This is a genomic window from Treponema sp. OMZ 799 (genome assembly GCF_024181365.1).
Taxonomy (GTDB): domain Bacteria; phylum Spirochaetota; class Spirochaetia; order Treponematales; family Treponemataceae; genus Treponema_B.
Genome location: NZ_CP051301.1, coordinates 403701 through 461371 on the forward strand (window position 1 = coordinate 403701; position 57671 = coordinate 461371).

A 57671-nucleotide genomic window follows, 5' to 3' on the forward strand; every position below is an offset into this window, starting at 1 on the left:
ATTGCTGCTGTGCGAAGAGAACGTTTTGACTATACAAAATGGCAAAGAGAGTATTTTGACAAGATTGATTTAGAAACTTTTGTTAATAATGCAAAAATTTATACGCAAAGTATAGGAAAATAAAAGTGTATAACACCCGCTTCAACCTGACATTGAGGATGAGCCGCAAATGCAGGTTAAGCGAATGGTAGACGGATGTTGCGCACAGTAAGGAAAGGAGTACTTTTTAATATGGTTATTGCTAGCTCAGAAAAGTGTAATTTAGTAAGTAGAGAAAAGGACGATTTTGAGTGGTATTGGCTAAACAATGGTGATTGGAGAAATACTGATGCACCATGGGAAATAACACTTCCAAGTGAAAAGGAAGAAATTAGAGAATTATTTTTAAAAAGTATTGATGATGAAAGAAATGGAATAAAAAGTAGAGTTTGGGTTGAATCAAATAATACTAGAATAAGTACAGATTGGCTGCAATCAAATAATAGTAAAGTCGAGGTTATAATGTGAAAGACAAAGAACAAGTGTTTTATGGAATTTTAATTACCATAACAATATTTTTAGTATCTACATTTTTGGGAAGTAAGTTGCAATTAAATAATGATTTTTTTATTCCTTCTTTTGCTACGCACTCCCTTATGCTGTTATTTTCACTAACTGCAATTTTCAGTTTGAAAAATCATGTAGGGTACAAAATTGAAATTCCACAATTCAAAACAATATGGAGACCTATATTGATAGGGCTTTTGGCAACAATATTCATTAATACTATTATGACAATTATTACGGTTGCAAAAACATCTGTAGAAAATATTGAGGTACATCCATTTATGAAACATTCATCAGCATTGCAGCTTTTTGTTTTTGTATTTATCTATGCAAGTATTTCAGAAGAATTGTTGTTTCGTGGCTTTTTATTGAACATGCTAAAACCATTAAAAGCAAAAGGGATAAAAATATTCAAACAGCATATCAGTGTTTCTGTGTTTATTAGTGCTGTTATATTTGGGCTGGGACATTTAGTTCTAATAACAACAGGTGTAAGCGGGAATTTTGTACTTCGAACAGTTATTTTTACAACTATGCTTGGAATTGTTGCCGGCTATTACCAAGAAAAATATGACAATAATGCATATGCAATTATTGTTCACATGGCAGGTAATTCATTAAGTGTTCTTGGTGTATTCTTAACAAGTATTAATTCTTAACTTTTTTGTTTTCTAAAATCCGTCTATCCCGCTTATTATTCCTCCGTCTTCTATTTCTTTTTTGCCGAAATAGTAGGAGCTGATAATCGAGGCACTTAAGCAGAAGCTGTAGAAGATAAAAAAGCCCCAATTAAATGAAAGCAAAAAGTTTAAAACAAAGACCTCATCAAATCTTATAATCAAAATTGCAGCAAAAGCCAAAAAGAAGGGGATTGCCTTTAGGAGCGGCTTGATCAAAAAGCCGCCAGCCTCTTTATAAAAAAGATTTGTGATTATGTTTGAATCGGCGCCGACGGATTTAAAAAGCGCAAACTCATTTTTTCTCGTTCTTAAATTAAGCATAATTGCAGAGTAACTGTTTATGCAGCCTGCAAGAAGAACCAATAATAGGAATGAAAAGAAAACCGCTTTAAAAAAATTGTTGCTGCTTTCGGTTGAAAGTTTTTCGATAAATATGTCTGACTGCCAATACATATTTTCTCCACGGAGAGCCGGCTTCATTATATTCTCGATAGTTTTCCGTAAAGGAACGATGCTTTCTTTTTCCGTTTTTAAAAAGAGAGAATATAAAAGTCCGTCACGGAAGAATTCTGCATTTTCCTTATCAAGGGTAATTTGTGCATTGCGGAGCCTTTCAGTTTTTTCAATCGGCAAGATTAAAAGGACGGAATATAGAGGAACCTTTGTTTCTATTAAATCGGTATCGCTTATAGTTTTGCCGATAAGAATTGGAAAGTGAGTTTTGAAGCTGTTCTTTTTTTCGGCTTCCGTAACCGGTGATTTTTTTTGCAAGGAACAATGTATTTCTTTTATATTTGAATCGAGGAGTGGAATAAATTGAGAATTCCTATATGGAATGCGCCAATCTTTTTGCACACGGTTTACAAGAATTGCCTTATAAGAATCTTCCGCATAATAAGAAGCCTCGACTTCTCCTATAGAGGCTAAAAGTTTTTTAAAGGTTTCATTATCAAGCCCGTAGATCTTTGCATTAAGTTTTCTATTTTTACCTTCTTTCCAAAAATATCTTCCCTGATGTTTTTGTTCAAACCAAGACTCTTCTTTAAACTGAGCGGAAATATCTTCATCGGAACAAATAAACCACGAATCTAAAGATACATAATAGTAAGATGATAAACATTCTTTCAAGTTTTGAATGGGATAAAAAATATTTTTAGCGGAACAGTCGAATTTTTCATCTTCATTTACCAAACAATAGCCTACCTTTATCTCATCCTTTGATTCATAATATTTATGATCTTCCCGAATAAAATTTACGTTAATTAAGGTCAATAGGGTAAAGAGTAAAACGTATGAAATAAAAATTGCATTGCTTGTGCCTCTAAAGGTTCTAAAATTATTTTTACGGTTTTCTTTTTTCCAAGCTCCATCGGCAAAAACTTTTCGTTTATGTTTTTTTGATTTTTCGATGTTACCCTTTAAAGAATCGATGATGTTTATTTTTGAAAGTCTGACAGCCGGTATAAGTGAAGCTATGAGTACCGTTATAAAAGAAAATATTATAACAAGGATAACCGGTAAGATGCCGAATTCGTATTGTGGCATCGAAAAAATATCGGTGTTTTCTGCCATAGCCGAATTTGCAATCCTATTAATTTGTTTAAATAAAAAAACATTAAAACCTATACCTGCAAACACACCTGTCAAGATAGGCGGAATACTTAAAAGAACAGCTTCCAATAAAATGCTATGAAAGATGTGTCCCTTATCGGCTCCTATGCTTTTTAACATGGCTATTTGTTTAATTCTCTTTGCTGCCCATACTTCAAAAATATTGTAGATAAGATAAACGAAGATAAGGGTTAAAATAATGAGTCCTATTAAAAACTTTAAAATTAAACTTTCCATTTCGGATCGTCCCTTGCGTAAAGGATCTTTTATTCCGTACATATCCAAAAGCGGAGTGTTTATAAAAATTTTATAGCTTCCGTCCTTGTTGCGATCAAACCCTAAGCTTTCAGTAATTTCAAATAATTTTTTATAGGCATTTAATTTTGAAGTTAAAAAGATATTCACAGAAACTCTTGCATCTTTTTTTAATGAAGCCGGATTAAAAAGATAAAATCCCATTGATGCTCTTTGGTTTATACCGGGAAAGTTTAAAAAAGAACCGCATATTTTAAAAGAGACTTCCTTTTCTTCGATAAATTCTTCGCCGCTTATGGGAGAGTCAAAGGCTAAAAGTTCATTGTCCTTATACATTCTTTTACCCAAACTCATCCTTATAGTGTCTCCTATTTTGAGATTCGGATTTTGACTTAAAAAGAGATTGTTTACAATTATTTCGTTCGGGATTTGAGGAAGCCTTCCTTCCGTTATAAATTCATCAGGTGAAAACTCATCCCAAAATCTTTTGTCTCCGCTTCTGATAAAAATATAATTATCTGAATTGTTGCCTTTTAATTTACCGCAATAAGCCGGCTCTTCAAGGCTTATGGATTTTACATTTTGGTTTTGCTCTACTATGCCGACTTTCTCCATAGGAATCTCATAGGTTTGAGCATCCCAATGGTTTATCTTTTTTATTGCCTTAAAAGAATCCATTAGAATACTGTAAACAAAAAAGACGTAAGCGTTTATTAAAACTACGGCAGCCGTGATAGAAAGAAATAAGGCGACTCCGCTTTTTCTGTTTGCTTTTACATAATTTGAAGTATATTCTCTGATAATGCTCATAAAATTCCTCCGTCTTCTATTTTGATAATTCTATCGGCTTCTAAGGCAATTCTTTCGTCATGAGTTATCATAATAATTGTCTGCTTATAGTTTTTATTAGATAATTTTAATAAGCCGATAATTTCATCACTGTTTTTTCTGTCCAAGTTCCCCGTCGGTTCGTCTGCTAAAAGAATTGAGGGACGGTAGATGAGACTGCGCGCAATGGCAACCCTCTGGTGTTGTCCGCCTGAAAGCTCACTTGGAAAAGAATTAAGCTTTTCTTTTAAGCCTAATACCGACACAATTTCATCAAAGTAATTTTGATCGGGAGTTTTTTTATCAAGCAGGATGGGCAATAAGATATTCTTTTTTACCGATAAGTTGGGAATTAAATTAAAGAATTGATAAACGAGGCCTATCTTCCTTCTTCTAAAAAGAGCCAAGTCCTTTTCTTTTAAGCCGGAAATATCTTCCCCATCTATGTAGACCGTACCGGATGTCGGCCTATCCACTCCGCCCAAGATATGCAAAAGAGTTGACTTCCCTGAACCGCTTGAGCCCATCACTGCAACAAATTCTCCGCGTTCGATTGAAATATTTACACCGTTTAAGGCCTTTACCTGATTGTTATAAATCTTTGTCAATTTTTCCGTTTTTAATATCTGCATAAGTCCCTCCTGAATCCGTTTTTTCACTGCCTTATGATAATCTATAATTGTGATAAATTTGTGACAAAGAGAAGAAAATTTTAAAAAAACTATCGAAAATTGCTTTTTACAGATGGCTTATTGGTGTGGATGGTTGTTGATTCTTTATAAAATTTCACAATAAAAGCTGTACCCGATTTTGTGTTTTCGGCTCGGATTTCGGCATTGTGTTTTTTTAAGATAGTTTGGCTCATCGCAAGGCCTATGCCGAAGCCCTTGCCCTCATTTGTGTTGCTTTTATAAAAACGGCGGAAGATATTTTTTAAATCGGAAGCCGGTATTTTAGGTCCGTCATTTTCAAAAGAGACCTGAGTGTAAACTGCGTTTTCTTTTGCAGAGATAGAAATATTTTTTACTTTAGGATAAAAGTCGGAAAAGTTTTTTACTATGTTTAAAAAGGCTTCGGAAAGCCAGTAAAAGTCTCCCGATATTTTAATTCCGTTTAAGTTCAGCTTGGGTAAAAGCCCTTTTATTTTTAAATCATCTTCAATACTTTCCATAGAATGGATTAAACATTCTTCAAGTAAAAATACTTCCTTTTTCATCTCAATGCTTCCCGAATCAAGGCGGGCAAGTTTTAAAAGCACCTCCGTTAAATTTTCCAGACGGCTAATTTGTTTTTTTATTTTTTGAAAAGCTTCACTCTCTAAAATATTATTATCGGTCGCATTATCTTCTAAAAGTTCGAGCATTAAATTTATCGAAGTAATAGGTATTTTAAGTTGATGAGCTATGTTTTCAAGATTTTCTTTATATTCTTCTTTGTCGGTTAAGGCAGCTAAACGGGTTTCTCGCAAAATAATAAGGCTCTTATATATTGAATCCTCCAATAAAGAAAACTCATCTTCTTTTTCTTTATAGAATTTATAATCTCCTTCTTGGATTTTTTCTGCCACTGAAAGAATTGAAGCTATTCTTTTATTTAATTGTTTATTCTTATGCCGATTGTAAACTAAAAATAATGCTGCCGTTGTTATTGAAGCCAGACTGCAAAGCAAAACAAGATCATAAACCTTGTTTTTAAAAATAAAAAAATCTTTTATGTATCCGTGCTTTTTTAAAATATCTTTTCCTTTTTCTTCTTGACTTCTATTTTTATTTTTTAAGCTTGAAAGTAACATTTTTTCAATAGACTTATCCGGATTATCAGATTTATCAAAATTATCGGCTGCTCCGATTATCTGTGCTAAACTTAAATAAAAATTGATTTCGTTTATCTTGTAAATAAAGATTATAAAAGAATTTACACAGAGTAGAATTATGAGTAAAAAACAAACTCCGGTCTTGGTATAAAATTTTTTCATAGTTCAAGCCTATAGCCTATTCCGTGAATCGTTTTTAATAAAGGCTCGTCCAGTTTTTGTCTAAGCCTCCTTACGGTTGCAGTCAATGTATTGTCGTTTACAAAATTATCTTTTGAATCCCAAATTAATTCCAGGAGGCGGGGACGGGTCAAGGTCTGGTTTGCATTTTCCATAAATAAAAGCATTAGATTAAATTCCTGTGAGCTTAATTCTATTTCTTTTTCATTTTTAAAAAGCCTCTTTTGCTTTTTATCAAGCTTATATTCATCCAAAACAATAATTTCATTTGTATAATGCCTTGTTCGGCGTAAAACCGCATTTATCCTTGAGTGTAATATTGAGAGTTTAAAAGGCTTTGTAATATAATCCTCAGCACCAAGATCTAATCCTTCTACAATATTTTTTTCATCGTTTTTTACCGTCAAAAAAATTACGGGGGTATCAGTCTCGGTCTTTATATATTTAAGCAAATCTCTTCCGTCTCCATCAGGTAAATTGATATCCAAAATTATCAAGTCGAAATCTTCATTTAGCTTTTTCTTTGCTTGGTCAATAGAACCTGAAAGAGTAAGTTCAAAATTCCTTTTGGATAAATACTCCTTTATACCGAAGGCTATATCTTCGCTGTCCTCAACCGATAATATTTTTACAATTTTTTTTGACATAATAAAACTATAGCAGAATAAAAATCGGCAGTCAAGTATAAAGAATTAAAAGTAACAAAACCTAAGATAAGAATCCAATTTTTATACTAGACAATTTATAAAAAAACTACTAAAATGACTATGTGCACTAAAAAAAGAGTTTTTTAAAGGTACCCTATACAACATAATATGGAGAAACTTATGAGTGTATCATTTTATATTAACAACAAAAAAACTTTTTTAAAAGCTAAAGCTCCTATGAAGTTAAAAGAATGTTTAGGATTTTCTTCACAAGAAATAGAGCAATTTGCTTTTGACGAAGCTCAAGATAATTTTGATGTGAAAAAATTCTATAACTCATCCATTGCAGATTATGAATGTTTACTATGCGGAGTATTAGGAAAAAGCTCCCGCGGCTTTGAACTTTCTTTTGATAAGGAACTCAATCATTATGCTGTGCGGGTTTTCACGCCGAGCACACGGGAAGATTGGCAAATTGCTCTTACCTATATCAAAGATTTAGCTAAAAAAATGGGAAGCGATATTGTCAATGAAAGAGATGAACATTTTACAGCTGAGAATATCGAACAATTTAATTATCCTGAGGATATCTTGTTCGGAATAAAATCTTATTTTGAAAACAAAGATACGGATGAATACATCAGTTTCGGTATTTTCCGGGAAGCGGCTTTTAACCGTAAAATTGTAGAAGGATTTTTAAATTCCGAGAATCCGATAGAGGCATTTAGTAAATTCTTTAAGGACATTCAGTATTTAGACGCTTTTTCGGCAAACCAAATGTTTTTTGAAGATAATAAAACTAAAAACATTATCGGGATTTATGCCCTAACTCAAGATACGGAAACTATTTTGCCTTATAAGCCTAGTGTGGAATACAAAAATAGAAGGATTGTAAAAGATGAAGATATAAGCACTTGGGAATTATCTCTAGTCATTATTAACGGAGCTCCCGATGATAAAGACTCTTACCAAAGAGCGGGGAATGTCGAGTATTCGGATTTTATAGCCCGCCTGCCAAAAGACAAATATAGATTTATAGACGCTAAATACGTTTTAGTTGATGCCTTAACACAAGAAGAAATTTTGAGCATTCTAAAAAAAGAGTAAAGAAAAAAATAGATTAACACAATTTATAAAATTGTTATTAAGGTTAATCTTAAATAAAACTGTTTATTCGAATCTTGTAAACTTATGACGATAGCTTGACAACATATATATATATAATATGAAGATAATAGTGGTATAATAAGCAGGGGAGGATTTATGTCAAATAAACCAAAGTTAAAAGTTTTTTCTTTTTATATGTTTTTTGTTTTTCTTGTTTTACTCGGGGCTCAATATATTCTTTTAGATTTATATTCTTCCCGCTTATTTGCATTTCAAGAAAATTTATTAAACCTTAAAACAATTCAAGCAAGACCTCTTGTAGAAACTCTTGTTTTGATTGCAGGGCTTTTGTTTATCAATATCCTTGCACGCTTTGTAATTATCCGTTTTGGACGTAAAAAATTACAGATAAAAAAGGATATGGTAGAAAAATATTTAAATCTCCCCTTCACTTATTACTATGATGTAAACTATTCTCAAGTTTTAGACTCATTACAAACTTATCCTCAAATTTTTATAAATGATGTTTTAAAAATATATACGCTTTTTTTTAATGCTGTAATTTGCGTTTTGATTTTTATAAAACTTTTTTATGTAAGTGCAATGCTTTCCGCCTTGTCCTTGGCCTTATTGCTTATCTTCTTTTTAATAAACAGACTTTTTTTACGCCTTGTGCAAAAGATAGATAAGCTCCGCATCAAATTGGGTCCCTCTTTATATAGGGAGCTCGGAGATTCCGTTTTAGGACGCTTGGATATCCGCTCCGTAAACTCGCATAAGTATTTTGAAGAACGGATTTTTACAAAAATGGATCAACTATGCAACAGTTGTTTTAAAAAGAAAGAGGGCATAGCTATAAGCCGCAAGAATTTGGAGAGGATTATTCAAAAAGTTTTACCTCTTTTTTCGCTTTTAATTGCCTTATTTATTTTTAAGGACAAGAGTGCAGGAAATGCGGTAATGCCCTTCTACATGCTCTTTATTTTATTGCCGAACCCCTTAAACTCGATTTCTATATTTGAACATATTAAAAATTTAAAGACAATGATTGAACCCATTGAAGAAGTTTTACAAAAAGAAGAAGCTAAAAGAGGAAATGCCTTATTTAATTATGATGATATCAATGTCAATTCATTAACCGTAAACTTACGAAACCAAAAACTGCTTAATAAGATCAATGTAAGTATTAAAAAAAGTGAAAAAGTTTTAATCATAGGAGATTCAGGGTCCGGAAAATCGGTGTTTTTAAACTGCCTTATGGGTGCGGAATATAATCAAAGAGGTGAAGTAAACTACGGAAGTACGGAAGTAAAAGAATTCACCCTTGAAAGTTTTTTAACAAATACTTCATTCCTTGATCTAAAAGGATTGGTCTTGCCCGGTACATTAAGATACAACCTGCTTTTAAATAGTCTTGAAAAAATTAGCGACGATGCCTTAAAGTCTCTTATTCGTTCTGTGGGTATTGCGGAATTTATTCCGTTTTTACATGACCTTGATACGGTTCTTGATCCCGATACTTTATCTGACGGGGAAAGAGTTACGGTTTCGCTTTTAAGAGAGCTTATTAAAAAACCTCAAATATTTTTTCTTGATGAAACTTTCAGCTCTCTGGATGTTGCGGTCGAAGACTGCTTTTTAAAATATCTCATGTCGACTGATAGTACTGTAATTATGATTTCTCATAAAAAAGAACATGTTCAATACTTTGAACGGATTCTTTATTTTCAAGCCGGAAATATCCGCGTCGATATAAAAGCAAAATATGCCTTAACGAATCCGCCGATAAAAGATTTTTATAGTTCGGTATATGAGGATATGCAAAAAGGAGAGACCTTATGAAAACCGTTTATACCTTATACAAAAAATTTTATAAGGATTTGAGTTTACTTATTATTTTTTTACTTGCTCTAAATGCCGCAAATTCTATATTTCTTGTTTTAGGAAAAACAACTCTTACTAAAGTACTAACAGGCTTTCCCTTTGCTTCTCTTTTAGCTATGTCAATATCCGTTATAGTATATGTTATAGTACAAAGTCTTTATGATCTTATTTTAAATAAGTACATTACCTATAGGGCCTTACCGTCCATGATGAAAACCGCCTTTTATCACAGCTTGGTAAACAGCAACCGTAAGGCAGAGGAAGAAGGTTTTTATACAATGTCCTATACTCAGGATATTAATGTTCTTATTCCTTTTTGTTTTGAATTTGCGGCAGCTTGTTTTAATATCATTATTCTTAATATTTTTTTATTTTCTATATCCTTACTTCTTCCCCTTATTCTATTTGCAATAATTATATCGGCTAATATCTTTATTACTTATTTGGATAAACAAATAAACGGAGCTTACGGCTTACTCGATGATGAAAGTATAAGCTACGGAGGTATTATTAAAACGGTCTTTCAATCAATTTTTTTAACCTTAAATAATTCGATTAAATGGAATTGCAAAAAATCCATTTTACAAAAAGAAGAAGAACTTTTAAAAATCGAAAATAAAATTCACAGGCTGGAGGCCGTAAAAAACATTTTTTTTGAAGGACAAAATTATTTTATTCCAATTGTCATAAGCGTTTTTTGTATTTTTGCCCTGCCCGGTATGAATTTGGCAGATCTTTTATACATAATTTTTATTATTTCGTTGGCTAATCAAAACATGTCAACTATTTTTTTAGCAGTAAGACAAATAAAAAGATCGGTTCCTATAGCAAAAAAATATTTTAATTATATTGGAGAGTGTGAAAAAAAAGATAAGAAAAACATACATGAGGAAGGTGCCCTGATTAACGCAAAGAATATTTCGCTTGTTAAAAACGATAAACCGATATTTAATAATATAGATTTTAATCTCAACGAAGGGGACAAAATTGCAGTTGTCGGGCAAAACGGTTCAGGAAAAACAAGTTTATTACGCATCCTCACAATGAACGAAGATGCCTTTTCAGGTTCGCTTACATATAACTTAAAAACTTTAAGAACTAATACAATTCCCTGTCTTTGGAGCCATCCTCATATCTTTAATATTTCGTTACGTGATAATCTTGTCTTCGGCAAAGCCGTTCCCGATTCCGATATAATCAAAATATTGAATGCACTTAAATTAACTAATTTTGTAGACTCCTTACCGGAGGGCTTGGATACTGTTATGGATATGAACAACTTGACCGTATCTGACGGAGAGAGAAGCCGAATCGCTTTAGCCAGAATATTACTTCTAACTGCCGATTGTCCCGTCCTCCTCTTAGATGAGTTTTCCCGCAATGTCAATACGGAAATCGAAGACCTAATGTTTAATTTAATTTTTACTAAAAAGCAAGCAATCGCTGCCGTTACGAATAATATTGCAACTGCAAAGCGCTTTCAAAAAATCTTATTCGTTTCACGGCAGGATGGGACTATAAGAGAAATATCCAAGGAAGACATAGAAGAAAAAATAAAGAATATTTAATGTGTTTCCTCAAATCAAACCCGAAGATATTTTTAGGCCTTAATCTCAAAATGACTAAAGCTCATGGTAAAGGACGCCCTTCCCTGAGTGGCTGAACGGAGGTCGGTGGAAAAGCCGAACATCTTTGCCATAGGGGCTTGGGCGTGTACAATGTCCGTACTTGCCTTTGAGTCCATGCTTGAAATTAGACCTCCCCTCTGGGTAATCTGACTCATGGCGTCTCCTACAAATTCCTTGGGGCTCATAATGTCTACAGCCATCACGGGCTCCAAGAGCACGGGGGCGGCTGCACTGCAAGCGTCGTCAAAGCACTTTGCGGCGGCGGCTTCATAAGCAAAGGGGGTTGCCGTAAGTTCATTGTATTTTACCGAAACGAGTTCTACCTCAATATCCGTACAAGGATAACCTACCTTAATTCCCGAACTAAAGCAGCCTTCGATAGAACGCTTAACGGCTGCTAAAAGCTCTTCGGGAAGAGCATTGGAACCGCCCGAACCGGACTTTTGGAAGGTTTTAATCTTTGAAACAAAGCGGTTTCCAGTTCCCCGCTCAAGGGGGCGGACGGTGAGTGTAAGCTCGGCCTCATTGTCTTTGCCGCCCAACTGCTTGCTGTATTTTTCGGTTTGAGTTTTTTCTGCGGTAATAGACTCCCTGTAAGTAACCTGCGGGTTTCCGACTCTGGCTTCTACCTTAAAGTCGTCCAACATTCGGCGGGTTAGAACATCTATATGGAGTTCTCCCATGCCCGAAATTATAAGCTGTCCGGTTTCACTGTCTTCGCGGCTTGTGAAGGTCGGGTCTTCCTTTGAAAGAATTTCCAAGACTTCTTTTAAGCGGTCGCTTTCCGATAAGCTTTTAGGTTCTACCGAAACGGAAATAACGGGCTCGGGGAATTGCATGGACTCAAGCAAGAGGGGCTGTCCCTCGGAGCCCAGGGTATCTCCTGTCTGCGAAAGTTTGAGCCCGATAAAAACGGCTATATCTCCGGCCTGAACGGAATCCGTTTGTTCCGACTTATTTGAATGCATACGCAAGATTCTGTTTACGCGTTCTCTTTTCTTTTTTCCTGTGTTAAAAACCTGATCGCCCGATTTGATTTTTCCCGAATACATTCTGACATAGCAGAGACTTCCTGCATCCTTGTCGTATTGAATCTTAAATACAAGACCTAAGGGGGCTCCTTCTACCTTGCACGGAACCGAGACCTTTTCTTCCTTTTTGGGATTGAGAGCCTCTGCCGGAAGAACCTCATCGGGGGCAGGTAAAAAGTCTACAACTGCATCGATTAGGGGCTGAACACCTATATTCCTTCTTGCCGATCCGCACAAAAACGGAATATAGTTTTGATTTAAAACGGCCTTTCTGATTTCTTTTTTGATAAGCTCTTCGGGTACTTCTTCCCCTTCAAGGATGAGCTCGGTGATTTCGTCCGAGGCTGAAGAAATGGTATCGAGCATTTTTTCGCGCCATTCTTCCGCCAAGGCAAGGCGGTCTTGGGCTATGCAGGTATACTCGTATTTTTCGCCCTCGGTTGCGGCATCCCAGTGAATCTCCTTCATTGAAATAAGATCGATAACGCCTTCAAAGCTGTCGCTTGCTCCAATGGGAATTTGAACCGGCACAACCTCAACTCCGAATTTTTCGTGCACGTCTTTTAAGACTGCAAAAAAGTCGGCACCGATTCTGTCCATCTTGTTTACAAAACAAATACGCGGAACCTTGTAGCGGTCAGCCTGATGCCAAACGGTTTCGGTTTGGGGCTGAACTCCTCCGACTGCACAGAGAACGGCAACCGCCCCGTCCAAGACACGCAAGGAGCGTTCTACCTCGGCCGTAAAATCTACGTGCCCGGGTGTATCGATTATATTTATCTGAAAATTTTTCCAATAAGTGGTGGTGGCGGCACTTTGGATAGTGATTCCCCTGTCCTGCTCTTGGGCCATCCAGTCCATGGTTGCTTGACCGTCATCTATTTCGCCTATCTTATGAATTTTTCCCGTATAAAACAAAATACGCTCGGTGGTGGTGGTTTTTCCCGCATCTATGTGAGCCATTATTCCTATGTTCCGCATCTTATCAAGCATTTTCACATTCTCCAAAAATCTTATTTAAGCGAAAATAATAGCAAAAAAATCAAAAAAAAACAATCGGGAGCTTTTAAATTTGTCAGATTCTTTCTATAGAGATGCCTGAAAGCTCATTTGCCTTTATAAACATATCCTTGATGATTCTATAAGAACCTAATCCGGCAAACAAAAAGCCAAGACCTAGACTAGGAAGAATAGATTTAATAAATTCCGGATCGAAAAAAAAGACCGGAGAGAATTTTATAAAAGATAAAAAGTCTAAACCGGCTTCTTTTTTGACGGCTAAAAATAAACCTATATATTCAGCAAAAAGCAGGGCAAAAATTATAGCAAAGATATTTATTATAGCTCCTACCTTGGTTGCCTTTCCTTTTCCAAAATTATAACCATAAAATGCAGAGTAGGCTATAAAATAGCCTGCAATGGACGCATAAAAACCGAAATAACCTATTAAGATCCAAGCTGCAGAGCCGAGTAGAGCACCTATGATGCAGCATAAGGTTCCGGTTAAATAATTATTGGGTTCATTGTTTACTTTTTCCATCTTCATTTTAAAATTTTCTGCACACTCAGAACATAAAAAGGTTGGAACACCCTTAATTTTATAAGTATTTGTTTCTCTTGTTTTAGTACATGAAAAGCAAACATCTTTTGATTCTAATTCTGTTAGAAGAGCTGAAAGATCTTTTAAAAAAGATTCAAGTTCAAAATCAGCATCACCATAGGAATAAGTTAAGGATAATAAATCTTCATCCATACTAAAGGTTTTTACCCTTCCCATCTTTTTTTGCTCATCTAAAAAAGTGAATAACTCTCCCTTTGATCCGCTTACGGCACAAGAGGTTTTAAGAGCAAGCTCTTGATCGGTTAATTTATCTTGTCTAATAAGAAATTTATTATTACCTATACTTCCTGTCCATATACCGTTTATATCTTTAAAAAATAAGCGATTAAGTAGTTTCTCCATATTGTCTGTCATTTAATATCTCCAAATATTTTATCGGACTTTATTTTATCAAAAAATAAAATAAAGAGCAAGCTAAAGATTCTTTATCTCACATTATGTTTAAAGCTCTCATGGATATATCTTTTATTAAAAAATATTACAAAATTGATTTCCGTGGCGGTAAATATAAAACTTGACATAGTATATGCTATGGTATATACTTATTCTATGGGGGTGAGATATGGAAACGGCAAAATTATTCCGAAACGGCAGGAGTCAGGCAGTCAGGCTGCCTAAAGAATATAATTTTTCGGGAACTGAGGTTTTTATCCGGAGAGCCGGAGAATCTGTTATTCTATTCCCAAAAAACAAGGACTGGGAAACATTCTTAGAAGGTTTAAACGGGTTTACCGATGATTTTATGGAAGAAGGAAGATGTCAGCCTGATTTGCAGGACAGGAAAGATTTATAATGTATTTATTGGATACGAATATTTGTATATTTCTTAAAAATAAAAAAAGTCCTAATGTTCTTCAAAAGATTAAAGAGAATAAACACTTAGGGATTTACATCTCAAGTATTACCGTAGCAGAATTGCAGTTCGGTGTATATAATAGTAAGTATATAGAAAAAAACAAAATATCATTAATAAAATTTTTGACACCATTTTCTATTTTAAATTTTGATGATAGAGATGCTCAAGAATTCGGAAAAATAAGAACATCCTTAAAAACTGAAGGTAAAATTATTTGCGCCTATGATATGTTAATTGCAGCACAAGCTATAGCGAAAAATTTAATCCTTGTTACCAACAATACAAAAGAATTTTGCCGAATAAAAAACTTGAACCTAGAAGATTGGAAGTAAGGCTTACTCAACCTTCTTTTTATTCGAATTTGAAATAAGCCCTTGAGCGAAACAAAGTTTATATGTTATAATAGAAGAGTATGCAAGGTTACTTGCGGTAAATATTTTTTGAAGAGGTGAATTATGGATAAAATAAAACTTGAAAGAATGAAAAACGATAAGGGTTTTATTGCGGCATTGGATCAAAGCGGCGGAAGTACTCCTAAAGCTTTGGCTGCTTACGGAGTTCCCGAAACAGCTTATTCCAATGAAGATGAGATGTTTGATCTTGTTCATGCTATGCGCACAAGAATAATCACAGGTAAGGCTTTTAATTCCAATAATATTTTAGGTGCAATTTTATTTGAGCAAACAATGGAGCGCGAAATTGAGGGAATGCCCACCGCCGACTTCTTATGGGAAAAAAAGAAGATTCTCCCCTTTTTAAAGGTCGATAAGGGGCTTGCAGAATTAAAAGACGGCGTTCAGCTTATGAAGCCGATACCCAATTTGGATGCTATGCTAAAGCACGCTGTAGAAAAGCACATTTTTGGAACAAAGATGCGCTCGGTTATAAAGGAAGCAAATCCCCAAGGTATCAAGGCTGTTGTAGATCAGCAGTTTGAATTGGGTATTCAAATTGCAAAAGCCGGCCTTGTTCCGATTATAGAGCCGGAAGTAGATATTAAATCACCCGACAAGGCCAAGTGTGAAGAAATCCTCAAAAAAGAATTGGAAGAGCATCTTAAGACCTTGCCGAAAGACTTGCTTGTAATGTTCAAGCTTTCAATTCCGACAAAAGAAAACCTTTACGAGGAATTCACAAAGCATCCTCAGGTAGTTAGAATGGTAGCCCTTTCAGGAGGTTATTCCAGAGACGATGCAAACAAGCTTCTGGCTAAAAACCGAGGTATGATTGCAAGTTTCTCCCGAGCTCTCGCCGAAGGCCTTTCTGCAAGTCAAAGCGATGATGAGTTTAACGCAACCTTGGAAAAAACCATCAAGGGCGTTTATGAAGCTTCAATAACATAGTTTAAAAAAGAGCAAGGTTTATCAGCCTTGCTCTTTTTTTTGTAAACTGTTTCTTACGAACTGCAGCTTTCACATTCTTCGACTTCGAGGGAGCGGCTGCGTACATAATAGATTGATTTAACGCCTTCTTCCCATGCCTTTATGTACAATGAAAGAACCTTACTGAAAGTAAATTCGTTTGTTATGTAGAGGTTTACCGACTGGGCTTGATCGATGTGGCGCTGGCGCAGGCCTGCTGCCCTTATGCTCCAGTTCTGATCAATATTGTGGGCATTTTTATAAAGCCAATAGGTTTCTTGTGAAAGAGAGGGCGCAACCCTCGGCATTAGGGAACCTTTTTTTTCCTCTAAAAAATACTTGTTCATAATGGGGTCTACGCCGGCAGTTGTGCCTGCTATGATCGAAGTCGAGCTTGTAGGGGCGACAGCCAAAAGATAAGCATTCCTCATTCCGTTTGATTTTACTTCCTCTGCAAGAGCCTTCCATTTTTCATCCATGTAATTCCTCTTTTCAAAATAGGCACCGGTTTGCCAGTCGCTTCCTTCAAAGTAGGAATAGGAGCCTTTTTCTTTTGCAATTTGAGAGGATGCCTTGACGGCTGAATAGTTGATTTTTTCAAACACCTTGTCGGCAAATTCAAGGTGTTCTTCGCTTTCCCATGCGATGCCGTTTTTTGCAAGGGCATGATGATAGCCTGAAGCGCCCAAGCCGATTGACCTGTACCTGCTGTTGGTAATTTGTGCATACGGAATAGGATAGAAATTTAAATCTATAACATTGTCCAGGGCTCGCACTGCCGAAGAAACTATTGTGTCGATTTCTTTTTCATCGTTTACGTCAATGTTTCCCAGAACGAGGGAGGCGAGGTTACATACAACAAAGTCTCCGGGGATGGTAGTTGTTGCAACGACTGTGTCCCCGTCTTCCGTTTTTATTTCGATGCTCTTATGTTTTATCTCGCTCATGTTTTGGGAAATTTCCGTGCATAGGTTTGAGCAATAAATCATTCCCTTGTGAGGGTTGGGATTTGTTTTATTTGCGTGATCGCGGTTAAAGGCAAAGGGGGTTCCCGTTTCTACGGCCGACTTTAAAATTAAGCGTACCAATTCTTTTATCGGGATTTCTCTTTTGCTGATACGGGAATCGGCAACGCAGTCCCTGTATCTTTTTTCCCATTCTTCTCCGTAAAAATCTTCGAGGGCATAACCCTTCACTTTTAAAATTTCGTGGGGGCACATGAGATACCAAGAAGCATTTATATCGTCGCGTACGGTTTTCCAAAAAAGGTCGGGATAGCAGACTGCGGGGAAAACATCGTGGGCCTTCATTCTGTCGTCGCCGTTATTTGTGCGGAGCTGTAAAAATTCCGGAATGTCCTTGTGCCATACATCGAGGTAGACGGCGACCGAGCCCTGCCTTACGCCGAGCTGGTCAACGGCAACAGCCGTATCGTTTGCAAGTTTTATCCAGCGGATAATTCCGCCCGCCGCTCCCATAAAGCCGCGGATGGGCGAGCCTACGGCCCTAACCTTTCCGAAGTAAAGTCCCATTCCTCCTCCGAATTTTGAAACCTTGGCAAAGTTATCTATGCTGCGGTAAATACCGTCAAGAGAATCGGGGACCGTATCTATAAAGCATGAAGAAAGCTGATGATACGGCTTTCGGGCATTTGAAAGGGTTGGAGTCGCCATCGTAACCTTTAAGGAACTGGTCATATCGTAAAAACGCCTTACCCATTCCATCCGGTTCGATTTTTCTTTCATAGCTAAGTGAAGGGCGATACCTAAAAACATTTCCTGAGGCGACTCAAGGACGACATTTGAATGAGTGTGAATAACGTAGCGGCGTAAGAGGAGGTCGAGGGCACTGTAGGTAAAAAGCTTGTTTCTTTCTTCATTTATAAATGAGGCGGCTTCTTCCAATTCGGCACGTGTGTAGGCCTCGCAAATATAGGTCCCGTACAGACCCTCGTTTTCAAGATATTTTATTTTTTCATAAAAAGAATTAATCTGACGCTTTTCAAGCTCGGTTTTTAGTTTTAAGTTAAATTGAAGCATTAAAAGGCGGGCTGCAATAAATTCCCAGTTTGGTGCATCCTGTGCGGTCAGCTCGACGGAGGCCTTGATGAGCATGGCAAGGGATTCCGCCTCGCTCATATTTTCTTTTCTAAAAGAAAGGAATTTATGAGAGAGCAGGTTAAGGCTGTACTCGTCCGAGGTAAAGTCGTTTTGAATCTCGGTAAGGACGCTCTGAATTTCTATCGTAGAAAAAAAGCGGCTTATCGTTTGCCGCGAATCCCGCCTCTTTGTGCGGCCTACCCTGTAAAGGATGAAGTTTTTTACTTCCGCATAATAGTTGTGTTCTATTAAAGTCTTTTCGACCAAGTCCTGAATCGTTTCGACGTGAACAAGGCTTCCGCTTTTGGTAAGCTCCAAGATGTATTCCTCTATTTCCTTTACCAGAGGCGGGATGATTGTATCTAAATCGGTATGCGGAGAATCTTCCACACTCTTAAAGGCAGCTCTAATCGCTCCTTCAATTTTTTCAGGCTCGTAATTTTTAGTTTCGCCGTTTCTTTTTATGATTTGCATTTTATTGTTCCTTGCAAGCATAGTTAGGTATAGATTCAAGAACTGCTCGAGCTATGCTTAAACTACGCTATATGTTGTATGTTTTATTGATTTTCGGCGATTATAACACAACATATAGCGTATGTCAAGGATGGAAGAGTTACTTATTAACTATAAGATTGCCCGCTTCTTATTTTTATGTTATAATGAGACTATGAATACAATACGAAAGATGCCCATAGGCGTTCAAAGTTTTGAGGTTCTACGAAAAGAAAATTATAAAAATTGTTGACAGCAAAAAAATTTTGTTCTATAATATTGAAAATGACATTAAGTAATAGTAATTTATTAAAAAAAATAAATTTTTTCTCAAAAACTACTAGACAAAATAGTAAAAAATATTGTACACTACCCCCCCCCCCCCCCCCCCCCCCCCGAAAAATTTACAGACAGCAATAGATAATTTATACTTAGCTTTTTACAATTTAATTGACGGAGAGAAGGAATTTTATAAACTGCCTAGTCAAATATTGCATTTTCTCCTCAGATACAGGTCCGCCCACAGAACAATAACTATGAAATATTTATATCGTGAATTTTACAACGTAAATCAAATAAGGAGAATCAAATGAAAAAAGAAAAAAAACGCTTTTCAATGCGTAAAAAATTAATGATTATTTTTGGTGCTTTAATTTTTATATCGGGATTGGCACTTGCTGTTTTAGGAGTACGCGTTGCTCGCAAAGCCGTGACAGAAAAAGTTGAAGCACACTTAAAAGATAAGGCTTCTGACACTGCATCTATTATTGACGGCAGGATAACGGCTGTGTTCCAATTTTTAGAAGGTCTTGCACGAATGCCCATATTTTCTGATGAAGCTGTTTCATATGTTGAAAAGTCAAAACAACTTAACAAAGAAATAAAATTTATAGATTTTTTATATGATGCGGCTATCGCAGATATAAACGGAAATATGTATACGGAAGACAACAGAGTTATAAATATACATAGTGCCGATTGGTTTAAAATGAGTATTGATGGAAAAAATTTTTTAACGGAACCGTTTATTTCTGTTGTTGATAACAAATTGATTATGACTATTTCCGTTCCGTTATATGATCATACCCGTAATATTATAGGTGTTTTAGCAACAGCTATTCCTGCACAAAAACTTTCTGACGATATTGATGATATCGTTGTAGGAGATACCGGGTACTGTTATGTATTGGGTTTAGAGGGAACTATCATTGCACATAAAAATTCCGAAATTGTTCAAAAGCAAGAAAACTATCAAGAGATAGCAAAAACCGATAAAAGATTTAACTCTCTTGCTGCATTTGAAAAAATGGCGGTAGATATTGATGAGCCGTCAATCGGATTTTATGAATACGATGGAATTAAAAAGATTGCTTCTTATGCTACGATGAAAACTACCGACTGGACTATTATAATAAATGCTCCTGTAGAAGAATTTATGGACACGGTAGATGACTTAAGAAGCCGAATGATGGTTATGGGTATAATAATTTTGGTAATTGCTTTATCCATAACTTTTTTTGTTGCCCGCAGGATGGTCAAACCTATAAATGTCGTAGTGAATGCCCTCAAAGACATAGCTCAAGGAGAGGGGGATTTGACGGTTCGTCTTCCGCTCGTTGGAAATGATGAAATTACGGATTTATCTGAATATTTTAATCAAACTATTTCTAAAATCGGCTCTTCCATAAAAACTGTAGGCGATAACAGTATTGAGATGACCAATATCGGTACTGAACTTGCAAATAATATGATCGAGACTGCCGGTGCCATACAGCAAATAAGTGCCAACATTGAGGGTGTAAAACAACAAGCAATAAGTCAAGCTGCAAGCGTTACGGAAACAGCGGCTACTGTTGAAGAAATTATCCGAACAATAAAGCAGCTTAATTCCAGTATAGATACCCAAGCAGCCAGTGTTGCAGAATCTTCTTCTGCAGTTGAACAAATGGTCGGGAATATTGCTTCCATAACTCAAACCCTCGATAAAACAAATGATGTGATTAAAACTCTCGCAAGTGCTACAGCTGACGGAAAGAATACTATTGTTACCTCAAATGAAGTAACTCAAAAAGTTGCTGAAGAATCAGGCAGTCTTTTGGAAGCTTCTAATGTAATTCAGCATATCGCAAGCCAAACAAACTTGCTTGCAATGAATGCTGCTATTGAAGCGGCTCATGCAGGTGAAGCCGGAAAAGGCTTTGCAGTCGTTGCAGATGAAATTCGTAAGCTGGCGGAAGAATCAAGCACTCAAGGAAAAACCATCACCTCAACTCTTAAAGTCCTCTCAGGAGAAATTGAAACTCTTTCTGCTTCTGCAAAAACTGCAGAAGAAAAATTTAACATTATTTTCAATTTATCGGATCAGGTTAAAACTATGAGTCAAAATTTGATGAACGCTATGCGGGAGCAAGAAAACGGAAGTAAGGAGGTTCTTACCGCTATTCGCGACATCAATATGGTTACTACTCAAGTAAATGACGGCTCTGCCGAGATGCTCAAGGGAGGAGAAACTGTAGCCGGTGAAATGAGAAAGCTGGATGAACTTACACGAATTATAACTGACAGTATGAACGAAATGGCTTCTGGTGCCGTACAAATCACCAACGCTGTACAAGATGTAAACAATATAAGCCAAAAGAATAAACTCAGTATTGAAAACCTTTCGGCAGAAGTAGGAAAGTTTAAGGTGTGATGAAAAAGACATTTATAAAAAGCCTGACAGGAAGGTATAAAACAAAGATACTAACTCACCATATTGACCTAACTGTCAAGGCAATTCAAGTTTCTATAGAAGAAACTCGATCTTCCGTTCCGCTGCCCAAAAAAGAAGACAAAAATGAAAAGGAACTTATATCAACAGATTGACATATTCACATAAAAGGCCTATACTCACACTTGCATCCCGAATTGCGTTAGACGCACGCAAAAGGAGAGGAGTTATGGTAATTCGTATGAATATGTACCAGTCGCTCGGCTTTGCAATCGCTTGGTTGCTGGTCGGACGATTCATTAAGGCGAAGTTCGAGTTTTTTCAAAAGTATTGTATACCTGCCCCGATAGTGGGCGGCTTTTTGTTTGCGCTGATTTCGTTAGCACTTCACGCAGCAAAGGTACTCGACTTCGAATTTGACACAACCCTGCAAACCTATTGGATGGTAATGTTTTTTACCTCTGTGGGCTACAATGCAGGGTTTTCGATTTTAAGAGACGGCGGGAAAAAAGTTTTTGTCTTTTTGGCTGTGGCTGTAGTTTTTGCAATTTTGCAAAATGTTGTAGCTCAAGGAGTTGCAAGGCTGATAAACTTTTCTCCGATGCTCGCCGTCATGCTGGGTTCAACATCCTTTACGGGCGGTTTCGGTACAGCGGCCTCCTTTGCACCGATTGTTGATCCCGAAAGCACCTTGGGAGCCTTATCCCTCGCAGTAGCCGTTCCCACCTTCGGCTCTTTGATAAGCTCCATCTTAGGCGGCCCGGTCGGAGACCGCCTGATAAAAAAATACGGCTTACAGCCTTCAAATGCCAATGAAAGCGTAAGGATCGATGAATCGGGTAATATTATAAAAACAACAAAGGTTGTTAAAAAAATAGAAGCCGTTCATCCGAGCTTTATAAAAAGGCTTTTCTTTAACCCTACAAAAGGCAGGGAAGAAGCTAAAGAAGTCGTAACCGTTCAAGAAGAAGTTATCCACAAAGCCTCCGCAAAAGGTGAAGTCGATAACTCGACAACCAGCTCCGAAAAGCATCTTAGCAGTGAAAAGCTGTTAATGTCATTTATGCTTTTAGTGCTGGCCTCAGGTTTTGGTCTTTTTGTTACCAATTATCTCAATTCTTTGTCGCCCAAATTTAAATTCCCCATTTATATCGGGGCGATGATTTGTGCTGCCGTTATCAGGAACATTGCAGATACTTCAAAAAAATTCAAGATTAATATGGATGAAATTGATGCACTCGGAAATATTTCTTTGAATATGTTTTTGGCTCTCGCCCTTGTTTCGTTAAAACTTTGGCAGCTTGTAAGTTTGGCTGTTCCTCTGATGATTATTTTAAGCGCTCAAATCGTTCTTTTGTATTTTTACACACGCTTTGTTACCTTTAAGGTTATGGGCGGAGATTACGATGCAGCGGTAATTACGGCGGGACACATCGGGTTCGGTTTTGCCGCAACCCCTAACGCCATGGCTAATATGGGCTCTATATGCGAAAAATACGGCTATTCAAAGATAGCCTTCTTTGTCGTTCCTATAGTCGGCTCCTTATTTATTGATTTTTTCAATATAATGATAATTGGTATTACCATAGGCTTGGCCGGATAGGTTTAAAGCTGCTTTTATAAAATCTTAAGATTTCTTAAAGCGTTTTAAAATTATGCCGGCGGTTCGGTCTTTTGTTATAAGCAAAAGACCGGCCCCAAGCCCCGCAAAAATAATAAAAGAAATAAAAAGCGGAACTCCCTGACCGATAATTTTTCCGAATGAAGCAAACGGAGAATAAATCTTATCTTTCAAAAAATAAAGCGGAATTGAAGCAATAATCGAAAAAGCAAATATTTTTGTTATAAATAAAAGAGCCGGAAAGATGAGTCTTTTTACATCCAGGGCATTGTTATTTTTTAAGAAGAATAAAAGGATGACCGTGTTTATAAATGAAGCTATTGTCAGGGCGAGGGCTACTCCGTTTCCGCCCATGGGGCCTACCAAGATAAGGGCAAGCAGAATATTTACGGCAAAGCAGATTATTCCTGCGATTGTAGGCGACTTTGAATCGCTTTGGGCATAAAAGGCCGGTGCGATGATTCTGTTTGCGGCGATTGCAAAAAGTCCGATTATGTGAAAGTTAAAAATTCCCAATGTTAATTTTACCGAAGTATCGTCGAATTTATTGCTCTTATAAATGAGGATAATTAAATTTTCTCCCGATAAAAGGGAGAAAAAGGTTGCCGGTATTGTGATTAAGGCTATCACTTTTATTGCCTGCAATAATATGGTTTGAAAGGCATCCCAATCTTTGCGCAAGGCTATGGCCGACATTTCAGGGAGAATTACCGTGCCTATAGAAACTGCAAAAATTCCGAGTAAGAGCTCTTGCAAGCGCAAAGAGTATTGTAAGCTCGAAGCTATTCCGAGTCCTGCTGAGGTTGCAAGCGAGGTGGAAACTAAGTCGTTTATCTGATAGGCTGCCATGCCGATTATGGTAGGGCCGATAAGGGCCAGTACTTTTTTTGTTCCCGGATTTGAAAGGGTTTTTGCAAGACTTGTGAATTTAAAACTAAAGCCTGTCTTTAGAACAAAGGGAAGCTGAAAAACAGCCTGAACAAGACCGCCTGCAACAACACCGTATGACATTGCAACAGCAGGATCTCCGAAGGGTTTTGCAAAAAGATATGTTGAACTTATGACGATTATGTTGAACAAAATAGGCGTAAAACCTGAGGGAGTAAAAATCTTTACTCCGTTTAAAATGCCTTGAAAAAAAGCTGCAACGGAAATTAAAAATAAATACGGAAACATTATCCGCGTTAAAAAAACGGTAGAATCATAATCTGCAATGTCTTCAAAAAAGATTTTTACTATCAGGGGAGAAAGCACAATGCCCAGTGTTACAACAACGGCAGTTGCAAAACTTACAAGAGTAAAAATAGAACTTAAAAACTCGTTTATTTCTGTCTTTGTACTTTCGGATTCTTCCGCATCCTTGTGCTTTTGCAGGTAGGCATTAAAGGTCGGAATAAAAGCAACGGTTATACTGTTTTCGGCAAATAGCCTCCTAAATAGATTGGGCAGCATAAAGGCTGTAGCAAAGGCATCCGCCAAGGGCCCCGTTCCCAAAAAATGAGACATAGTCATCTGGCGGATAAGCCCTAAAATTCTTGACCCAAAAACCAAAAGAGAAAGTTTTGATCCGCTTTTTACGAGAGATTTGTTTTTATTTTCAACCTTGTCCATAACAATCAAAGATTATACAGGCTTAGGGTTTATAATGCAAGGGCTTACAGATTTACTCGTTAAAACTCCGGTAAATTTATTTCGATTCCGGCCGGATATTCTCCGTCGGCATATTCCGTAATAATAAAATTTCCGTCTTCATTTTTTTTATATATCGGATAAGAGAATTCTACATTGCACAGTACCTTAAAAGGAGGTTCAACTATAGGTATAGAATACGAAGCGGTATGCCGGATGTATGGATTGTTTATTAAAAGAATACCTTCAATGTCAGATCTTTCAGCATCTCCTATTTCATATAAGTTTCCATCGCTGTCTATCAGCCTTATATCATTTAAACTTATCGATGCATCAGAAAAATCTTGGGTGTTTGCCGTAAGAGGAAAAAAGGCTGAAAGAGTAATTTGCTTATTTGCAATGTGTAAGCTGTAAGGTTCAATTTTTATTTTTTGCTCTAACTCTTCGGCCGTATAATTTTGATAAGCCGGTTCTTTCTGTCTCTCTGTATTTCCGCTTTGCCCATCTCTTTTATTTTCTTCCACATTCAAAAAGTCTAAATCAATTTTATGTTTTTTTATCTTGTCGGATAAAACCGATAAACTGACGGATTTTATTTTTCCTGCGGCTCTAAGTTTTGCAATAAAAAAAGGATGATACTCGGTTTTTTCGTGATTTTCGGTTTCGATATAGCGTTCTTTTATATCATAGAAATATTCCGCAAGCCATGGATAGGGCATGTCCATGTTTCGATACCAGAGGTAATGCCGGAAGTCGGCCGAAAAACTTTCAAAGTTTAAATCTTCACCGCCCGTTCCATGTACAACAGCATGTATCTTGTTTGTTTTATAAAATAATTCGTTGGGTTTTTCATTGACCCGATAAGAAAGGCTGTAACCTCGGCGGGAAATATCGTATTTTCTTTCGTATTCGAGTATCTTATCATAAGAAAATTCTTCATCAGCCTTAGTTTCGGTTTCATTGGAATTTTCATCTTCTTCATTTTCATCATCGATATAATCGTCTTTTGTGTAAGAGTAATCGTATTTTATTCCCATATCCCGTATAAAGAAAACCGCTTCATTGTCTTTTATTTCGAGAAGTTTGATATGAAGATTGTCGAAGCTCTTTGTTATGCCGATTTCATTTGCCGTAAATTCAAAATCGCCTACGGATTGCGGAACGGCAACTTGGGCTTCAGCCTTATATATGTTTTCCTTAATCTTATTGAAGCTTATATAATGAGGAAGCGGAATTTGAGCATTATAGTTTATTTTTAAATTGCCGTCATAATCTTCTTCAAAAAAAATATTTTTTAAAATTCGTTTTTTTATTTCGCTTGGATTTAGTTTTATTTTTTCGTTAGAAAAACGGTTGGGAGAGTCTATATTATCAAAAACCCAAGGATAATAAATTACACCCGATCTATAAAGATCTTCATACTTTGCAAAATCTAAAAAGATTTTATCTTGACTATTGTCTTCTTCAATTTTAGGAACACTCACACAGGCTGCAATTAAAGCAATAATTAAAAGTGAGTAAAGACATAAAACGATAATCGATTCCGGTTTCATAAAAAGCTCCTTTTTAGGTAGAATTTCCATCTATTATTTTTTGTAAGTTAATTACCGATTCAATATCCCCTTCCAAAAAAAATTTAAAAGTGTTTTCTGTTGACACAAAATAAAATCGGCATTTACTTGCTTTCTCAATATTTTCATTTATTTTTTTCATTAATTCTTTTAGTTTAAAATCTTTGCTATACGGATAGCATAAGATTGAAAAAATTTCAGGCTTTTCAATGGAATCTTTTTTTAAAAATTCTTCTAATCTCCGTTTTTCATCAGTATTTTTTTTATCGAGAAAACTCTTATCCGAAAAAAGCTGTTCAAGGTCTTTTTCGGTAAACCGCCATTGGGAGCCTATTTTTTTCCTGTAAGTTTGCCTTCTTTTAAGTAATTTTGAATTGTTCTTACACTGAGTTCAAGCATTTCGGCAATCTGATTCATTGTATATAATTTTTCCAAACCTTTTCTCCTTCTTTATAATTTTACAATAAAATTTCTTTGATTACAATCGGGCTTTGTAAGTTTTATGATATCCTTATAATTTTATCGGCATAATTTTCAGGCAAAGCTTCATGAGAAATTATAAAAACTATTTTATTCTTACAAGTGCTTTTTATTGTATTCAAAATTAAGGCAGTACTTTCAGAATCAATATTGGCTGTAACCTCATCAAAGATTAAAACTTCTGCATCCGAATATAAACTTCGGGCTATGGCAAGTTTTTGTTTTTCTCCTCCTGAAAGATTGGCTCCCATATCCATTATCATTGTATCAAAGTTTTTATTTTGTAAAATTGTGGAAAGGAGTACGCTTTCCTTTAGTTTTTCTTCTTTTTCAATTGAATGTTTTTTGTTTAAAAATAAATTATCACGAATTGTTCCATTGATAATTGAATTATTTTGCGGGATATAATCAATAAGAGAACGGAGGCAGCTATTGCTAATAGAAGAAATTGATTTGTCATTTATTGAAATCCCTGCCGATTCTCTAAATTTTACAAGCTGTTTCATTAAACTTGATTTTCCCGAACCGCTTTTTCCCTGCACCCAAACAATATCACCTTTCATAAACTTATCGTTTATATTAGTTTTAAATGTTTGTTCACCTATTCGTATTTCATTTATATCAAATTCGATTGTTTCAATCGATTTGATTTTTTCACCAGAATTTTTTTCTTTTTCCGAATCTAAAAATGCAATAAAATCTTGTGAGACTTTTAAATTATTTTTGTTTAAATTAATATTTGTAATTATGCTGACATTGGAAAAAAATAGGGGAAGTACAATTGTATAAATTACAATCGGTAAAATTTGATTTTCTCCGCTTAAATAATTGTACATGACAAGTAAAATACAAACTGTTTGCAGCATTGAATTAAGCGATGATATAAACGATGAAGAAGTTTGAGCGTATTTGTTCACCTGAGCCATACTTCCGTAAATTTTATTCAATGAAGGTTTTAATTGGTTTAGTAAAATATCATAATCGGGACATTGTTTTAAATAATCCGTTTGATTTACAGCAGAGAGTATTTCTTGGAACCCCGTTGCAGTACAGGTTTGCATAACTTGAGAACGCTTTTTTAATTCGGCATTCAAGGCTTTATAACCTAAATAATTTATTGGAATTAAGGCAAGCAGTATTAAACCGATAATATAATTATCAAAAAATATTGCGATTAAAATAATTATAGTTGTGATTATACTTGACCATATTTGAACGGCATCTCCTGTCATATATATGTACATATTGTTTACAGCCTGTGCCATCCGCTCGATTAAATTCATATTTCCCTGAGAGATAATTGCATCGTATTTTAGCTTTAAAATTTTTTCGATAATATTTTTGGCATTTTTTATATTAAAATGTTTTGCAAAATTTTCACGTAAAAAAATTATAGCTATTTTAAGCAAAAGCATCAGCACCAATACCGATATGATAAGAAAAACTCTTTTTAAATTCATCTCAACATCGGTTCTTGCCCAAAAACTTAGCAGAAAAGGTGCTGCCAAGGATGTCATGGCCGACACAAGGGCTAGAGCAGCCATAGTCATAAAAAAACGCTTATAAGCTTTATTCATAATAAATGATTTTTGTAGACTGTCAATATGATTTTCGTGAATTTTACGGAAACGATTGTTTCATATAGTCTAGTGTTTGAGGGCATAAAAAACTAAGGTTGTAGTAGCCTATTTCATGTTCTATTAAACGATTTTCTTATAGTATCATTGGATTTTTAAATAGTTCCGCCATTTTTGAATGTTGACTTGCAAGTGTTTCGTAGTCGACGAAATTTACAAGAGGTTTTATTGGTCTGTAAATTGACCGGCTAATTTTGTCATCAAATTCATTCTTGCGTTTCTTGTCCGCAACAATGCAAAATCTTGCTCTGAAATCTTGCAGTTCAAAAAATTTATTCAAAGAATTAATTATGTTTGTAGAATGTTCAACTTCATAGAATGCAGTCGGCATTTCACGCTCATTGAACCATATTGTATCAATTGTTTTAGCTCTGTTTGTAATTTTTGGATATGTAAATTCAGGAATATCAGTCATTGTTGATACTTGGCCAAGTTTCTTATCAAGAAATAATTTATTTTTATCTTGTGCAGGAACATATGTTTTCAGATTTTTCATGTTTCCAATATCTACAATCAAACCTTGATAATATGAGTGCGTAAAAGTTTCAATCCGGTCTTTTTCATTTTCCTTGATTTGAAATTTTTTCAAAACTGACTCACGATAATTAGCTAGTGCCCAAAGTCCAGGTTGAATTTTAAAAAACTCATCGCGTCTTTGTAAATAGCAACGGATACTTTCAAACGGTGTTTTTGTTTTCCAAGTGCGTGTATCAACATTTTGATTGAGATAAGCAAGCGTTGCATATCCTCCATTTTTTTGCATTGTTTCGATTATATCATCAACTTGCGTATGCTTTTTTGCCATATTCAAAACCACCCAATAAAATATAGCACAAAATTATTAAAATTTATACTACCCTATGACTGATAATTACCAAATTCCCATCAATCGACAATCCCCTCTTTCTATGCTATAATACCCGATAGAGTAAGCTGAGCTGCATGATAAAAAGATTTTGTTTGTACGGGTTTTTAAAAAATAGCAAGATCGGATCTATCTAATATTTTCCATACCATATTGTTTGTTACTGCAATTCTTCATCATCTGGAACTTCCTAAAATTTTTTGTTATAATATCCGTCATGCAAATAAGCTTAGAAAATATAAAGAATAAAAAAGTAACCGTTATGGGCTTAGGGCTCAACGGCGGCGGGGTTGCGGCTGCCCGATTTTTTGCCCGGTACGGAGCCGAGGTTACCGTAACCGATTTAAAAACTTCTGAAGAGCTAAGACCTTCAATCGAAAAATTATCCTCCTTTGCAAATATAAGATTTGTGCTCGGAGAACACAGAATAGAAGATTTTAAAGAGGCCGATCTTGTTATTAAAAACCCCGGTGTAAAACTTGAAGGGAATGTTTTTTTGGAAGCTGCAAAACAAATAGAATCGGATATTTCCGTTTTTCTCGCTATTTCAAAGGCTCCGATTTTGGCAGTAACGGGGAGCAAGGGAAAGTCCTCCACGGTAAGCGCCCTTTATTACGGGCTTAAAAAATTAGGGTACAATGCTTTTTTGGGCGGGAACATTACGGTCAGCCCTTTAAGTTTTTTTGAAGAAACTGCGCAGAATACTCCCGTGGTGCTGGAGCTTTCCAGCTGGCAGCTTGCCGATTTAAAAACCAAGGGTCTTCTTAAACCAAAGGCTGCGATTATTACGCCCATAATGCCCGATCACTTAAATTGGTACGGCACAATGGAAAAATATGTTGCCGACAAAAAAATCATCTATGAAAATATGGATGAAGCGGATTATCTAATCTGCAACTTTGATGACGGGTGGGGTAAAATTTTTGCAGAAGAAACAAGAGCAAATGTTTTTTGGTACAGCGAGAAAAATTTGCCTGAAGAATGCCGAGGCGTTTTTTTTAATAACCGGCAAGAAGGCGTCTGCAATTTAAATGATGAAGAAAGGCTATTACTTTCAAAAGATGCAAAAGTTCCCGGGCTTAAACTTAAACAAAATGTCTTGAATGCAGGTCTCGCTCTTTTGCTTTACCAAAAATTTCATCAGGCAGAAAATTTAAAAGAAAAGAAAAACAAAGATCAAGCTGAGATTATCCGTAAATTTATGGACGAGTATTCGGGAATTGAGCATCGCTTGGAATTCTTTTATGAAAAAAACGGAATAAAATTTTATAACGATACGGCGGCAACAATTCCTGAAGCTTCTGCCGCTGCCATAGAAGCTTTTGATAAACCGCCGATCTTAATTTGCGGCGGAACAAATAAAAATTTAAATTTTATTCCGCTTGCCGAAAAAGCAAAGCTGACTAAAAGCATCTATCTTCTTGCAGGCACAGGAACGGATCTTTTAATTCCTTTACTTAAAGAAAAATCGGTTGAATATAAAGGCCCCTTTGACGGTTTGGATTCTCTTTTGCTTTCATTAAAAGAAAATTTAGAAGCGGGCGACATTGTAATCCTGTCGCCGGGAGCTGCCTCCTTCGGTATGTTCAAAAACGAATTCGACCGCGGCAATAAATTTAAAGAAAAGGTAAAAGAAATATTTTGCCGATAACTTCAATTAAAGCTTGATACCGATAAAAAAACATACTATAATAAGCTGTGGAGGAATTTATGAAAAAAGCTCTTATTTTTATTGTTTTATTAATGTTGGTAAAGACTTCACCTCTTTTTGCATGTACAGGTTTTGTTGCAGGAAAAAATGCTACTGCAGACGGAAGCCGCATTATAGCAAGAACGGAAGATTTGGAAGGAGCAAAAAATAAGCTTTTTAAGGTTTATCCCCGTAAAGAAAATAAAGAAGCTCTTATTTTTGAAGATCCGTCAGGTTTTAAAATAGCGCTTCCGAAAATAAGTTATAAGTACACAGCAATCTGCGATGCCGACCAAGGCGGAGGAATCTATGATGCCGCAGGCTTTAACGAATACGGGCTTGCAATGAGTGCTACAGTTTCGGCCAATCCCGGAGCTTCAGCCCAAAAGTACGACCCCCTTGTTTCAGGCGGAATATCTGAGGCCTCTATTACTACCGTTGTTCTCCCTTATGCAAAAACTGCGCGTGAAGCTGTTGAACGGACAGCCTCCATAATAGATAAATACGGATCAGCTGAAGGAAATATTTTATTCTTTGCAGATGACAAAGAAATATGGTATATGGAAATTTTATCCGGCCATCAGTATGCGGCAGTCAAGGTTCCCGATGATTCTTATGCAGTTATACCCAACCATTTTTTATTGGGCTATGTTGATGTAAACAGCCCGGATGTAATTGCTTCTAGGAATTTAATTTCTCTTCCGCAGCAAAAAGGATTTTATGAAGAATATGAGGGAAAATTCCATGTTGCCCTTACCTATGCCGATGAGATAGGCGATTATGAAAGAGATAGAATATGGGGCGGCCAAAATAAACTTTCGCCTTCAAAAAAAGTAGAACATGGCCAAGATGTTTTTTCGCTTTGGAGAAAACCGGATAAAAAAATCGGTATAAAGGATGTTATGGAATTACAAAGATACCGCTATGAGGGAACTGAGCTGGATGCCAATGTCGAGGATGACATACGCCCGATCGGAGATCCTACTTCAATGGAATGTCACATTCTTCAACTAAAGCCGAATCTTCCCAAGGCTGTGGGCGGTATAATTTGGCTTGCAATGGCTAACGCCGAACATTCGGTGTACCTTCCGTTCCATGGAAATATAAATGATACAATTTCTTCTTACAAGGTAGATGACGGAGAATTTAATCCCGATTCTTTTTATTGGACAATGAGGGCTATCAACGTTTTTTCTGCACTCGATCGAGAAAAATTCGGCAAGAATATAAGAAAGCTCTGGAGCTCATATGAAGATAAACTTATCAAAGAGCAGTACAAAAAAGATAAGGAACTTACAAGGACATATCAAAAAAGTGGAGCGAAAGCTGCTTCCGAATACGCAACCCGTATCGGCAATGAAACCGCCTCCGAAATCTTTGAAAAAGCAAAAAAAATTTACAAGGAACTTCTTACCTATATGGCTGCCGATGAAGGAAACAAAAGAGAAGAGCCTTTTAAGCCTTCTTTTAAATAACTACTCAATAATAGTTTAAGGAGTATTTTGTATGGGAGGAAAGAAAAAATTGATTTTATTGATAACAGCTCTTGTGCTGCTTATCTTTTTTATTGTGCCGATGGGCATTGCTTACTTTATGTATAAAGATATTTTTTCTGAAAGGTATACAACCGCTTCTCATATGAAACGGCAGATAGAAGAATTTAAAGGTTTGAAACTAAAGCAATATTTTTTTACTTCAAATAAAGGACAAAAACTTACCGCTTATAAATATTATAAAGAAGATAGCAATTATAAGGGGCTTATAATAATAGCTCACGGTTTGGGCGGCGGCGGACATAACTCCTATATGGATGTTGCCGATTATTTAAAAAAAAACTTGGACAAAAAGCGATTTTTTGAACTTGATAAAAAACTGATGGATAAAATAGTTACCTTCTATGATGAGAATTAAATACTTATCACAGCGGCGTTTTTATCTTCAATCTTTTCATGGGTGACGGCAATAATAATTTTATCGGTTATTTGCAAAAGGTTGTGCTCTATTTTTTTGTAAATTTCGCGTTCTACGTTTTTAAAAGGCTCATCCAATATGATAACGCTCTTTGATAAATCCAGATTGCGGGCAAGGTTAAGCCTTCGGGTTTCACCGCCCGAAATGCTTTTTTCATCTAATCCGCCCTTTTCATGCAAAGTATTTGCAAGGGTTAAGGCACAGACAAGATCGAGCTCTTTTTGTTTTTCTTCAACAGGAACAAAAAGATTTTCTTCTATGGTTCCATTAATAATAAAATTTTCTTGCGGAATATATGAAATTTCATTGATAAGTTCATCCTCAGTATAGGAATTGATATCTTTACCGTTAATAAAAATGGAATTATCGGGAGCCGGTAATTCTTTTGTTATAAGTTTTATGAGGGTTGACTTTCCCTTTCCGCTTTCAGCCTGCAAATAGTAAAAGCCGGTTTTAAGCGATATGTTAAAATCGGTAAAAACAGGATTCTCCCCATAAGCAAAATTAAGATTTTTTATTTCTATTGAATTAAAGGGATTTTTAGGTGTCTTAGTTTCTGAAAGAGGGTTTTTAATTTCAAAATATTTTTTATCCAAAATTAAAAGACCTGAACGGATCGAAATAATATTATAGAATAAATTTTCAAAGCTGCTTGCAATAAGTGCATTTAAACCAAGTACGGCAGCAAGTGAGCCGAGTGTTGTTTTTCCTTTTAAAATAAAATAGAATAAAAAGATAATCATCAAAACGGTTATAACAAGGCTGGGAAAATTCACAATATCCAAAAGCAAGTCCCTATTTGTGTTATATTTATATCGGTAGTTTTCATAATTTTCAAATTCTTTTTTTGTGCATTTTACAAAATATTTTTTTGCACGGTTAATAAAAATCGTAAAATGCCCCGTTAAAATATCTTGAATGTAATTATAATAACCTGATCGTTTTTCTATAAATGTATTTGAAAGTTCATCAAGTTTCGGATCGATTTTTTTAAACATTAAAAATGAACAAGACATTGAAACAAAACAAAAAATAATAAACGGCGGAAAAATAAAATACATCGTTACAAGACCAAACATAATTGCATTTATATTATAAAGACTATCCATTAGATTACAAATTGCTTCAGATGAAAAATAATCACAAGAGTTTATAAAAAGTTCATAGTATTTTGTTTTATCCTGATGATGCTCAATTCTGTTTTCGCAAGCCATATAATGCGCAATATTGTTTCTAAGTGTCAATCTGCAATCTTTTCGCAGTTTAGTTTCGGCTAAGTTTTCTATAAATATTATTAGGCCTGCAAGAAAACCGAATGCGGCAAATATAAAAACATATTCAATTTTTCCGTTTCCTTCAATAGTTTTATCAATAGTAATTTGTAAGATTTTTGATGAATAAGTATCTAAAAATGCCGTTATTGCAACCAGTACAAAGGTTATACTAAATAGAAATTTATTTTTCTTTAATAGTTTTAACATTTAATTTTCCTTCCTCCAGATTAAATATATAATCAAATTTTTCGGTATCAATTTCACGATGAGAAATTTCAATATATGTCAATTCCTTGTCATCCAAAAATTTGTTTTGAATAAATTTATAATTTTCAAAGTCAAGACCTGCAAAGGTTTCATCCATAATTATATTTTTATATGAACCTGCAAAAACCCGAGCTAATGCGGTGCGTTCTTTTTCTCCTCCAGATATTTGCATTCCGTCAGTATCTAATGCGGTTATATCGTTATCATAAAATTTTTCAAGCCGTGCAAATTCATAAGGTTCTTTTTGTTTTTTATCTCCAAAGAAAATATTATCTTCAATCGACGTTTTAAAAAGATGAAAATTTTGATTAATAAAATAAAACGGCGGATATTCGTTGTCTGAAGTTTCCTTGCCGTTAAAATATATTTTACCTGTATCGGGTTTTAATAAATTTAAGGCAAGTTTGATCAAAGTAGATTTTCCGCTGCCGCTTTTTCCCGTTAATAGTATTTTATCGCCCTTGTTGATTTGCAAGTTTATATTTTTTAAAACGAAAATATTTTCTCCGTCTTTTGTGTTATATGAAAAAGAAACATCTTTGAATTTAAGAGTCTGAAATTCCTCCGCCGATAAAATTTTATTTTTTTTACTTTTTATGATCCCGTCTATTTTTTCTTTGCTCGTTTTTCCGTAACGCACTTCAATAAAAAGATTAAGCAGCCCTTCAAGCTTTTGCGAAAAAACATTCATATATAAGATTGTAGAACTCAACATACCTATTGTTATTTTGTTTTTTGTAAACAAAAAAATTGCAAATGCTAATCCGGCTGTCGCTAAAAACATTGAAGTTAAAATCATTATCCATTCAAAAACCGTTTTCTTAATTTCTATTTTGCAGCTTTGATTTTCAAATGTATTATTTGCGCTTACTTGACGGGTAAAAAGCAGATTTCTTTTTCCGTTTAGAATATAAAACGGCAGACCTCTTTGGTTTTCGCTTGTCTCGGCATTATATTCTTCTTGTAGAGTAATTTCTTTAGAAGAGATTTTATCGATGTGAGGCTCAATGATTTTTGTAACTAATTTCCCTATTACAAAAGACGAAAGCATAATAATCGGTAAACTAAAATGGAATGATACCAAAACAAAGACCGTCAACAAAATTCCTACAAAACTTGAAGCGATATTAATGCGTCCAAGTAAATATGAGGTTTGTATTTTAGGTATTTGATCTTTAAATGCGGTAAAATAATAATCCGTTCCATGCTTTAAAAAATCTTCAGGAGGAATGTCAAAAATAGCGTCTGAAAGATTTTGACTATAAAAAAGAGCAAATTTCTTGCGCATAAAAAATACGCCTCGTTGACATAGGTGATGAATGACTACAAAAATTATTTCAAGCAGAGCATAGAATATAATGAGTTTAATTTTTTCAGGCGAAGGATCGTTTGTAAATTTATCAATAGCGAACCCAAAAAAATACAAAATACCTGTTGACACTGCCGTTTGGATGGTTTTAAGAATAAAAATTAATATGAAGTACATTTTTGTCTCCTGTTTTATATACACCATATCTTCTGTAAATCAGTAACATACTTATTATATATATATATATATATTATGCAATAGGTAAAGCAAATTAACCCTGAAATACGAGCTGAGTATTTTAAAAAACATCTGAACAAAAAACAATTTTTTGAAAATTGATAAAGACCACTAGACAAAATAGTATTTTTTTATGATAATAATCGTTAAATTTAGATTTTTTAATCTTTTTAACTATATTGTGTGTTTTTTAATCTAAATATTTTATTTTTGGAGGTAAATTTTATGTATAAAAAAATTTTAAATTTTTTATTGTTAGGCACTTTAATTTTATTATTTTTTAGTGCTTGTCCTACAGGTTTAACTCAGAACAATCCATCGGGCCAAGGCAGCGGCGGAAATGATGTAACGATTAAACCTGCTGAAAAAGGGGTAATAAAGGGGGTACTCAAATATGATGAGAACTACCTAGTTGCTTATATCGAGCTTTACAAGAAAAATAAGGAAAAGTGGGAATGTGTTGATTCTACAGTTTCTCGCCTTCAAGATGGCTCATTTGAATTTAAAAACCTTGAAAAAGGGAAGTATCTTATAAAATTTACAGGAGCTGTAGCTACTCCGGAATCCCTTGGCAACTTTATGCAGTGGTATAACGGCAAAAGCAGCTTTGATGCTAATATTATTAATATTACCGATGAAAAAGGTGCTGATCTGGGGCTTATCACAATTTTAAAAAAATCTGTTCTTAGCGTCCAGATGCCAAAACACACATTTAGCCCTACTAATCCGAAAGATGTAAAATATACGGTTTCCATCTTAAACGACAAAAAAGAGCTTCTTGCTAAGCAAAGTTTTAACATAGGTAAAAAATCTTCTATGAATCCCACAATGGAATACTTAACTGATCAGGGTTCTTATTATGTCAAGTTTTCTTATGAGGGCATTAATGAAAACACAAAGGAATATTATGACCTTTGGCTTAAAGAAGAAGCAGGACATACGCCTGAAAATCCAGCCTATACAGTAACAATAAAGGAAGAAGAAGCTTGTAAGGTAAATTTAGAGGGCATAAAACTAATTCAACCCTATCATCCCAAGGGAGATATTAAGGGAATTTTGCAACAGCATGATGGTTCCTCAATGAAAGCTATAAGCACTGAATATAAGGATATTCGCTTGACTGATGTTTTTTTAGGGGAAAAGCGTATACTTGAGTATAAAACCTATGCTTCAAGTCAATCAACTGAACCTATTATTTTAAGATGTTACTATAAAGACGGCGGAACGGCTGTTTTTTCTAAAGATGAGGCAAGTGTTATAACCTATGAAGGTAACGGAAGTGAAGATGTAACATATACCTTTAAATATCCCCAAGCTAAAATAGTTAATTTTACCATGAAGCACAAGGCAGATAACTCAAGTTTTGAAACACCCTATAAGTTTGAAGATGTTGGAAGATATTATGTAAGTAAAATAGAATTTACAGACCCTAAAGGCCAAATTTTATATACAATAAGAGCCTTTGAAGATAAGAAGACAGTAAATTTTAATGCTTTTATGCCCCTTGGACATAAATTTGCATTTAAGTACCTTGAAGGATATCTCTCTGAAAAAAATGAGCATATCTATCTCAACGAGTTCTGGATGGGCAAACAGATTGGAGATGATTTTGATGATAGCTGTATTATGACTATTGAAGCCTCAAAAGATGACTATGATTTATGGTATCCTGATGTAAAAATAAAATATAGCCCCCCTTCCTATGGAGGCAGATATAAGGTATTATTTTCAAAGGATAAAGAAAACGGTAAACCTATAGATATTTTTGATGGTAAAATACTTTTAGCCGGGGATTATTTTGTAAATATAAAACATGAGCCGGGTGAGCATGGCATTGCCTCTACATCGCCTGAGCTTTGGATGAGCGGAAGAGATAAATTCTCTTTAAATAAAGCAGATGGCCAAAAGATAAGGTTTAATATGGGCGAAGAAATCATTAGGATTGAATATCCTGATACAGCTCAGTCCTCGCTTAACTTAAAAGTCAATGATATCTATGGAGACTATTCGGGACACATAGGTCAGGTTGAGTTATATAAGGATCAAAAAGAGACTCCTTTTTTAAGCCTGTCTTCAAATAAGGACTTTTCTTTTAAACATCTACCGCAGGGCTCTTATTATATAAAATTAACACATATCGATACCTATCATGGATATGAATTTTGGTATAATAAAAAACTTGACAAAGAAAATGCCGAAAGGATTGAGCTTAACGGTACTGAGTCAAAAGATTTAATAGTAAATAGACCATATGCCGAACTTAGCATAACGAACGCAGATTTAATGATTCGAGGTTCTACCTATGATAATAATTTTTTCTTCGCCCGCCTATTTAAAGAAGATACAGACTTTAACTCTTCCGACTTTAGATATGACCACGGAATAGCCTTTGGAGCAAAGGTTGAGACAAATCAATATACTCCGGTGAATGAATTATATTTGGCTAAAGATAGTAATTTCCTGCCTTTCGATTCACAGAAACACGGACGAATATTCCCCGGAAAATACTATCTCGGATTCTATGTAGGAGAACGCTTTAAGTACTGGGCTAAACCTTTTAAATGGTTAAAGATGGATGGAGGTCGTGCAAGTCTTACAGATAAGCTTGAAGAGGCTTCTTTAATTGATTTTGGTGTTGATGAAAAAAAAGAATTACCATCAGAAGATATATTTCCCATGGCAAAGCGTAGCCGATATTTTAATATTACAATAAAGGGAGAGAATATCGCACAGATTCCCAATATTGAAAGGGCAAAACTTAGGTTCTATGTTCCAAGGAAGCATAATCCCGATAATGATTTTTTTGTTGAGTCAAAGGAAACGCTCAACATAAATGGAGCTGCCAAGGAAAAGGTTTATCACCCTGCCTTTGTAATATCAGATAAGTGGCTTTTAGCGATAAAGCTAGGATACGATAAAATTTATTATTTCAAGGGAGAACAAAGAAAGGATATTGTAAACTATTTTACAGGTGAATTTACAACTAACAGGGATGAAGCTTATGAGTTCGAGCCGAATAATTCCCATATAAACGATTATGAGGTTACTATTAAAAACTGGAAATTGCTAAACAAAAAAGAATAAGCATTCTACGAAAAAATTAACCGAAGCTCTGTGAAAAGAGCTTCGGTTTTTTATTACATATCCTTAATATCTTTTTCAACCCTATCTATGATGTTCTCCCAAGAATGTTTTTTTATTTCTTCTGCGACAGGGGAATAAAAATCTTTTTGAGATTTAAGTCTTTCCATTTGAAGCATTATTTTTTCGGCAAGGGCTTCGACAAAGGCGGGCTTATCTTCTTCGTATGCTTTGTCTACATCATAGATGCGAGGAAGTTTGACAAATTCGATAATGCCGCTTGTGTTGATTTTTTCGCCGAGAAGGTTTATAAGTCCTTCAATTTCTGTCGTAACTGTAAAAAGGCCGCAGGCTAAGGCTTCAACGGCGACAAGGCCTAAGGCTTCATAGTATGAAGGCAAAATAAAAATATCGTTTTGTTTTAAAATTTTACACATACATATTTGAGATGAAGCATTTACTATTTTTAAATTTTTGCTGTAACCGGCATTTTTTAAAAGAATGTTTTTTTGTTCTTCTGTTGCATTTCCTATCAAAGTCAATTCCGTATTAGGATATTTTTTTAAAATAAGCGGAAGAGTTTTTGCAAGTTCAAACACTCCCTTTGAATCGGATATCTTTCCTGCATAGCAAAGCTTGAATGTTCCGTCAAAGATATGTCTATCCTTATCGTTAAAAATATCGGGGTTAAAGCCTCCTCCCGCCAATTTAATTTTTTCAAGGTTTGCCGAAAAAATATTTTGCACCTCGGCAATATCCTTAGGGCTTACGGTAAAATATAAATCGAGCTTGTCCAAGTTTTGTATGTACCGTGTCTTTATCCAAGGATTTTTTTTAATCTGCCTTATATCCGTACCGTGACTTATACCTATTATTTTTTTGCCGGAAAATATTTTTTTTACCAAAGAGGTTAAAATAAAAAGATGATGACTTATAATGACATCGGGATTGAATTCTTCTTTTGCACGGAGAAGAGTTTTTTCAAAAACCGAAATCCATTTTTGATACATCTCATCATTCATTTCGGAATAGACGATTGAGGCATAGGGCATTATGTCGCTCATTCCTGCAATCGGAAAGGGCAAGTCTTCATTAAAAGCCGTTTTTTCTTCTTGCTCATAATCGGATAAGAATTTAACAGGATATTCTTTTACCCTTCCTTGTAAATTTTCCGGCAGGGACTCATTAAAAGTTTTTTCGGCAAAGGGAAGTTGTGTTCCATAAAGAACGGCGTTTTTATGCCCTTTCTTTATCATTCCTTCGACGAGGGTACTAAAATAAACCCCGCTTCCTGTTTTCATCGGTAATTGTGCAAGGCAGTGAAGTATCTTCAATTTAAATTCTCCTGAAAATCGATTTATAAGTCTATATTATTTTTAATAAATTTACTAGTATATGATATGGAATAAATTTTAGGTGATTGATATAGGAAACCCGTTTTACTCAGGCTTGACAGATTCTAGGTTTTGGCTTAACATAAATATGTGCTTAGGCGATTTTTAGCTTACGGGACAGCTATACTCATTTTGTAAATTGCAAGGAGAGAAAAACTATGGCCTTTTATATCTATGAAAATTGGGTAGCATCTGATAAAGCCATAATTCATTATGGAACATGCCAATTCTGTAATCACGGTGAAGGCACCGGCCGTGGAACACTGGGAGATAAAAATGGGCGTTGGTGGGGGCCGTTTGTAACCTATGAAGAAGCAGACAAAAAAGCCCATACGTTGAACAGAAAACTGGTTAGGCCTTGCCATCACTGTTGTAAGAAGATATAAGTAAGAATAAGGCTATATCTTAAACTCGTGGAAAATCTAACAACTAACTTAACCTGACAACAAGGCTGCTGACAATTATGTGATACCGATATTGACACACATTCAGCAAGTTTTTATAATAAAAAACCATAAAATAAAGAATAAACACTATGCACCGAGCAAAAAAATTTTATAAAAAAATATATTTTTATGATCTATGGATATTTATCCTATTAGGTTTGCAAAATTTACTTATTTATTTTGAACCTATTATGGTTAAACAATTTATAGATAAACTGTTTAATTTGCCGAATATTAAATTATCTGATTATCTGTTTCTCATAATTTTTTTCTGTTGTGATTTTATCTTTTGTATATTGTCTATTTCGGTTTTAACCCGGTTACTTGAAAAAATATATTATTTTATATCCGATACGGTCTTTTATAAATATCAAACGGAGGAACCTGCCAAAAGTATAAGTTATTCATCGGGAGAAATTATTACACTTTTAAATAATGATGTAAATTCTTTTTTCTCATATATAACGCAATTTTATCCTAAGTTGATTGTAGAGATTTTATTTTTAATTTTTGCTTTACGCTATATTAAAATAAAATCTTTAAATATATTTTTATTATGTATCATAGCTTCTTTTATAAATATTATAATAGCTTTGTTTATTTCAAAAAAAAATTCTGCACTTAGTAAATTAAGCAGAGAAAAATTAAAAGAAAAACAAGATTTTATTGTTTATATCCATGAACGGTTTTCTTATGTTTACGCAAATAAACACAATGAATATATGCAAAAAGAATTCGGTGTGCTTAATAAGGGCTTTTATAGTATTTCTGCACAAGCTGCAAGGACCGAACAATTTGGGAAAAATATTTTAAGACTTATTACCATCCTTACACAGGTAATTGCAGCTTTCTTTTTTGTTATCGAGAATAAAACCGGAATCCCTTCAATAGGCGGCTTTTTAGCTATTCAATTGATGATTGGCAATATCTTTGCTCCCGTTTCAAATATCTTGAATTCCATTATTCTTATAAGCTCAAAAAGAGCCTCAATACAAAAAATATTTTTATTTTTAAATGGGTATAAAGAAAATACGGCTGAAAACGGCATTTTATTTTCAAAAAGTGAATATGAACTCTATTTTAATAAGCCTGCATTTTATTTAATTGAAGGGGCTAACGGAATAGGTAAATCAAGTTTGCTTAAAAATTTTGCAGGAATTCTAAATATAAAAATAAATACGCAGGAAGAAAGTAAAACGATTCTCCGTAGGGATAATACAAATTCTTCTGTTTCGTATCATAGTCCTGAGGCTTTAATTATTTCGGGAACGGTTTTGGAAAATATTATGTTATCCTCTAATATTGATAAAGATTTAATAATTAATTATAAAAATGAAAAAATACAGGATATAGTAAAACAATTGGGAGGCTTTAAAAGAAAATTTGACTGGGCTTCAGAAAATTTGAGTTCCGGTGAAAAGTTATTAATTGAACTATTGCGTATTGAATTCTCTAATAAAGATATTTATCTTATTGATGAAATTTCCGCTCACTTGGATATGAAAAATAAAAAACACCTCATCGATATACTTTTTGATAAGGTTGAAAAAGGTAAAATCGTTTTTTATATCTCTCATAATGAAAGTGAAAAACAATATATCAAAACTAAGAATTGTGTTTCGATTATTTTAACAGATAAAATTTATAATGTATACTAAAAAACTAATCACCGATTTTTATATTAAACCGGTGATTAGCCTTTGTTTTAGTTTTTCGGTCTTAACGAAGCAAATTTATCTAAGATTCTTTGCCTGTCTTTTCCGAAGCTGCTTAAATCTTCCTTTATAAGCTTATCTTTAGGTAAGCCTAATGAAAGCCCCTTAACGCCCGGCTTTACAATTTGAGCAGAGTCTTTTCCGTCAAGCCTTGCGATAATTTCCTGAGCTTCTTTTGTAAGCATAAAATCGATAAAAGCCTTTGCCGCATCGAGATTCGGACATGATTTAAAGATTGCAGTTCCTTCCGGTACCCACGGAATTCCGTCTTCGGGATATACTACAGTTAGGTTTTTATCGTCGGCAAGTTTAAAAGCTTTGCCGTCGGCAGGAATAATACCTACGGCAAATTCGCCTTGAGCGGTTTTTTCTTGAGGGTCCTTTCCTCTCTTACTAAAAAGGGAATATTTGCATTTAATTTTTCAAAATATGCCCAACCATTTTCTTCACCGAAAAGATCGAGTAAGCCCTTTACAGCGCGTAATTCGTACCCGAAATTGAAGGATCGCTCATAATAACCTCTCCCTTGTATTTTGGATCTGCGAGCTCAGCCCAAGTTTTAGGCATGGGGAGATTTTTTTCGGCTAAGACATCCTTGTTTCCAATAAAACCTACAACCGTGATTCCTTTTGCAATCCAAGCTCCGTCCGGATCCTTATATTTGGCAGGAATATCCTTTGAGTTGGGAGAAACATAGTTTTCTAAAAAGCCCTCTTCCTTTGCTGACATAAAGGCATCAATTCCGCCTCCGAACCAGACATCGTACATAGGTTTGCCCTCGGCCCTTGTTCTTGCCAAAACCTCTCCGCTCGACATCGAAAGAAACTCGACTTTTACCTTTGTTTTTGCAGTAAAGGCATCAAAGAGTTCCTTGTAAGCACTTGTTGTAACCACATTTAAGGTTCTGCCCGAAAAATCTTTTGATTCCTTTTCAGAAGAACCGGCTGCAAATACAAGAGTACTTGCAAGTAATAAAAACAGTGCAGCAAAAATAATCTTTTTCATTTTGCCCTCCATAAAAATAATTACCGATAAGTTACACCAAAAAGCTAAAATAGTCAATATATATAAAAAATAGATATATATATAAATTTTATAATATATCTATTTCAGGGTTCACATTAAAGGCTGTTCTCAGCAGGCCATAGTCTAAGTTACGGCCTATTACTATAACCTTGGATTCGGGCATCTTATTGCAAAGGCTGACTCTATATTGTTTGTTGACTACATCAAATTTAGTCCATTGTCCGCTGATAGGTACATAGCCTTTAGCCCTGAAAACAGTTCCAAAAAAACCGTACATAAGGGCTGCAAGCACTTCCAATAATTCGTTTACACTGTTTATCCTAATATTGTCAAAGCCTGTATTTTCCAAATCGGAACTATGCATCGGTTCAGCCGCTAGTTCTGCTTTATTTTTATTATATAAATTTTCAAAGAAGCTATTCCACCATTCCGGTTTTTGAGTATTATAAGGCTCTGAGGTAATTTTAGCCTGAGGGTTTAGGTCTCTTAAAATTCTAACAATACAGCTGATCTCGTTTTCTGACACAGTTTCAGTTTTTGAAAGAATGATTTGCGAAGCCTTTTTTATTTGATCGGTATACAATTCTCTAAACTCTTTTAAATAAGAGTCAACACAATGAACATCCACAATGGTTATAGGCTCCAACAGTCTTATACGTTCATATTCTATCTTAGAAATATTATTCATTACGGCACTTAAAAGTCCAACTCCTGTAGGCTCCACTACCAAATATTCGGGATCGGCCGTATTTGCAATAGTCAAAATTGAAGAAGCAAAATCCGATTTTAGAGAACAACAAATGCAGCCTTCCGTTAATTCCCAAACCTTTAATCTATCCTGTTTTAAGATATTTCCGTCTATTCCTGTGCTGCCGTACTCATTTTCCATAACGGCAAAAGTTTTACCGGTTTTTTCTGAAAGGGTTTGAATAAATGTCGTTTTACCTGCTCCTAAAAAACCAGAAATAACTAAAATTTTCATCTGGCACCTCTAATCTTTTAAAGTTTAATTCTGTGTGAAAAAAGGCCGCCTGTCTTGGGCAGCCTTTTAATAAAAACTCAGGAAATGTTTTAGATAATAACTACAGGCTTTATCAAGTCTGCAGGCTTATCTTTCATAAGGTAAAGAGCCTTTTCAACATTTTCAAAGCCTTGGAATTTATGAGTGATTAACCTTGACAGGTCGAGTTTTCCGACAGATACTAGACTGCTAAGCTTTTCCATGCGTAGCCTTCCGCCTGGCATCAAACCTCCGTTAATCTGCTTATGTCCCATACCGACACCCCATTCAATACGGGGAATTTTAACGGATACACCTGAACCGAGATAATTTACGTTCCCTATTTTTCCGCCCGGTTTCATGGCTTTTATAGCTTCTTCAAAGGTATCAACTGTACCTCCGGCAATTATTACCTTGTCCACGCCTTTTCCATGTGTGAGCTCGTGAATTTGTTCATCAATTGGTCCATTTTTATAGCTTATAATATCAGTCGCACCGTAAAATTTTGCCGCTTCGATACAGGCAGGGCGGGTGCCGACTGCATAAATTCTGGATGCACCTCTCAAAGCTGCACCGGCAACCGACATAAGTCCTACAGGGCCTATTCCTATAATGAGTACGGAATCCCCGTATTGTATATCAGCCAGCTCGGCTCCATGGAAACCGGTAGGAACCATATCAGAAAGCATCGGGGCGTGTTCAATTTTAACCCCTTCCGGGATGAGGGCAAGATTTCCGTCGGCATCATTTACATGAAAATATTCACCGAATACCCCATCTTTGAAATTTGAAAACTTCCAGCCTGAAAGCATTCCTCCGGAATGCATTGAATATCCGCCTTGTGCCTCTAACGAGTTCCAATCCGGTGTGATAGCAGGAACCAAGACCTTATCTCCGGGTTTAAAATCTTTTACTAAGGAACCGACTTCGACGATCTCGCCGCAGCCTTCATGTCCCAAAATCATGTTATGTCTCTCGCCTATAGCACCCTCCCATACGGTGTGTACATCAGAAGTACACGGAGCAAGTGCAAGCGGTTTACAAATTGCATCAAGAGGGCCGCAAACAGGGTTTTCTTTCTCAATCCAGCCTGTTTCTCCCATTTTTATCATTGCAAAACCTTTCATAGAGGACTCCTATTAAAATATTTATTTATAGATAATTTATTATCTATAAATAAGGTACAATAAAACCCTGTCTTTGTCAATATATTTATAATTTTTTAACGATAAAAAAGCACCAAAAAAAATTTAAGTGCTTCAGAATTTAATGGAATACATTATCTTTTTTTAGTGTCTATCCGCAACAGCAGCACAAATCCTCCGGTTTGCTTGTATGTTCCAGCAGGTTTACGATTGTGTCTATTACCGGCCAATGTTTTCGGCAAAGGCCATAAGTTTATTTAACTCCTCTTTTGAGTCAGAAGACTTAAAATTATAAAGACACAATTTTGTATAAAGTAACTTAAGCCGGAAAAATACCAGACGGAGTAAATTGATATTTTCTTAGGATGCTTATCCAAATATAAATTTTAATAAATTCATAAATTTTATAATATATCTATTGACTTTTTATTCTTCTTCTATATACTGTACATAAGATTTACTATGCTTAAGCATCATTAAAATAGTATGAAAATAACACTAAAAAATTTGACAAAGCGCTTTGAAGAAGGCAATGATTTTGCCGTAAAAGATGTAAACCTCACAATAGAAGACGGGGAACTTGTTTCTTTTTTAGGTCCCTCAGGCTGCGGAAAAACTACCATATTAAAAATGATAGCCGGTCTTATTGACCAAACGGAAGGAACTATTCTCTTTGATGATAAAGATATCGGTAAAATTCCTGTTGATAAGCGTAATATCGGCATGGTCTTTCAAAACTATGCGCTTTATCCTCACATGACAGCCTTTGACAATATAGCCTTTCCCTTAAAGATAAAAAAAAGACCCAAGACTGAAATTAAGGAAAGGGTAAACAAGATTGCAAATTTTTTGGAGATTCAAAATTTATTGACAAAAAAACCGGGAGCCCTTTCAGGCGGGGAGCAGCAGAGGGTTGCAATAGGCCGGGCCTTGATAAAAAATCCTGATGTTCTTTTGATGGATGAACCCTTATCAAATCTCGATAAAAAATTAAGAGTTCAGACCAGAGAAGAAATTAAGCGAATTCAAAAAGAGCTCGGAATAACTACAATCTTTGTAACCCATGACCAAGAAGAAGCTTCCGCTATTTCGGATAAAATTCTCCTGCTTAAAAAAGGAGAGGTTCAGCAATTCGGAAGCCCTAACGAGATATACAGAGAGCCCGTTAATTTATTTGCAGCTAAATTTATCGGAATGATAGAGATAAATATTTTTGAAGCCTGCATAGAAAATAAAATTTTAAAAATAAAAGATCTTGACTGTAATATTCCTATAGGCGGTGAAGTTGAGGATCTAAAGAATATTTTTATTGCAATAAGACCGGAAGATATCCGCATAAATAATGAAAAGCCCGATTTTTATGCCTCCATATCTTTAAAGGAAAATATGGGAAAGGACGAGATTCTAACTTGTTTATGCGCCAACAAAGAATTGAAGTTATATGTTTCACCTGAATTAAATTTACATACAGGAAATAAAATCGGTTTGGAATTTTTAAAAAACAAAATTCTTATCTTTAATGAAAACGGGAATAGAATCGCATTGAACTATAGGACTGAATCATGAAAAAAGCTAACTCCGTTTCGGCTTATTTGTATTTGCTTCCGGCCTTACTCATTCTTTCAACCTTCAGCCTATATCCTGCCGTAAAAGTTTTTTTAATGAGCTTTTATACCCGCTATAATTATTTTAAACACATAGCCTATGAATACGGATTTGAAAATTACGCCTCTCTTTTTAATGACCCGCAGTTTATCCTTGCAAGTTTAAATACTTTAAAATTTGTTTCCATTATAGTTCCGTTTTCTTTGGGGCTTTCTATTTTAGTTTCGGTATTTTTGGTTAAAAATACAAAAATAAATTCCCTGATCCGCAATATTTATTTTCTGCCCTTTATTACAAGTACGGTTGCGGTGGCGGTTGTCTTTAGATGGATCTTTCATTCTCGCTTCGGGCTTTTAAACTATCTTTTAAGTTTGGTTGGAATTGATGCAGTAAGTTGGCTGACCGATCCCGATTATTCTATGACGGCTCTTATAATTTTATGTATTTGGAAAACCTTAGGATACAATATTTTAATTATTTTAACGGGCTTGCGTAATATCCCTGAAGAGTATTATGCAGCCGCAAAATTGGATGGAGCTTCAAGTATAAAAATATTTTTTACAATTACCCTGCCTCTGCTTTTTCCGATGATATTCTTTGTTTTTATTACTTCTTTAATAGGTTCCTTTAAAACCTTTTCTGAAGTTTATGCCTTGTTTCATCGCTCTGCAGGCCCTGTCGATTCGTGTTTGACCATTGTATATTATATTTACGATAAACTTGTAAATCAATTTTCTTACGGAGCATCAGCTGCGGCTTCTTTTATTTTATTTCTTTTAATTTTAAGTTTAACGGTTTTAGGTTTTTTTGTAAGCAGGCTTATTAACAAGCGTCTCGGATTGGGAGGAAGCAGGGCATGAAAAAAATTTTATATGCTGCGGCTTTTTCAATTATCATCTTAGGAGCTCTTCTTTCATTAATTCCGTTTATTTGGATGCTTGTTACCTCCTTAAATGATTCCGCTGCCATTTATAAATTGCCTCCTCAATTTATTTTGTCAAAATATCATTGGGAAAATTATAAATTCGTTTTTGAAAAGGTTCCGTTCAGGGCTTATTTTTTTAACAGCCTCTTTGTTTCTTTTATGGTAACTGCGGGAACCTTGATTACCACAATCTTAGCCGCCTTTGCTTTTACCCACGTTAAATTTAAGGGCAGTGACATTCTTTTTGTTCTTATAGTATCTACTATGATGATTCCAAGCGAGGTTTTATTAACATCCAATTTTGTTACTCTTACAAAATTAAAATTGATAAATACCCTTCATGCCTTATATGTCCCTTGGATTGCATCGGCTTTTTCTATTTTTATGCTTAGACAATATTTTTTAGATATACCTAAAGAGCTTTATTATTCTGCAAAGATAGACGGGTGCAGCGATTTTAAATATTTATGGAAGATTGCCGTGCCTTATTCTAAGCCGGCCCTGATCAGCATAGCTCTTTTAAGAATAATACACAGCTGGAACGAATTTTTGTGGCCGCTTCTAATGATAAATCAGCCGGAAAAAAGAACTCTTCCGGTAGGCCTTACTACATTTATGACAGAAGCAGGGCCTAATTATAATTATTTGATGGCATATTCATCGATGGTGATTGTGCCTGTTATTATTGTATACTTGGTTTTGCAAAAACACTTGATAGAGAGTTTTAGCAAAAATGGTATAAAAGGATAAGGAGATACAGATGAAAAGGTATTTTAATTTTATGGCTGCCGGCTTATTGATTTTATCGATAATGTCTTCAGTGCTTTCTTGCTCAGACAATGACTCAAAAGCCGAAAGCAAGCCGGAATCTATTTCTGCAAACGCTAATGTCTATGTTCCAAAAGAAAAGCAAACTCTTGAATTTTGGCATGCAATGAACGGTGCAAATGGTGAGATTCTTGAAGCTTTGGTAAAAAAGTTCAATGAAACTCATCAAAACATTGAAGTCAAGCCCATATTTCAAGGCCACTACAGAGAGCTTTTTGAAAAATTAAACGGAGCGGCTCAGGCCAATTCTCTTCCGGCTCTTTCGATGATCTATTGTAACAGGCTTACCGCCTATGTTCTAAACGATCTTGTCGAAAATTTAAATCCGAGGATTGATGATCCGAAATACGGATTTGACAAAAAAATCTGGAATGATATTCCCGCAGGCTTAAGGGATAACGGAATCTGGAACGGCATACACCACTCTCTTCCCTTTAACAAGGGAGCATACTTAATGTATTACAACGAAGATGTTCTAAAAGAAAAAGGAATAGCAGTTCCTAAAACTTGGGACGAGCTAAAAACTGCCGCAAAAAAATTGACCGGAGACGGAAAGGTCGGGCTTGTGTTCAATAAGAGTGTCGGTATCGATTTTAGCTTTTGGGTAGAGCAGGCCGGAGGTCATATTTATGATGAAGCAAAGGATGCCGTTTTAATTGACACGCCGGAAGTAAAAGAAGCTTACGAATTTATCCTTTCGATGATAAACGATAAAACCGCTAAGATCGAATTTGAAGAAGGCTATATCACAGGCCCGATGTCGAGGGGGGAGGCCTTTATCGGTTTTGCCTCGTCTTCCAATCTTCCTAAAATGAAAGAAGCTTGCGCTGCTACCGGAGTAAAATGGAAGGTTGCCGAACTTCCGAAAGGAAAGAAAGCTGCCGCCCTCTACTCAGGAACAGACATAACAATGTTTAATACGGTTTCTGAAGAAACAAAACGAGCAGCCTTTGAGTTTATGAAATTTTGGTTTGAAACTGATACTCAGGTTGCATGGGGAAAGAAGAGCGGTTATCTTCCATTAACAAATGCAGCGTTGAATTCAAAAGAATTCCAAGCATTTTTAGACAATGAAGATCCCAGCAAGAGAATTGCATCAAATATGTTCCCCTATGCTTATCAGGATCCCAAGGGCTTAAACGGCTATGCAATTCATGCAAATATGCAAAAAGCCCTGGAAGAAGTTGTTGCAGGTAAAAAGAATCTTGATCAAGCCTTAAAGGATGCTCAAGAAAATGCAACAAGGGAAAGAGAAGAAGCAAAAAAGAATTTCCAAAAGAAGTAAAAACATGAAAAATATAATATTATTGAGCCATTGCCTTTTAAATCCTTACAGTCAGGTCCGTGCAGAAAAAGAAAGAGAAAGTATGGAGCCCTTATTAACTTGGCTTACAAAGAATAAGATAGGTATAATTCAAATGGCCTGTCCAGAAACCGAAGTATGTGGGTTAAGACGATGGGGTCACGTGCGTGAACAGTTCGATAATATTAATTACAGAAAAGCATGCCGCTCCATGGTCAGCCAAAAAGCAGATGAGGTAAGCGAGTACATCAATAACGGCTGCAGACTTTTGGCTGTAGTCGGTATTGATGGAAGCCCCAGCTGCGGCATTAACTTTTCATGCAGCTCGGAAGATTGGGGCGGAGAGATATCATCAATAAAAGATTTTACAAAAATTAAAAATATAAATTACCTCCGGATTCCCGGCATTTATATGGAAGAACTAAAAAAAATCTTTTTTGAAAATTCCATAACAACAAACTTTATTGCCTACAGCAGCAGGGATACCGTAGATGCTCTTATAAAAAATTTAGAGAGCATTTTGGAGAAAGAATAAGTATCTATTAGGTATGGGAGAAGAGTATGCACTACATAGGTATAGATATCGGCTCGACGGCAACCAAGACCGTTATAATGGATGAAGATAAAAAAAACATTCTTTACAAAAACCGTATACCTAGCGGATGGAACAGCAAAGAAACGGGAGAGGCTGTCTTAGATTGGGTTAAGGAAACTCTACAAAATGAGGACTTCAAAATAACTGCTACAGGTTACGGAAGAGTAAGCGTTCCCTTTGCAGACAAAACCTTAACCGAAATTTCCTGCCACGGAAAGGGAGCCCACTTTTTGGCAAAAAAGGATGTAGCCGTAATCGACATCGGCGGGCAGGATACAAAGGTCATCGTTGTAAAAGACGGCCTTGTAATTGACTTTATTATGAACGATAAGTGTTCGGCCGGTACCGGCAAATTTTTGGAACTCATGGCAAACAGGCTTGGCTTAAGTTTACAGGAAATAAGCGAGTACGCTGCAAGAGGAAACGATTTAAGCCTTTCTTCTGTATGCACCGTCTTTGCCGAGTCCGAGGTAACATCCCTCATGGGAAAGGGCAGTCCCCGCGAAGATATTGCAAGGGGCGTTATAAATCAAATAGTTTCAAAGGTCGTTTCGCTTGCAAACAGAAAACCCCGCTCCGATCTATATTTTTTAACAGGCGGCTTTAGTTCAAACGATTACATAATAGAAGAAATCTCAAAAAAACTTGAAGCCCCCGTTTTATCCGATGATTTGGGGGCCTTTGCCGGAGCAATAGGAGCCTGTATATTATCATGATAGATATTTCTTTTTTGGAAAATCTTAGACGTGAGGCATATGTCGAAGCTGCCGAAAATTATTTATCCTCAGCAAATGTTATAGGAATCTTCGGAGAAAATTTACCGCTCGAAATTCTTTATGCTTACGGCCTGCTGCCCGTACCCTGCGAGGGAACCGATTCTGCAATTTTTAAATTCGGTGATATGGAAAATATATGTGACGTTATAAGAAGTTCCGTAATTTACTTAAAAACAGATAAGTGTCCCATTCTTTTTTCGTGCAGTATGTATTTAATAGAAAATACATGTACCGTTTTTTTTAATAAGCTAAAAGAAAACACCGATAAAAAAGTTCTTTTATATAAAAATAAATCTGAATTGGAAAAAGCCATACAAGAAGTTTACGGAAAAAAGTTTGATAATTTAAAATACCTAAAAGCAAAAGAAATTTTATATTACATTGAAAGTGTTTTAAAAAAAATAGATGAGTATTCAGACCTCAGTGCTGAAGAAGCTTTTTTACTGCGTTATTATACGCCTTATATTTTAGACCTTGAAAGAAGAAAAAAATATTTCGACGATGTTTGTAAAACAATAAAATTTAAATCGGAAAAAAATACGGTTAAAAAAATTTTTGCCCTCTGTCCGAGGGGTTCATATAAAACAATTTTAAAGGAGGTGAAAAAAGAAGCTGATATTAATCCTAAAAAAGAAAATAGAGTTATACGCCTTTGCCGAGGCTGGAATAATGCGGATTACGGATATAAATATTGTCCGTATAAATATAATATGAACGTAATGTACCAGGAGGATTAAAATGGCAGATTACAGAAAGATGTGGGAAGATCTGGGTATGGATGTTAAAACCCACGACTTGTTATGCGAGGCTTTGCCCGGCGCATTTGGAGATGTCTACTTGGCTCAAGAAAACAGACCTGAGGGAATGGATTTTTTCAACATGGTTGTAGCAGACATTCACGGTATTCGTCCGCAAGAACTTGTGGATTTTCAAAAGGAAGGAGGAAAGGTTGTAGGTTCCTTTTGTATTCATGTTCCAGATGAGGTAGTAATTGCGGCAGGAGCTATTGCCACAGGTCTTTGCAGCGGCTCCCAATTTTGGGTTCCTGACGGCGAAAAATTTTTACCTACAGCAACTTGTCCCCTGATCAAGGCTTCACTTGGAGCCCGATTTGGAAAGACCTGTCCTTTCTTTAGAATATGCGATCTGTTTGTAGGAGAGACAACATGCGACGGTAAAAAGAAAGCTTGGGAAATCTTAGCGGAAGATGCTCCTATGCACATCATGGATATTCCTCAGATGAAAAGACCTCAAGATTTTGAAAAATGGGCTTGCGAAATTAAGGGCTACATCAAAAAACTTGAGGAACTTACAGGAAATACCGTTACACCCGAATCTTTAAAAAAGGCAATCGAAATTGTAAACAGTAAAAGAAAGGCTCTACAAAGATTGAATAATTTCAGAAAGCTGGAAAACATTCCTATTTCAGGAAAGGATTCTTTATTGATTCATCAAATTGCCTTTTATGATGATCCTACACGTTTTGTAACAATGGTAAACAAACTCTGTGATGAGCTTGACACTCGGAAAAAAGAAAATGTTTCCGTCTTTAAAAAAGGAACAAAGAGAATTCTTTTAACGGGAACACCTCTTTCAATTCCGAATTGGAAGATTCATCACATAATCGAAACTACGGGAGGAGCTGTTGTTTGTGAAGAGATGTGTACCGGAATAAGATATTGTGAGGCTTTGGTTGATGAAACGGGAACCACAATTGATGAAATGGTTAATAACTTAACAAAAAGGTATTTGGGACATATAAACTGTGCTTGTTTTACCCCCAATAAAGAAAGAATCGATGATATTATCCGGCTTACAAAAGAATATAACGCAGACGGCGTTATCGATTTAAATTTAAAATTTTGCAATATTTATGATACCGAAGGATACTTTGTCGAAAAGGCTTTACGCGAACATAATATTCCATGTTTAGGCATTGAAACGGATTATACCGATGAAGATGCAGAGCAGCTAAAAACCCGTATCGGTGCTTTTATAGAAATGTTAAGATGATGAAAAATTATTATGTTTTTTTGCCCGATTCAAAAACAGCTCTTAAGCTTTACGGTCTTATAAAAAAAGAAGGCATAAAGTGTACAATGGCTCCCACTCCTAGGGAAGCTGAAGCTTGCTGCGGAGTAAGTATTCTCTATTATGATTTTTCCGACACGGATAAAATTAAGGAGATAATCGAAGAAGAAGGCATTAAAATAAGTAAATTTTGGGAAAGTGAAAAAATTTTTAATCCCGAAAGAAATAAATTTTGCTGATTCTTTAGGGAACGCCGTAAAGAATAATTCTTGTACGGCGTTTCTTTTTATGCTTTAGGACTTATAAGTCCATTTTCGTATATTACTTCAATCAAAGTCTCATAGCTGATATTATTTTTGCTTATCCAGCTTTCAACTTCTTTCTTTTGCATATTTTGAAAAAGACATACAAAACCGCAGCCGGCTTTTAAAAAGCCCGGTATTGGAACCAGCTTTGCATTTATAGGGTCAGCTTTTATCATTGAGTCGCATTGAATTGCGGCCGTTGTCGTTCCAAAGGTAATTATATAATTCATTTTAGTTTTTTCCTTTCTGAGACAACTTCCAAAAAGGCCTCAAGCCTTGTTGCAAATTGCCCTGCATCTTCTTGAGAATAATCGGACTCTACATGAATATAGGGAAGGCCTTTTTGCATAACGTGTTTTCCGACTGTATGCGCTTCAAGGTTGAAAGTGTGGCAGGCAACCAAGGTACATTCGATTACTGCATCGGCCTTATAGTGGTCTATAAGATAATCCAAGTCCTTTAGCCTTCCGGGGTTGGGACTCATAACCGAGCAGTTTGTTTTAAGATACTTTTCGGCAATAGCCTCAATCGGATCCCTTGCGGGGTCTTCATCTACGAATTCCATGTGGGTGCGTAAACCCGAACAGCTGTCATAACCGACTATTACGGCTCCCAGTTTTTCAATCTGTGCCAATATTTTTCTTTTACGCCTCCCAAGGGACAGCCCGTAACCAAAATTCTCGGACGCTCATCCTTTGTGCCCTTTAAATTCTTTTCCCAATACTCTTTTAATTCCTCTGTGCGTTTTACTATTTCGGCATTTTTTTGATTTATATCGTATTGAAAACCGAAGGCTTCCTTTACATTAAACTGTTCCAAGCCTGAAACAGGAGAAGGGTCCAAGGCCGAAAGCTCAAAGAAGTTTACAAGGTTTCTCCGCTCCTGATTGCAGTCCTTGATAGCCTTCCTTAAATCATCATCGGTTATAGTTATGTTATAAAATTCTTCGATTCTTTCCTTTAGTTTTTTTACCTCGTCTGCCCAAAAGGGGTAGGCCTTGGGATCGAGGTTGTTTTGAGGCAGATGCATTACATGGGTAGGCTTTATATCGTTTAAAAGCTCAAACATCTTTTTTTTGCCGTCGCAGGTAGTTTCTCCAACGATAAAATCCGAAAAATAGAAGAAGGGGCAGGTGTCGGTGACGGCGTGTCCGTAAGAAGCCTTTATAAGGGGGCATAGGTTTTTGGGCAAATCCCTTTCGGCAGCACTTATCGGCTTTTCGCTCGTTGCGCATAAGGAAACGGGCACGGCCCCCGCTGCATACACAAGCTCGGTAGGTACATAGGAGCAATAAAGTCCTATAATCTTGCCTCCGGCATCTTTTAAATTTTTTAAAGCTATAAATTTTTTTTGTTGGGCTTCAGCCAAGCTGTCAAAGCCCTTAGGCAAATCGTTCATAATTATACTCCAAAAATATTTTAAGTGTAAAAGTTATATTTATTATAATATAGTAATATTTATTAAAAAAAAATTACAAGTAGCTGAGGTAAATATATAAAATTTTATCGCTATTTTATATTGACAAAAGAAGTGAATTGTGTTAGAAGATATATAAATAATTTTTGATATTTATTATTATATATAATAAATTGTTTTTGTAAAGTAAAAAAATAAGTCTTAATTGTTCCATAGACTTTTGGCCTCCGGTAAAACGGAGGCCTTTTTTATAAATTATATTTTATCCGCTAAGTCCTTTTAATTCTCTTCAAAATTATTAAGCTCGTTTCTTACTTTAAAACATTCCGTGCAGTTTAAAAAGTCTTTGATATGGCTTGCATAGTTTATTTTTTTGTTCCATACAAGATAGATATTGCGGTATTGGTGGGGAACATCTCCCAGTTCAAAGGCTATGAGCTTTTTATTTTTTACCATATCGGCAACAGCTATTCTTGATATAAAAGAAGTGCCCAGGCCCTCTGCCGTTAATTGCTTTATGACCTCTGTGTCGTTTATCGAGGCGCTTATATTTATCGAGTTTAAATCTATCTTTTGAGATTTTAAAATAAGCTCCATATTTTGCTTTACGGCAGACCCTGCTTCTCTGATAATAAATGGTTCTTCGGCAATTCGTTTTAAATCGGGATTGGATTTTTTTAGCTTTTGATAATAAGCATTGTTTGCACTTATAAATACAAATTCATCCTTATAAATGGGAAGGAATTCGCAATTTTCATCTTCTACCTTCATTCCGACGATGCCTATATCGACGGTATTTAACGATACTTTTTTTATTGTTTCAAGGCTGTTTTTTTCTTCAACCTTTATATAAATATCGGGATGCTTCTTTTTAAACTCCCTCACTATGGAAGGAAGAAGATAGCCGGCAGGAATTGTCGAGGCTCCGATAGTTATAACCTTTCTTTCAGGATGTATAAATTTTTCTATTATTTTATCTCTTTCAGCGAGAATAGTTTTTGCTTCCCCGTAAAGACTATTCCCTGCATCGGTCAATTTTAGCTCTCGTGTAGAGCGCAAAAAGAGGGGGGTATCAAGCTCTTCTTCAAGCTGCTTTAAGGTAAGGCTGACTGTAGGCTGAGATATGTTCAGCTCGCTTGCAGTGGTAGAAAAACTTAAATTTTCTACCAGTTTGATAAATATTTCAAGTTGTTTAAATTCCATAAAAACTCCTTTTCAGTTTAAATTTTGCCGATTTTATTTTACATTCATTACAAACACACCGCTCCATCTTGGTTTCGGCGGAGAAACTTGATAGTGGGCAACCCTTCTTAAAAATACCTTGGAGGGTGCATCATTATACTTTTCGGCACATTCCGAAAAATATTTTTCGGCCTGCTTCCATTTTCTTTTTCTATAATAGGAGAGCCCTGTTTCAAATAATTTTTTTATATCATAAAGTTTTTCGGTTGTAAGTTTTTCTGTCGGCTGAAGAATTTCATAAATACGGACAGCTTCCGTTTTTCCCTTAACTGCAACAAAATCGAGTTCTCGGCAAATAAACTCTTTGCTTAAATTTTTATAAACCTCTTCCGAGATAATCGACTTTGAGCCGTATTCTTTGTTTGCTCCTTCAAGCCGGGCCGCAAGGTTTACGGTGTCGCCTATCGATGTAAAATCTTTGCGCGTTTTGGAACCTACAGGTCCGAATACCACGGGTCCCGAATTAATACCTATTCCTATCGAAACCAGAGCCGTGCCTTCCTTCAAAGCTGCCTTTTGTTCCCGTCTCATTGCCTTTCGTATTTCCATAGCGGCCTTACATGCGTTAATTTCTTTTTTAGGCCCCGAGAAAAAAGCCATAATTTCATCACCGACGTACTTATCCACATCTCCTCCGTTTTCGAAGATTATCTTCGTTTCGATATCGAGATAGCGGTTTAAAATATTGATGACTTCTCGCGGCTGCATGTTTTCGCACATGCTTGTAAACCCGCGTATGTCGGTAAACAAAAAGCATAGATCTCTGGTAGTACTTTTACTTGAGAGATTTTTTTCTGCATTTTGAATAGTATGAAAAGACACATAGGGTAAAATTCCGCGGATAAGCGAGATAATATTTTTTAGCTCTACTGAAAGGGTTTTTATTTCGTCATGGGTCTTGACGTTTTCTTCAAAAATAAGACGGTCCGGTTCGATTG

The 57671-nt window shown here is 35.6% G+C and carries 46 protein-coding genes and 2 pseudogenes (2 of these 48 cut by a window edge); 26 read left to right on the forward strand and 22 right to left on the reverse strand.

Annotated features, from left to right (window positions below):
• From E4O04_RS01825 to E4O04_RS01835, 3 genes are all read left to right on the forward strand, one after another.
• Positions 1-123 carry the 3' portion of a hypothetical protein gene (locus E4O04_RS01825; protein WP_253709403.1) on the forward strand. Its footprint begins 99 nt before the window's first position, so only the last 123 of its 222 coding nucleotides appear in the window; its start codon lies off the left edge, out of view; its stop codon occupies positions 121-123.
• Between the two features lie 108 nt (positions 124-231).
• Positions 232-507: a hypothetical protein gene (locus E4O04_RS01830; protein WP_253685982.1), complete on the forward strand. Its 276-nt coding sequence runs from the start codon at positions 232-234 to the stop codon at positions 505-507.
• Positions 504-1205: a CPBP family intramembrane glutamic endopeptidase gene (locus E4O04_RS01835; RefSeq protein ID WP_253685980.1), complete on the forward strand. Its 702-nt coding sequence runs from the start codon at positions 504-506 to the stop codon at positions 1203-1205. The genes E4O04_RS01830 and E4O04_RS01835 overlap by 4 nt, the downstream gene beginning before the upstream one ends.
• Before the next feature lie 12 nt (positions 1206-1217).
• Here the strand turns inward: E4O04_RS01835 and E4O04_RS01840 are convergent, their stop codons facing one another.
• The 4 genes from E4O04_RS01840 to E4O04_RS01855 all read right to left on the reverse strand — a co-directional run bounded on the left by E4O04_RS01840 (position 1218) and on the right by E4O04_RS01855 (position 6560).
• Positions 1218-3902 carry an ABC transporter permease gene (locus tag E4O04_RS01840; protein WP_253709405.1) on the reverse strand — a complete coding sequence of 895 codons (2685 nt, stop codon included), beginning with the start codon at positions 3900-3902 and terminating at the stop codon, positions 1218-1220.
• Positions 3899-4552 carry an ABC transporter ATP-binding protein gene (locus E4O04_RS01845; RefSeq protein WP_253709407.1) on the reverse strand — a complete coding sequence of 218 codons (654 nt, stop codon included), beginning with the start codon at positions 4550-4552 and terminating at the stop codon, positions 3899-3901. The genes E4O04_RS01840 and E4O04_RS01845 overlap by 4 nt, the downstream gene beginning before the upstream one ends.
• 89 nt (positions 4553-4641) lie before the next feature.
• Positions 4642-5895 carry a sensor histidine kinase gene (locus E4O04_RS01850; RefSeq protein ID WP_253709409.1) on the reverse strand — a complete coding sequence of 418 codons (1254 nt, stop codon included), beginning with the start codon at positions 5893-5895 and terminating at the stop codon, positions 4642-4644.
• A complete protein-coding gene (locus E4O04_RS01855; protein ID WP_253685972.1) occupies positions 5892-6560 on the reverse strand; it encodes a response regulator transcription factor in 669 nt (222 codons plus the stop codon). Before E4O04_RS01855 ends, E4O04_RS01850 begins: the two co-directional genes overlap by 4 nt.
• 180 nt (positions 6561-6740) lie before the next feature.
• Between E4O04_RS01855 and E4O04_RS01860 the strand changes: the two genes are divergently transcribed.
• The 3 genes from E4O04_RS01860 (at position 6741) to E4O04_RS01870 (ending at position 11119) form a co-directional block, all read left to right on the forward strand.
• Positions 6741-7667 (forward strand): DUF4299 domain-containing protein, encoded by a 927-nt coding sequence (locus tag E4O04_RS01860; protein ID WP_253709411.1) that lies wholly within the window; start codon positions 6741-6743, stop codon positions 7665-7667.
• 156 nt (positions 7668-7823) lie between these two features.
• Positions 7824-9509, forward strand: coding sequence for an ATP-binding cassette domain-containing protein (locus tag E4O04_RS01865; protein ID WP_253709414.1), 1686 nt, complete (start codon positions 7824-7826; stop codon positions 9507-9509).
• On the forward strand, positions 9506-11119 hold the full coding sequence (locus E4O04_RS01870; RefSeq protein WP_253709417.1) for an ATP-binding cassette domain-containing protein: 1614 nt from the start codon (positions 9506-9508) through the stop codon (positions 11117-11119). The genes E4O04_RS01865 and E4O04_RS01870 overlap by 4 nt, the downstream gene beginning before the upstream one ends.
• Positions 11120-11151: 32 nt before the next feature.
• On the opposite strand, the gene fusA is transcribed toward E4O04_RS01870, so the two are convergent.
• Positions 11152-13203: an elongation factor G gene (fusA, locus tag E4O04_RS01875; RefSeq protein WP_253709420.1), complete on the reverse strand. Its 2052-nt coding sequence runs from the start codon at positions 13201-13203 to the stop codon at positions 11152-11154.
• 82 nt (positions 13204-13285) lie between these two features.
• Entirely contained in the window at positions 13286-14185 is a 900-nt protein-coding gene (locus tag E4O04_RS01880; protein WP_253709422.1) for a hypothetical protein, read from the reverse strand.
• A gap of 208 nt (positions 14186-14393) precedes the next feature.
• On the opposite strand from E4O04_RS01880, the gene E4O04_RS01885 reads away from it, so the two are divergent.
• From E4O04_RS01885 to E4O04_RS01895, 3 genes are all read left to right on the forward strand, one after another.
• Entirely contained in the window at positions 14394-14624 is a 231-nt protein-coding gene (locus E4O04_RS01885; protein WP_253709425.1) for a type II toxin-antitoxin system antitoxin VapB, read from the forward strand.
• Positions 14624-15019, forward strand: a complete 396-nt coding sequence (locus tag E4O04_RS01890) for a type II toxin-antitoxin system tRNA(fMet)-specific endonuclease VapC (RefSeq protein ID WP_253709427.1) — start codon at positions 14624-14626, stop codon at positions 15017-15019. Before E4O04_RS01885 ends, E4O04_RS01890 begins: the two co-directional genes overlap by 1 nt.
• Before the next feature lie 123 nt (positions 15020-15142).
• Positions 15143-16030: a fructose bisphosphate aldolase gene (locus E4O04_RS01895; RefSeq protein WP_253709430.1), complete on the forward strand. Its 888-nt coding sequence runs from the start codon at positions 15143-15145 to the stop codon at positions 16028-16030.
• A 53-nt stretch (positions 16031-16083) separates the two neighbouring features.
• On the opposite strand, the gene E4O04_RS01900 is transcribed toward E4O04_RS01895, so the two are convergent.
• Positions 16084-18621: a ribonucleoside-diphosphate reductase subunit alpha gene (locus E4O04_RS01900; RefSeq protein ID WP_253709433.1), complete on the reverse strand. Its 2538-nt coding sequence runs from the start codon at positions 18619-18621 to the stop codon at positions 16084-16086.
• A gap of 607 nt (positions 18622-19228) precedes the next feature.
• Here E4O04_RS01900 and E4O04_RS01905 point away from each other — a divergent pair.
• The 3 genes from E4O04_RS01905 (at position 19229) to E4O04_RS01915 (ending at position 22952) form a co-directional block, all read left to right on the forward strand.
• Positions 19229-21331, forward strand: coding sequence for a methyl-accepting chemotaxis protein (locus E4O04_RS01905; RefSeq protein WP_253709436.1), 2103 nt, complete (start codon positions 19229-19231; stop codon positions 21329-21331).
• Positions 21331-21504 carry a hypothetical protein gene (locus E4O04_RS01910; protein WP_253685952.1) on the forward strand — a complete coding sequence of 58 codons (174 nt, stop codon included), beginning with the start codon at positions 21331-21333 and terminating at the stop codon, positions 21502-21504. The genes E4O04_RS01905 and E4O04_RS01910 overlap by 1 nt, the downstream gene beginning before the upstream one ends.
• A 74-nt stretch (positions 21505-21578) precedes the next feature.
• Complete coding sequence (locus tag E4O04_RS01915) at positions 21579-22952, forward strand: sodium/glutamate symporter (RefSeq protein ID WP_253709439.1); 1374 nt, start codon at positions 21579-21581, stop codon at positions 22950-22952.
• Between the two features lie 24 nt (positions 22953-22976).
• Here E4O04_RS01915 and murJ read toward each other — a convergent pair whose 3' ends face one another.
• The 5 genes from murJ to E4O04_RS01940 all read right to left on the reverse strand — a co-directional run bounded on the left by murJ (position 22977) and on the right by E4O04_RS01940 (position 29092).
• Complete coding sequence (gene murJ / locus E4O04_RS01920) at positions 22977-24581, reverse strand: murein biosynthesis integral membrane protein MurJ (RefSeq protein WP_253709442.1); 1605 nt, start codon at positions 24579-24581, stop codon at positions 22977-22979.
• A gap of 59 nt (positions 24582-24640) precedes the next feature.
• A complete protein-coding gene (locus tag E4O04_RS01925; protein ID WP_253709445.1) occupies positions 24641-26152 on the reverse strand; it encodes a hypothetical protein in 1512 nt (503 codons plus the stop codon).
• Positions 26153-26500: 348 nt separating this feature from the next.
• The gene (locus E4O04_RS01930) at positions 26501-26605 is read right to left on the reverse strand and encodes a helix-turn-helix domain-containing protein (protein WP_253709448.1); all 105 of its coding nucleotides are present in this window, start codon (positions 26603-26605) and stop codon (positions 26501-26503) included.
• A 65-nt stretch (positions 26606-26670) separates the two neighbouring features.
• On the reverse strand, positions 26671-28227 hold the full coding sequence (locus E4O04_RS01935) for an ATP-binding cassette domain-containing protein (protein WP_253709450.1): 1557 nt from the start codon (positions 28225-28227) through the stop codon (positions 26671-26673).
• 136 nt (positions 28228-28363) lie between these two features.
• A complete protein-coding gene (locus tag E4O04_RS01940) occupies positions 28364-29092 on the reverse strand; it encodes a hypothetical protein (RefSeq protein WP_253709452.1) in 729 nt (242 codons plus the stop codon).
• A gap of 277 nt (positions 29093-29369) precedes the next feature.
• Here E4O04_RS01940 and murD point away from each other — a divergent pair, with 277 nt between their 5' ends.
• Genes murD through E4O04_RS01955 form a run of 3 tightly spaced genes read left to right on the forward strand, consistent with a single transcriptional unit; the run spans position 29370 to position 32753 of the window.
• A complete protein-coding gene (gene murD / locus E4O04_RS01945) occupies positions 29370-30803 on the forward strand; it encodes a UDP-N-acetylmuramoyl-L-alanine--D-glutamate ligase (RefSeq protein WP_253709454.1) in 1434 nt (477 codons plus the stop codon).
• A 59-nt stretch (positions 30804-30862) separates the two neighbouring features.
• Complete coding sequence (locus tag E4O04_RS01950) at positions 30863-32317, forward strand: C69 family dipeptidase (RefSeq protein WP_253709456.1); 1455 nt, start codon at positions 30863-30865, stop codon at positions 32315-32317.
• A 31-nt stretch (positions 32318-32348) separates the two neighbouring features.
• Complete coding sequence (locus E4O04_RS01955; protein WP_253709457.1) at positions 32349-32753, forward strand: hypothetical protein; 405 nt, start codon at positions 32349-32351, stop codon at positions 32751-32753.
• Here E4O04_RS01955 and E4O04_RS01960 read toward each other — a convergent pair.
• Both E4O04_RS01960 and E4O04_RS01965 read right to left on the reverse strand, forming a co-directional pair.
• Entirely contained in the window at positions 32750-34294 is a 1545-nt protein-coding gene (locus tag E4O04_RS01960) for an ATP-binding cassette domain-containing protein (protein WP_253709460.1), read from the reverse strand. The genes E4O04_RS01955 and E4O04_RS01960 overlap by 4 nt on opposite strands.
• Positions 34269-35840 carry an ATP-binding cassette domain-containing protein gene (locus tag E4O04_RS01965; RefSeq protein ID WP_253709462.1) on the reverse strand — a complete coding sequence of 524 codons (1572 nt, stop codon included), beginning with the start codon at positions 35838-35840 and terminating at the stop codon, positions 34269-34271. The genes E4O04_RS01960 and E4O04_RS01965 overlap by 26 nt, the downstream gene beginning before the upstream one ends.
• Positions 35841-36125: 285 nt before the next feature.
• Here E4O04_RS01965 and E4O04_RS01970 point away from each other — a divergent pair, with 285 nt between their 5' ends.
• On the forward strand, positions 36126-38984 hold the full coding sequence (locus tag E4O04_RS01970; protein WP_253709463.1) for a hypothetical protein: 2859 nt from the start codon (positions 36126-36128) through the stop codon (positions 38982-38984).
• Positions 38985-39037: 53 nt separating this feature from the next.
• Here the strand turns inward: E4O04_RS01970 and E4O04_RS01975 are convergent, their stop codons facing one another.
• Positions 39038-40315: a glycosyltransferase family 4 protein gene (locus E4O04_RS01975; protein ID WP_253709466.1), complete on the reverse strand. Its 1278-nt coding sequence runs from the start codon at positions 40313-40315 to the stop codon at positions 39038-39040.
• A gap of 595 nt (positions 40316-40910) precedes the next feature.
• Here E4O04_RS01975 and E4O04_RS01980 point away from each other — a divergent pair.
• Positions 40911-42479, forward strand: a complete 1569-nt coding sequence (locus E4O04_RS01980; protein WP_253709469.1) for an ABC transporter transmembrane domain-containing protein — start codon at positions 40911-40913, stop codon at positions 42477-42479.
• 47 nt (positions 42480-42526) lie between these two features.
• On the opposite strand, the pseudogene E4O04_RS14150 reads toward E4O04_RS01980, so the two are convergent.
• The 3 genes and pseudogenes from E4O04_RS14150 to E4O04_RS02005 all read right to left on the reverse strand — a co-directional run bounded on the left by E4O04_RS14150 (position 42527) and on the right by E4O04_RS02005 (position 45689).
• Positions 42527-43541, reverse strand: a pseudogene (locus tag E4O04_RS14150) (ABC transporter substrate-binding protein).
• 88 nt (positions 43542-43629) lie between these two features.
• A complete protein-coding gene (locus tag E4O04_RS02000; protein ID WP_253709475.1) occupies positions 43630-44544 on the reverse strand; it encodes a CobW family GTP-binding protein in 915 nt (304 codons plus the stop codon).
• An 89-nt stretch (positions 44545-44633) separates the two neighbouring features.
• Positions 44634-45689, reverse strand: coding sequence for an NAD(P)-dependent alcohol dehydrogenase (locus E4O04_RS02005; RefSeq protein WP_253685918.1), 1056 nt, complete (start codon positions 45687-45689; stop codon positions 44634-44636).
• A gap of 504 nt (positions 45690-46193) precedes the next feature.
• Between E4O04_RS02005 and E4O04_RS02010 the strand changes: the two genes are divergently transcribed.
• From E4O04_RS02010 to E4O04_RS02050, 9 genes are read left to right on the forward strand one after another with little or no spacing between them, the layout of a single operon-like run.
• Positions 46194-47273: an ABC transporter ATP-binding protein gene (locus E4O04_RS02010; RefSeq protein ID WP_253709478.1), complete on the forward strand. Its 1080-nt coding sequence runs from the start codon at positions 46194-46196 to the stop codon at positions 47271-47273.
• Entirely contained in the window at positions 47270-48172 is a 903-nt protein-coding gene (locus E4O04_RS02015; RefSeq protein ID WP_253709480.1) for a carbohydrate ABC transporter permease, read from the forward strand. The genes E4O04_RS02010 and E4O04_RS02015 overlap by 4 nt, the downstream gene beginning before the upstream one ends.
• Positions 48169-48987, forward strand: a complete 819-nt coding sequence (locus tag E4O04_RS02020; protein ID WP_253709482.1) for a carbohydrate ABC transporter permease — start codon at positions 48169-48171, stop codon at positions 48985-48987. The genes E4O04_RS02015 and E4O04_RS02020 overlap by 4 nt, the downstream gene beginning before the upstream one ends.
• A 10-nt stretch (positions 48988-48997) precedes the next feature.
• Entirely contained in the window at positions 48998-50350 is a 1353-nt protein-coding gene (locus tag E4O04_RS02025; RefSeq protein WP_253709484.1) for an ABC transporter substrate-binding protein, read from the forward strand.
• 4 nt (positions 50351-50354) lie between these two features.
• A complete protein-coding gene (locus tag E4O04_RS02030) occupies positions 50355-50903 on the forward strand; it encodes a CD3072 family TudS-related putative desulfidase (RefSeq protein ID WP_253709499.1) in 549 nt (182 codons plus the stop codon).
• A 26-nt stretch (positions 50904-50929) separates the two neighbouring features.
• Positions 50930-51679, forward strand: coding sequence for an acyl-CoA dehydratase activase (locus E4O04_RS02035; RefSeq protein WP_253709502.1), 750 nt, complete (start codon positions 50930-50932; stop codon positions 51677-51679).
• Complete coding sequence (locus tag E4O04_RS02040; RefSeq protein WP_253709505.1) at positions 51676-52476, forward strand: 2-hydroxyacyl-CoA dehydratase family protein; 801 nt, start codon at positions 51676-51678, stop codon at positions 52474-52476. Before E4O04_RS02035 ends, E4O04_RS02040 begins: the two co-directional genes overlap by 4 nt.
• A 1-nt stretch (position 52477) precedes the next feature.
• Positions 52478-53752: a double-cubane-cluster-containing anaerobic reductase gene (locus E4O04_RS02045; RefSeq protein WP_253709508.1), complete on the forward strand. Its 1275-nt coding sequence runs from the start codon at positions 52478-52480 to the stop codon at positions 53750-53752.
• Positions 53749-54009, forward strand: a complete 261-nt coding sequence (locus tag E4O04_RS02050; RefSeq protein WP_002681415.1) for a putative Se/S carrier protein — start codon at positions 53749-53751, stop codon at positions 54007-54009. Before E4O04_RS02045 ends, E4O04_RS02050 begins: the two co-directional genes overlap by 4 nt.
• 47 nt (positions 54010-54056) lie before the next feature.
• Here E4O04_RS02050 and E4O04_RS02055 read toward each other — a convergent pair whose 3' ends face one another.
• From E4O04_RS02055 to E4O04_RS02075, 4 genes and pseudogenes are all read right to left on the reverse strand, one after another.
• Complete coding sequence (locus tag E4O04_RS02055; protein ID WP_253709512.1) at positions 54057-54305, reverse strand: putative Se/S carrier protein; 249 nt, start codon at positions 54303-54305, stop codon at positions 54057-54059.
• Positions 54302-55473 (reverse strand): annotated as a pseudogene (locus E4O04_RS02065) (double-cubane-cluster-containing anaerobic reductase). The gene E4O04_RS02055 and the pseudogene E4O04_RS02065 overlap by 4 nt, the downstream one beginning before the upstream one ends.
• A gap of 297 nt (positions 55474-55770) precedes the next feature.
• Entirely contained in the window at positions 55771-56694 is a 924-nt protein-coding gene (locus E4O04_RS02070) for a selenium metabolism-associated LysR family transcriptional regulator (RefSeq protein ID WP_253685902.1), read from the reverse strand.
• 33 nt (positions 56695-56727) lie between these two features.
• Positions 56728-57671 carry the 3' portion of an adenylate/guanylate cyclase domain-containing protein gene (locus tag E4O04_RS02075; protein WP_253709520.1) on the reverse strand. Its footprint extends 1447 nt past the window's final position, so the window shows 944 of its 2391 coding nt (coding positions 1448-2391); the start codon falls outside the window, past its right edge; the stop codon is at positions 56728-56730.

Excerpts from the sequence above, each read along its gene's own strand:
- E4O04_RS01830 (WP_253685982.1), top strand. The coding sequence starts at position 232 with ATGGTTATTGCTAGCTCAGAAAAGTGTAATTTAGTAAGTAGAGAAAAG.
- E4O04_RS01840 (WP_253709405.1), bottom strand. The coding sequence starts at position 3,902 with ATGAGCATTATCAGAGAATATACTTCAAATTATGTAAAAGCAAACAGA.
- E4O04_RS01845 (WP_253709407.1), bottom strand. The coding sequence starts at position 4,552 with ATGCAGATATTAAAAACGGAAAAATTGACAAAGATTTATAACAATCAG.
- E4O04_RS01850 (WP_253709409.1), bottom strand. The coding sequence starts at position 5,895 with ATGAAAAAATTTTATACCAAGACCGGAGTTTGTTTTTTACTCATAATT.
- E4O04_RS01855 (WP_253685972.1), bottom strand. The coding sequence starts at position 6,560 with ATGTCAAAAAAAATTGTAAAAATATTATCGGTTGAGGACAGCGAAGAT.
- E4O04_RS01860 (WP_253709411.1), top strand. The coding sequence starts at position 6,741 with ATGAGTGTATCATTTTATATTAACAACAAAAAAACTTTTTTAAAAGCT.
- E4O04_RS01865 (WP_253709414.1), top strand. The coding sequence starts at position 7,824 with ATGTCAAATAAACCAAAGTTAAAAGTTTTTTCTTTTTATATGTTTTTT.
- E4O04_RS01870 (WP_253709417.1), top strand. The coding sequence starts at position 9,506 with ATGAAAACCGTTTATACCTTATACAAAAAATTTTATAAGGATTTGAGT.
- fusA (WP_253709420.1), bottom strand. The coding sequence starts at position 13,203 with ATGCTTGATAAGATGCGGAACATAGGAATAATGGCTCACATAGATGCG.
- E4O04_RS01880 (WP_253709422.1), bottom strand. The coding sequence starts at position 14,185 with ATGACAGACAATATGGAGAAACTACTTAATCGCTTATTTTTTAAAGAT.
- E4O04_RS01885 (WP_253709425.1), top strand. The coding sequence starts at position 14,394 with ATGGAAACGGCAAAATTATTCCGAAACGGCAGGAGTCAGGCAGTCAGG.
- E4O04_RS01890 (WP_253709427.1), top strand. The coding sequence starts at position 14,624 with ATGTATTTATTGGATACGAATATTTGTATATTTCTTAAAAATAAAAAA.
- E4O04_RS01895 (WP_253709430.1), top strand. The coding sequence starts at position 15,143 with ATGGATAAAATAAAACTTGAAAGAATGAAAAACGATAAGGGTTTTATT.
- E4O04_RS01900 (WP_253709433.1), bottom strand. The coding sequence starts at position 18,621 with ATGCAAATCATAAAAAGAAACGGCGAAACTAAAAATTACGAGCCTGAA.
- E4O04_RS01905 (WP_253709436.1), top strand. The coding sequence starts at position 19,229 with ATGAAAAAAGAAAAAAAACGCTTTTCAATGCGTAAAAAATTAATGATT.
- E4O04_RS01910 (WP_253685952.1), top strand. The coding sequence starts at position 21,331 with ATGAAAAAGACATTTATAAAAAGCCTGACAGGAAGGTATAAAACAAAG.
- E4O04_RS01915 (WP_253709439.1), top strand. The coding sequence starts at position 21,579 with ATGGTAATTCGTATGAATATGTACCAGTCGCTCGGCTTTGCAATCGCT.
- murJ (WP_253709442.1), bottom strand. The coding sequence starts at position 24,581 with ATGGACAAGGTTGAAAATAAAAACAAATCTCTCGTAAAAAGCGGATCA.
- E4O04_RS01925 (WP_253709445.1), bottom strand. The coding sequence starts at position 26,152 with ATGAAACCGGAATCGATTATCGTTTTATGTCTTTACTCACTTTTAATT.
- E4O04_RS01935 (WP_253709450.1), bottom strand. The coding sequence starts at position 28,227 with ATGAATAAAGCTTATAAGCGTTTTTTTATGACTATGGCTGCTCTAGCC.
- E4O04_RS01940 (WP_253709452.1), bottom strand. The coding sequence starts at position 29,092 with ATGGCAAAAAAGCATACGCAAGTTGATGATATAATCGAAACAATGCAA.
- murD (WP_253709454.1), top strand. The coding sequence starts at position 29,370 with ATGCAAATAAGCTTAGAAAATATAAAGAATAAAAAAGTAACCGTTATG.
- E4O04_RS01950 (WP_253709456.1), top strand. The coding sequence starts at position 30,863 with ATGAAAAAAGCTCTTATTTTTATTGTTTTATTAATGTTGGTAAAGACT.
- E4O04_RS01955 (WP_253709457.1), top strand. The coding sequence starts at position 32,349 with ATGGGAGGAAAGAAAAAATTGATTTTATTGATAACAGCTCTTGTGCTG.
- E4O04_RS01960 (WP_253709460.1), bottom strand. The coding sequence starts at position 34,294 with ATGTTAAAACTATTAAAGAAAAATAAATTTCTATTTAGTATAACCTTT.
- E4O04_RS01965 (WP_253709462.1), bottom strand. The coding sequence starts at position 35,840 with ATGTACTTCATATTAATTTTTATTCTTAAAACCATCCAAACGGCAGTG.
- E4O04_RS01970 (WP_253709463.1), top strand. The coding sequence starts at position 36,126 with ATGTATAAAAAAATTTTAAATTTTTTATTGTTAGGCACTTTAATTTTA.
- E4O04_RS01980 (WP_253709469.1), top strand. The coding sequence starts at position 40,911 with ATGCACCGAGCAAAAAAATTTTATAAAAAAATATATTTTTATGATCTA.
- E4O04_RS02000 (WP_253709475.1), bottom strand. The coding sequence starts at position 44,544 with ATGAAAATTTTAGTTATTTCTGGTTTTTTAGGAGCAGGTAAAACGACA.
- E4O04_RS02005 (WP_253685918.1), bottom strand. The coding sequence starts at position 45,689 with ATGAAAGGTTTTGCAATGATAAAAATGGGAGAAACAGGCTGGATTGAG.
- E4O04_RS02010 (WP_253709478.1), top strand. The coding sequence starts at position 46,194 with ATGAAAATAACACTAAAAAATTTGACAAAGCGCTTTGAAGAAGGCAAT.
- E4O04_RS02015 (WP_253709480.1), top strand. The coding sequence starts at position 47,270 with ATGAAAAAAGCTAACTCCGTTTCGGCTTATTTGTATTTGCTTCCGGCC.
- E4O04_RS02020 (WP_253709482.1), top strand. The coding sequence starts at position 48,169 with ATGAAAAAAATTTTATATGCTGCGGCTTTTTCAATTATCATCTTAGGA.
- E4O04_RS02025 (WP_253709484.1), top strand. The coding sequence starts at position 48,998 with ATGAAAAGGTATTTTAATTTTATGGCTGCCGGCTTATTGATTTTATCG.
- E4O04_RS02030 (WP_253709499.1), top strand. The coding sequence starts at position 50,355 with ATGAAAAATATAATATTATTGAGCCATTGCCTTTTAAATCCTTACAGT.
- E4O04_RS02035 (WP_253709502.1), top strand. The coding sequence starts at position 50,930 with ATGCACTACATAGGTATAGATATCGGCTCGACGGCAACCAAGACCGTT.
- E4O04_RS02040 (WP_253709505.1), top strand. The coding sequence starts at position 51,676 with ATGATAGATATTTCTTTTTTGGAAAATCTTAGACGTGAGGCATATGTC.
- E4O04_RS02045 (WP_253709508.1), top strand. The coding sequence starts at position 52,478 with ATGGCAGATTACAGAAAGATGTGGGAAGATCTGGGTATGGATGTTAAA.
- E4O04_RS02050 (WP_002681415.1), top strand. The coding sequence starts at position 53,749 with ATGATGAAAAATTATTATGTTTTTTTGCCCGATTCAAAAACAGCTCTT.
- E4O04_RS02055 (WP_253709512.1), bottom strand. The coding sequence starts at position 54,305 with ATGAATTATATAATTACCTTTGGAACGACAACGGCCGCAATTCAATGC.
- E4O04_RS02070 (WP_253685902.1), bottom strand. The coding sequence starts at position 56,694 with ATGGAATTTAAACAACTTGAAATATTTATCAAACTGGTAGAAAATTTA.